We start from the raw sequence: 42,998 nt of genomic DNA on the forward strand, positions 1-42,998 counted from the left end.
ATCATGAGCCGGAGTGCGCGGGTGCTGATGGAAGGGTGGGTGAGGGTGCCGGGCGAATGAGTTGACGGTTGCCAGCCCGGCATCACGGCAATCCAGAAAACGACGCGGCCCCGCGATATCCCAGGACTGCGTCGCCAATCAGCGGACCTGAGTGCGCAAGAAGTTCTCTATGACCATCGCAAAGTACGGCGGGCACTCCTGCATGGGATAGTGCCCACAGTTAGGAATTTTTAATAATTTTGCATTGGGGTGCCATGCAAGAAATGTGTTCTTCATTGCATGCTCATCGAGTCCCGGATCCTTCTCGCCAATGATGAGCAGATAAGGGGTTTCCAGTCCGCGAACATCCTCGACAAAGTGAGTCGTGGATAACATTTCCAGGTAACCCGAGCGGCATTCAGGCGCGACCCTTTCGCGGTTCTGGCGCAGCTTCACGTTGGCCCACTGATCTGAAAGGCCACCCGTCACAAACCTGACTAGCCGGCGGAACGCGTCGTCGTTTTCGCACGTGCTTGAGAAGAAACGCAACGCCTCCTCGTTCAACTGATTACCGGCGGCAGAGATAGGACATACGGCAATCGCACTCTTGATACGATCGGGTGCGTCGGCCGCGATGCGTTGTGTCGCCATTCCGGTCATCGAATGACCGATCAGATGAAAACGATGCCAGCCAAGCTTATCAGCGAGTTTCAGACAATCAGCGGCAATCTCCTGGACGTTATAGTCGCCGCGCATATGGATGGATTTTCCATACCCGCGCAGGTCCACAAAAACGTAGGTAAAGGCCGCCCCATCGAGGTAGGGCATGACGGATTCGTAGCTCGTGTGGTCGCCAAGCCAGTCATGCATGACGAGCACGCATTCAGGTCCGGCTCCGTGTTGCTCGTAGCCTAAACCCGAAGTCGACGCTTGGGTCAGGGAGTCATGTGAGATCATTTCAACGTGTTCCTTTTTGGGGTTGGAAACCAAAAAGAAACGCCCTCGCGGCGAACCGCGAGGGCGTTTTGAAAGTGTCGCGATCATATCACGCGTGCCGCTCGACCACCAAATTGGCCTTTAACTCAGCATTCGCAGACGATCTATCGAGCGTGATTCTCCACCCGTTTCTCGAGCAGAATTCTTTTGCCTCACCGCGTTTCCAGGTTGAAGCAGCTGGAGCGCCCGTCGATTTTCGTCGGCGTTGCACTAGAGCCACAAGCATAAATTCCTGGAGGTCAAGGTACCAGCTAGCGTACGCGCAGGCAGTTTGCTGGGGAGGCCGGCATTAATCGTCGTCGTCCTCATGCTGACGATGTTTCCAGCCTTTGTGCCAGCCATTGTCGTGCCATTGACGGCGGTCCCTGTAGTCGTCCTCATATCTGTGGCCGTAGGCAACGGGCGCTTGCGCGTACACGACGGGAGGCTCCTGATACACGACTGGGGGTCCCTCATATACGACGGGAGCCGCTTCAAAGACGACGGTTGGCGGCGCTTCATACACCGGAACGTGCCGCGCCGAACGGAGGCGATCCTGCGTGGCAAAATCGTCTGCACGACCAAGCCGCCCCATAGCAAGCGGCGGTGCAGCGAAATCCCGGTAAGGCGCGGCGCCGTGATCGAACGGAGGGGAAGGTGCGTGCCGGGCGATCTCAGCACGGGAAACCGCAGTTCCACGAGAAGAAGCCGACGATGATGGCGCACCGCGACCGGGCGAAGACGTCTGTCGCTTGGGCGATGTCGATCGGGTGATGCCGAGCGCCTGTCGCACACTCGCCACAAAGTGCGAAGCCCAATTCCCGCGATTCTGGAGCGCGCCGTTGCCCGCTTTGCCAGGCCGCCCTGTAGGTGGCCGCGGTACAGCGGAACCCCGGGAAGGTGCCGCGCGGCGTTCGAACGAAGTTGAAGGCGTAGGCGGGGCGAGTTCGGTACGGGCGATTGTGGTTGCGCGAGCAGGAGGTGCGGTTGATGGTGTGACCGGACCGGACGAAGACAGCTGTTGCGTCGGTGATATCGGTCCGGTTATCCCGAGCACCTGCTGTGTGCTCGCCTTCGATTCGACGTCTGCGCTCTGATCATGGTTGGGCCAGACATCATACGTGACGGCACCCACGACCCCGAAGGCCAGTGCGCTTGCCGACGCAACCCAAAGCTCGGGGCGTCCGAACCGTGTAGGCGGTGCGGCCGCTACTGGATCAACTGCAAGATTGGCGCCCACAGCCAGGCTGCCTGCACCCAGATGCAGCAACCCCGGCTGTCCGGACACGGCGCTAGCCCTCGGCTCATTTCGTCTGATCTTTCGATAGACTTTGCTCACACTTGTGTACAGCCGAGGGAACCTCCTGAAGAGAATGATGAGCGAAACGATCACGCACATTAGCGTGTTGGCCAGATTCATCCAGAACATCCCATTCGGAATTCCCCGGCTCATTTCGAGGAGCATGAGTGCGAACGTGCCATTGCTGAGCGCCCAGCTTCCCCAACTGAGCAGACTGTGGCTGCGCACGTCTGCTTCCCTCGCGAGGAGTTTGCCGATGGTCGGCAGGTACGTCAGGATGCGCGCCCCATTCCAGAACAGGAACATCGCGCTAAGTACCTGGATATAGAGTTCGTGAGACATCTCGGCTCGTCGCCAACTGAGTTAGGCATGAAATGCATGCGGACACCGCGTCCGGTCGCCCGTCCGGTGGACCGATTTGTCGGCCGCGTGGGTAGCAACGTTTTCATAGCTCACTGGCTCATGATAGAAAACGTATCGCAACATCGCTGCTCCCCGTCTTCTATCGCCTATGGATGTGCTGAACAAGCCGGTGAATCCGGGACGTCCCGGTGACTTGAAGGCGGCAGAGTGCTCGGGCTCGAGCCGGCGAAGCGGAATCAGCCTGCCACCGAAATCAGCGCGGCAGTGTATGCGAGATCGCCTGCAGGCAGACTGTCATCAGCGGACCCGGAACGATACCGAGCACCAGCACGGCCACGCCGTTCAGCGCAAGCAGTGTGCGGTTGCCGGCGCCGGCCGAGAGCGGCGTCGTGTCCTGCGGTGCGTCGAAGTACATCAGCTTGACGATGCGCAGGTAGTAGAACGCGCCGACCAGCGACGTAATCACGGCCAGCACCGCGAGCCATGTCAGTCCGGCGTTCATCGTGGCTTCGAGCACCGCGAGCTTCGCGTAGAAGCCCACCGTCGGCGGAATGCCGGCGAGCGAGAACATCATCACCATCATCACGAACGCGAACACCGGGCTGCGTTGATTCAGGCCCTTGAAGTCCTCGAGCGTATCCGCTTCGAAATCGCGGCGCGCCAGCAGCATGATCACGCCGAACGTGCCTGTCGTCGTAACGAGATACACGATGCTGTAGAACGTCGCCGAACCGTACGCGCTGGCCGCACCTCCGGTCTTGCCGTCGACAACTCCCGCCAGCAGGCCCAGCAGCACGAACCCCATGTTCGCAATGGCCGAGTACGCGAGCATCCGCTTGACGTTGGGCTGGACGATGCCGGTAATGTTGCCGACGACCATCGACAGCGCCGCCAGAATCACGAGCATTCCCTGCCAGCTGACTGCGAGCGGCAGCAGACCCATCACGAGGAAGCGCAGGCCCCACGCGAACGCCGCGACCTTCGGACCGCCGCCGACGAAGAGCGTCATTGCGGTCGGCGCGCCCTGATAGACGTCCGGCACCCACATATGGAACGGTACCGCGCCCATCTTGAATGCAACGCCTGCGACGATGAAAATCACGCCAAACAACAGCACGGCATCGTTGATGCGGCCCGAAGCAACCGCCTTCAGCACCTCGTTCAGTTCGAGCGAGCCCGTCGCGCCGTAGAGCATCGAGATGCCGTACAGCAGGAAACCCGTAGCCAGTGCGCCAAGCACGTAGTACTTCATCGCCGCTTCGCTCGATTGCGCGACGTCGCGGCGCAACGCGACCATGGCGTACAGCGACAGCGACATCAGTTCGAGACCGAGGTACAGCATCAGGAAGTGGTTGCCCGAAATCATGATCAGCTGGCCGAGCAGCGAGAACATGCCGAGCAGGAACACGTGGTCGCGGAACATGTCGCGATCTTCGAGATATCTACGCGAATAGACGAGCGAGACAGCGAAGCCAAGCGACACGGTCGCCTTCATCACGCTGGCGAATGAATCGATCACGATCATCCGCGAGAAGAAATAGTATTGCTGCGAGTCGAATGATTGGATCGCGAACCCCACGCTCGCCGCGGCCGACGACAGGAGCGCGATGAGGTAAGTAAGACGCCGGTTCGTTGCCTCGGAGCAGAAGTCTCCCACCCGGGAGGCGATCACGATCGCGAGCACTACCAGCGCGTCGGGCAACAGCACATGTGCGGCTTGCATGATCTTTACGGCTCTGGTGGGATTCGGCGAGTTAAGCCCTATGCGGTGGGCGGCTGATGATACACAGCCATCGCGTCAGGTATCGATGATTTTCACTGTAGGTGATGGGCGGTGAGATGTCTCCCTATATAGGACCAAAGGCCAATAGCCTGTGAATTTCATTAAAAATACCATGTGTTCTGGGTTGTTCCAGAAGCAGTCGCGGGACAGCCCCATGCCACCATAGCTGACCGTGCGACCCGGATACCTTCACGAGTTCATGCGCTGACAACGGACGGGCATCGTGATCGACAACGCGATTCGCAAGGCGGCCGATGGGATCTCCGAGTTCCTCAGACTGGAATCGGCGGGCGGACTGCTGCTCATGGCCACCGCAGTACTCGCGTTGGTCTGCAGCAACTCGCCGCTTCAACACGCGTACGACGATCTGCTGAAGATCCCCGTGGAGGTGCGCTTTGGATCGCTAATCGTTGCGAAGCCGCTGCTACTGTGGATCAACGACGGGTTGATGGCCATCTTCTTTCTCCTCGTCGGACTGGAGGTCAAACGCGAGGTCATTGAAGGAGAGCTTTCCACGCTCGCACAGGTCGTGCTGCCCGTCGTCGCAGGAGTCGGCGGAATGGTAGTGCCCGCACTCATCTACTTCCTTATCAACCGTGGGCAGGGCGCGGCCTTGAATGGCTGGGCCATTCCAACGGCCACAGACATTGCATTTGCGCTCGGCATTCTTTCGCTGCTCGGCAACCGGGTGCCGGTGTCGCTGAAAATATTCCTCACTGCTGTGGCGATCGCCGACGATCTGGGCGCGATCGTCATCATCGCGCTGTTTTACACAGCCGATCTTTCCATCCCGATGCTCCTTTTCGCGGCCGTGGCAATTGCCGTGCTGGTTGCCTTGAACCTGCTGAAAATTACACGAATTGCACCTTACGTTATTGTCGGCGTGATCTTGTGGGTATGCGTGCTGAAGTCCGGCGTTCACGCAACGCTCGCAGGCGTTGCGCTCGCTTTCGCCGTGCCGTTGAGGACGAAGGACGCGCAAGGCGACTCTCCGCTTCACCAGCTGGAACATGGACTCCACCCCTGGGTGGCCTTCGCCGTTTTGCCGATCTTTGCTTTTGCCAATGCCGGCGTCTCGTTCGCTGGCGTGACACTCACGGCGCTGGCAGAGCCGCTGCCGCTTGGCATCGCCGCAGGTCTTTTCGTAGGAAAGCTCGTCGGCATTTGCGGGGCGAGCGCCGTGCTGGTTGGGCTCGGTCTCGCAAGGCTACCCGAGGGCGCTAACTGGCCTCAGTTGCTTGGCGTCGCTGCACTGTGTGGTGTCGGCTTCACCATGAGTCTGTTCATCGGCTCTCTCGCTTTCGAAGGTCCCGAATATTTCACTCCCGTCCGGCTGGGCGTGATCACGGGCTCAACGCTGTCGGGCGTGATGGGCTATCTCCTTCTCAGGTTCGTGCGGGGTCATGCGGGAACAACCTCATCGAACGGGACTAACTAGCCGTTCGTTCAGGTATGGATGGGCATCATGAGCCTCGACACGCTGGAAACGCTGATGGCCGCGTCCCTCGTTCTGCTACTCGGGCGGCAGATCCTTGCCCGGGTACGCGTACTGCGGACTTACAGCATCCCCGAACCGGTGATCGGCGGGTTACTTGTAGCACTGCTGGCTTTTGCGTTACGCAGTACCTTAAGCATCGACGTGCGCTTCGACACGGCACTTCAGGCGCCGCTGATGCTTTCTTTCTTTGCCACCATCGGTCTCAACGCAGACCTGGCCAGCCTGAAAGCGGGCGGGCGTTCCCTGATTGTCTTTCTCGGTGCCGTGGTCGGCTTGCTCGTGATGCAGGACGCGCTCGGCATCGGCCTTGCCTGGGTGTTGGGGCAGGAGCGCATTCTCGGCCTGCTCGGGGCGTCGGTGACCCTCTCAGGTGGTCATGGCACCGGCGCGGCGTGGGCCAAGGTGTTTGCCGAGCGCCATGGGCTCAAAGCGGCGACGGAAATCGCGATTGCCTGCGCCACGTTCGGCCTGATACTCGGGGGATTGATCGGCGGCCCGGTCGCGCGTTTCCTGATCACGCGCTACGGCCTTGTCCCCAAAGCGGAACCCGATGCCGAAGCCGTGACTGGTTTCGAGCAACCCAAAGCTGTCCGGCTGATCACGGTCGACGCTGTCATCGAAACAGTGGCGCTGATAGCCGTTTGCCTCGCCGTCGGCTCGACGCTTGCATCGTGGTTGAACGGCACGGCTTTCGAGCTACCCGCATTCGTGTGTGTATTGTTCGTGGGCGTCGTTCTGCGCAACGGACTCGCCGCGTTAGGCTGGTATCAGGTCTTCGAACGCGCGGTGTCCCTGCTCGGCAATGTCAGCCTCGGGCTATTTCTCGCGATTGCGTTGATGAGCTTGCGCCTGGGGGACCTTGCCTCACTTGCACTACCGCTTCTCGCAGTCCTGGTCGTGCAGGCGATCGCTATGGCTGGATACGCTATTTTCGTCACCTTTCGGGTCATGGGGCGCAACTATGACGCGGCGGTGCTGGCTGCCGGGCACTGCGGTTTCGGTCTGGGGGCTACGCCGACTGCGATCGCCAACATGCAGGCCATCACGGATCGGTTCGGTCCATCCCATCTTGCCTTTCTGGTCGTGCCGATGGTGGGCGCATTCTTTATCGACATCGCGAATGCGATCGTCATCAAGCTGTTCCTGCTGCTGCCAATTTACGGGTAAACGTGGCCCGGTTTGCCACCACGCGAATCAGGTGGATGATTTGCGCGCGGCCGTACCGTCCGTAGCAGCTCCGTCCTCCGCGCGCGGTACCGCGTCGTGCGCCGCAAGCGCCGGGAGTGCGGACTTGAGATGAACGTCACGCTGCGGGAACGGAATTTCAATTCCCGCTTGCCGCAACTCACGTTCGATCGCCGTGAGCACGTCGTGGCTGGCGGGAATTCGTTGATTCACGCCCTCGACAAAGAAACGCGCCTCAAAATCGAGGGAACTGTCACCGAAAGCGAGGAAGAATGCGCTGGGGGCGGGATCCGCGAGGACGTAGGGCACTGAGTGCACAGCTTTCAGGATTAATTCGCAGGTGGCCGCGGTATCGGATCCATAGGCGACGCCGACCTTCAGCACGACCCGCGTGACGGGATCGCTCAGAGTCCAGTTGGTCACTCGTTCGGTGATGACGGTCTTGTTCGGTATCACCACCTCCTTGCGATCGAAGTCGGTCACTGTCGTGGCACGCGCCTGCACACGGGTCACGACGCCGGTCACGTCTGCGACAGTGACGGTATCGCCGATGCGGATCGGCCGCTCAAACAATATGATCAAACCGGAGACGAAATTCGCGAAAATCTCTTGCAGGCCGAAGCCGAGGCCTACGCCCATGGCCGCGACCAGCCACTGAATCCGGGACCAGTTGCCACCCAGCACACTGAACACCGTCATCACCGCCCCACCCACAATGACGTAGCGGGCCACGGTCCTGATGGCATAGCGGCTGCCGCCTGACAGCTGCACCCGCTCCGGAAACGCAATTTCAAGGAAGCCCCCGATGTTTTTGACCGCAATGACTGCGACAAACCCTATCGACAGGGCCAGCATCACGCCCCCGAGGGTGACGGCGCGCTCGACCGTTTGGCCCTCCTCGACATCGGCATAGGTCCAGAGAGAAATCTCGTTCAGCAGGCTCAAGCCCGGCAATGCGCCGCGCCAGACCACCAGCACGCCAATCAGCAGCAGTATCGCGGATAAGGCCCGCAACAGCCGCGTCGCCTGGGCTCCGATCGACGCAAGGTCAGGTCGATCCAGGTTTTTGCGCACGCCGTCGATGACGACTTCTACCGCGCGATCCTTGCCTTGAGTCCGCGCACGCTCAAGCTCGTCGCGCTGGTTGCGCAACCAGCGCGCTGCTAGCGTATGGAACAGCGCGATCGCTGCCGCAGTCAGGCAACTGATCAGCGTGAGCCGGCCGAAGACCTGCGCAGCATCGTAAAAGCCAACCGCTGACAGTACCGCTAGTGATAGCGGCACCATACAGGCGAACACGTAGGCGGCATATTTCACTATCGCGCCCCGGTCCTCTGCGCCTGGACCGAAATTCCGCGTCAGAACGGGGCCACCCGGCCGGAAGGTCAGGCTGATCACTGCAGTGCATACGATAAGCGCCAGCATATGGCTTAGCCGCCCCAGCGAGGCCCGCACGATGGGATCATCGAAGTGGGACGCGCTCAGGTTAACGAAGCCAAGCGGCACCACGAGGAACGTGAACACGCGCGATGCGCGGCGCAACACACGCACTGATCGGGCGTCGCGTCCGAAATGCCGCTCGGCAATGCCATCTCGACGAAACAGCCTCGAGAAGAACATCCCTACGAGTACACCCCAGGCAGTCAGGCCGAGCCCCTCGCCGATGGCATTGGCAAATTCCGAAGCCGTGGACGAGGCGACGATCAGGTTGCCGATCGTCCAGATCGCCAGCGGCAGCGGCGCGACGACAAGCAGGGTTGTCCCAAGGGCCTGCACGGTGGCAGCAACGTTGCGATCGCCCGCCGCATCCTTGCACTCGTCCAGGCGCTGCAGCCGCGCAAGCAGCCGCTTTCGCGCGGCAACGATGGCGAGCACCGCGCCAGACAGGACCAGCACTTGCAGCGAGCGTTGCTGCGCCTGGGCCTCAATGGTTTCGCCCACCTCGCGCCAGCCCTCTGGCGAGGCCAGCAGCAGCAGCGCCTGCGGCAGATCACTGAAGGACCGTTCGGACAGGGGGGCCACAGGCACCCAGAACAACGCTTTGTCGATCAGGCTGCGATAGTCTTGCGCCGTGCTCAGGAGCTGGTCCTCCGCAGTGACAAGTTCGTCCAGCGTGTTCAGATAGGTTCGCTGCGAAGTCGATAGCCGATCAAGCAGTTCCTTGCGGTCAGCAATCAGGACACCAGCCTCGTCGCGCAGGGTCACCACTTCGGCCGGCTGCGTGCGCGCAGCCTCGTTGCGCATGATGGTGTCGAGCTCCAGGTCCGGGTTTGCGAGGTGACGTTGCTCACGCTCGACCTGGAAGGCAGCCGCGGCGATCGACTCGGCGGCCCGCGCCCGTTCGCCGCGCGCACGACGGAACTGCTCCGCTTCAGGCAGCGCGGCAGCGCGCTCCGCGAGGACCCGGGCCATTGATTCCGTGAGCTTACTGCGCTCCAGACGCAGGCGCGCACGCTGAAAATCGACCTCCAGGTTCTGCGCCTCTGCAGCGCGCTGATCGCGAGCTTGCCGTAATGACTCGATTTCCTTGGCCGTCCCGGCAAGCTGTGCAGAGGTTTGCACATTGGCTGCCGCCAATCGACTCAAGGAGGGACTGCGGCTCACCAACTGCCGTTGGCGCTCGGCCGCGTCCTCCTCGGCCCGCCGTGCGTCATCTACTCGACGTTGATCGACCAGCGCCACCAGCTGCTTCAGGTCAGTATCGCCGCGCTGCAATTGCGCCCGAATAACTGCCTGCCGCAGTTGCGCTAGACGCGCCAACACAGGTTGCGCATCGATGCGGTCGCGCAAGACTTCAGCCTCAGCCTGGCGAACCAGCAGCGCGGCCCGCTTCGCCTGTAACTCAGTCTGTGCGAGCAACGTCTGACGTGACGCACCTGCAGCATTCTGGATGTCTTCGCGCAACCGCTCCAGACCGGCTTGCGCCTCGCGCTGCGTGTTTCGCAACTGCGCAGGCTCCGTGTCGACACGTTCAATTTCCAGGTCTAGCTCCGCGAGTTCGGCGCGCGCCGCGGCCTGGCGAGTCTCAGCCTGGGCCAGCGCCTGCTCCAGCTCATTGAGCGTGCCGCCGGAACTCGAAGGGCCGGCAACCACCTGGTATGATTCAGAGCGCAGTTTTTCCAGCGTCCGCTCCAGGTCACGAATCTGGTCCGGCGCATCGCGCATCAACTGACGATAGTTCTCCGCCTGGGCACGCAGCTCGGGTACACGCTCCAGATCCGCGAGCGCGACGCGGGACAGCTCGGCTATGCGTGCCTTGGTGGGCACGTCGATGTCCTTGCGGGCCTCTGCTTCCCGGGCTGTGCGTCGTACCTGTTCGATGGTCAAGTCAGCGTTTGAACGAACGCCGGGAGGCTCCCCTTGCGCCAACGCAGCCGTCATGGTTGCGCCGACCAGCAACAGCCGCGCGACGGTCAGGAGAGCAACCAGACGGGCGTTGCCTGGGACGGACTGGCCGCATCGCCCCCTCGCTTTACCCAGCAGAGCGTTGACAGCCAAGGCTAGCCGGCGCGTCGGGCTACTCATCGATGTTCGCCTTTTGGGTCTGAAAGCGCCGTTGCCTCCACGGCCATTGACGCCCGACGACATCTGCGCAGCGTCGGATTTCTTTCTTTCAAAAGGCCGGGGCGACGACCGGTAAGCGCACTCCCCAGACAATAGACTACGAGGCAGGAGGAAATGCCGATATTGGACCTTAGTCCATTGTGTCCACCGGAAGGCAGAGAGTTTGCGCGGATGACCGCAGCGCAGATTCAATATTCATATAGACCCGTGACGGGATTCGCAACCCACGGCTCCATGCGCCTATCGGCTCGCACAGACGGCGCGCGCTACCTGCGATTCACCACTGCTGACATAATCCGCTCAACGGTGCCGAATGAATTGGCGGCTTATCTTTCCCGGCAGCTTTGACGATGTTGCCGCCGACGTCGCCGGCAACAACAATGCACGGAGGACACATGTCGAAACGCGTGTTGTTTGCGGTTTTGCTGCTGACGCTTGGCGTGATCGGGCATTGCGCGGCCGCGCAGCCCATGATTGAACTCAGGATAGGCGGCAAGATCCAGTCGTTTAGCCAAGGGGCGTTGCTGGCGCGCCCGGATGCCGCCGAGATTCACGTTCCGCGAGATGTCGCCTACGGTACTTCGACGACCTACCGCGCAGTGCCGCTAGCCGACCTGCTCGGCGGTGCGGCGCTACCTGCGGACAGCGTGCTCGAGGCACGTGCGACCGACGGCTTCGTCGCGCAACTGCCGATGGACCTCGTGCGCAACCGTGATCCTGCGACAGCCGTCGCATGGCTCGCGGTCGAGGACCCGGCGCAGCCGTGGCCGAAACTGCCGGGCAAACCGGTCAGCGCGGGACCGTTCTACCTGGTCTGGGTCGGCAGGGAAGCGGCATCCGTGCGCAGCGAGCAGTGGCCTTACCAGATCGCGCAACTTGCTACGCAACCGTCTCCAGCCGCGCGTTGGCCGGTGCTCGGCGTCGATCCGGCGCTGCCGGCAACCGACCCGGTCCGCGCGGGCCAAAGCCTGTTCATCACTCAGTGTCTCGCCTGTCATCGGCTCAACCACGCGGGCAGCGCGGACACCGGCCCCGACCTCAACGTGCCGATGAATCCAGTCGAGTACTTCCAGCCCGCTGCATTGCACCGCTACATTCGCAATCCGGCATCGGTTCGAGACTGGCCCGGTCGGACCATGCCCGCTTTCCCGCCGGATCAACTGAGCGATCGCGAGATCGATCTGATCGTCGCTTATCTTGCATACATGGCGCAGCGGAAGGTTGGACGGTAAGGTATACGAGGTAGGGGTTGGACGATGCGGAACAGTCTTTCACCGTCATGTGCGAAGTGGAATCGGTGCCGTAAGGCGGCCGCTGTGGTGGACAGAGATCGTTAAGGGTTATTCGATGCCTGCCATCGGCCACAGGAATGAGACGGTGTCTCTGCGCGTGTTGGCAGGCGTCGAATAACCCTTAACGGGTAGTGACCGTTGGCATCTGGCGCAGACTAATCCTCCCTTCACGTGAAAGGAGAGGATTGTGGAAACCGCTAAAGTCACTCGTACGGCGAGAGTGCCGTGGAACAAGGGTAAGCTCACAGGGCAGAAACCTCCACTCAAACTGCCGGAAATCTGGGCGATTCGTGTCCGGCTCCAGCTATCCAGGTAGCCTCGCGACCTTGCGATGTTCAACTTGGCAATCGATAGCAAGTTGAGAGCTTGCGATCTGACCAAGCTGCGGGTCCTTGACGTATGTCACGGCCAACATGTTTCGCCGCGGGCAACTGTCATGCAGCAGAAAACGCAACGGCCGGTTCAGTTCGAAATCACCGAGCAAACCCGCGAAAGCGTCGAGGCATGGATCAAGGTAGCGAAGCTGGCGGGTTCGGATTTTCTCTTTCCCAGCCGAATTCACGAGTCGCCACATATTTCAACACGGCAATATGCGCGTGTCGTACATCGTTGGGTCGCGTCAATTGGACTTGATGATGCAGCCTATGGAACGCACACCATGCGCCGCACCAAGGCGTCGCTGATCTACCGGCGTACCAAGAATCTCAGGGCGGTGCAATTGCTCCTCGGCCATACCAAACTGGACTATGTCCCGCGCTGAACTATGTCCCGTGATTGGTGGAAGCGTCAGCCCATACTGGATTTGCGGCATGGTCGCTAGACATTGGCATTCTCCCTTGTAGGCACATTGCCTGAAAGGAGAAGCTCGTGGAACATTCTTACGAGAACGCGGACGCGCTGGTCCGCGCCGTCCGAAGCGCAACTGCGGAACCCCTTGTAGAGTTCGTTGGCTCGCTGATCAAGCAGCAATACGCGCTCAGCTACGTATGCCAACTGGCGCAGCACGCACTTGCATTTGAACGCTGGTGCGAGGATCGTCGCATTTCCTTCCATGCCTTGACGGACCCCAGACTACCGCCTTACGGGTTCACCACAATAACCACTACTCTCGTGAAATATTATGAGCACGGCAGTCGGGGCGAAGCGACTTCCATGAACGCTGACGGGCCTCGCCGGGGCAACGAAGGGCTAGGGCAATGAGCTATCCGTGCAACCACGCGTCGATCCGGACCACGACGTAGTCCGCTATGAGTTTTTGCAGGTGAGTCGTCGGATGATAAGCGTCGGCGAACATGTAGATGTTGTCAGCATCGGGGGAGACATACGTCGAGCGCGAGCAGAAAAGCGCGCTGGTGTCATCGGCTTGAAATGCCGGGGGCAGGTTTGCCGGCGCGCATGCTACGTTGGTGCCGATGCTGCCGTCGAAGCGAAAACCACGTTGGCGATAATTCGCCGATACTTCATCAATGAACCTGAACGCGTCGATCCGCAGCACGGCCGGCGATGAGGGGAGCGCGTCATCCAGCGCGGTGTTGAATACCTGGGCCAGACGCCGAAGCACTTTTGAGGAGCCCGGCAGTTGTTGGTCGAGAAGGTTCGCGATCGGCGCCTTGCTGATGTCCGGTACGTTTTGGACAACGATATGAGTGGCGCCGTGTTGCTGCACGTTATGCACCAATCCCGCGAATTGTTGCGCTGCCTGTCTCAGCGAAGGTAGCACCGCCTGCAAAGAGGCGCCCGGATCGCCGCCGTTCGCAACCATTCCCGCCCATGCGCCATAGGCATCCTGAACGTCGTTGGCCCCGCCTTGCATCAGTACGAGTTGCTGGCCGGTGAAGCGTGTATGCGAATGAAGATAGGCGGCCACCTGTGAGGTGAGTGGAGTCTGTAACTCGCCGGTGTCGCCCGTTGCATCGCCGGGGTTCGGCGGCCCTGCGACCCGGGCGCCCCCTTGGGCGTAGCCAAATCCTTCCGGATGAACGACGCTCGGTTGCCCGAAGCCACCCGTCAACGCGGGCGTGAGGCCCGACCCATAATGTTGCGCGATAACCTGTACGGAGATAGCGCCCGGATTAGTGGTGTAGGTGCCGCCGCCGAATTGCCGGGCGTACGCGTAGGTGCCAACGTCCGAAAGGCTGTCCCCGAACGAGACAACCTGCATGGGGCTTCGTTGCGGACCGGCAGAATCAGCCGAGGCGTTCGATGAATGGGACAAACCGATGACACTGCATGCCAACGCAACGAACGCGAAACGACGGACTGTCTGCATGGGACGCTCCGGGGTAGTGTGGTGTATCGAAGAATAACCTTGTTGCGCGATAAGCACTACCTCAACAGTCGACGTCAGCATCGTTCCAGATTCGCACTGAATCTCAAAGACCCGCCTAATTCGACTGGCTAACTCGTACTCGTCAAAGCGACGATGAAGTCAAGGAATACCCTTGTTTTGGCCGGCGTGTGGTGCCGCGATGGATGGTACGCATAGAGCGGGAAGCGCTCATCAGGCCAGTCTGGGAACAGGTTGACGAGCCGCCCCTCCCGGATCAGGGGTTCCGCTCCGAGCAGAAGCATCTGCGCGACGCCGGAGCCGGCCAGGCACGCGTTGAGGAGTGCGCTCGGATCGTTCACCGTAAGCCGTCCATTCGTTTCGACAACCAGCTTTTTGCGCTTGCGATGAAACTCCCACGGATACGGCTTTCCGGTTTCCGGGTTCCGGAATTCGAGGCACCGGTGCACCCCGCGACCCAGCTCTTGAGGCTCCGCTGGCCGCCCCCGGCGAGCGAGGTACGAGGGTGCTGCGACGGTGACAACTGCGGTGTCCAGAAGCTTTCGCGCAATCAGACTGGATGAGCGAGGTTCGCCAAATCGCAAGGCCAGATCGAAGCCGTCCACGATGAGGTCGCCAAGCTGATCTCTCGCAATGAACTCGAGTTCAAGTTCAGGATGCGCATCCATGAATTCGTCGAGCTTCGGGCCCAGAACGATTCGCAAAAAAGCCGGATCAAGATTGATTCGCAGCTTCCCGCGCACTGTCGCGGAGCCTCCTGACGCGGCTGCGGCCGCTTCCTCCATGCCCCGTAAGTGCGGCATGACCTGCTCGTAGAACCGTCGACCCTCTTCGGTAAGCGAAACGGCGCGGGTCGTCCGATTGAAGAGCCGTATTTTCAGCCGCCTTTCGAGTCGGGCGATTGCCCGACTAACTCCGGGTGGAGACATACCCATCACTTCGGACGCGGCTGCGAACGTCCCCGCATCGACGACGGCCGCAAATACGCTGATACCGCTGGAGAGATTCTCGCTGGACGATCTCATTGGCGCTCCCCGCACAGTGCTTCAAAAACCGCACTATGACTCATTAGTAACTGTTAGTCATCTCTCAAGTGTCATTCGTGTCATTTAGTTTCTCGTCGCGTTTGCCCACAATGCATCCCAACGGTCTGTTTCGACCGCAACGATCCAAAGGAGCATTGCCATGAATACCCGTTATCTCGCACTTGCCGTCGCAGCCGCCATCGCCTTTCCGGTCGCTGGATACGCTCAGGAATCCGGCTCGACCGTCACTCGTGCGCAGGTGCGCGCAGAGCTCGTCCAACTGGAAAGCGTGGGCTACCGGCCCGGCCGCGCCAATGATCCGCATTACCCCGCCGACATTCAGGCAGCCGAAGCAGCGGTGGCCTCGCAGAAGGGTGCCGAGTCGAACGTCGCCAGCGGCATGGGCGGTGTACACAGCGGTTCGTCAGCCTCGGGCAACCGCGTCACCGCAGGGGCGGCCCCCGTGAATGCACCGTTCAACTCGCTTTACGCACATCGCTGATCGGCGCGTCACACCAATCATTGTTCATTCCAATTCCAAGGAGTAGGAGATGACCGTTCAACTCACCCGCCGCGACCTGTTGAAGCGGGCCTCCGGCCTCCTGGCGGTCGCCGCAGTGGGCGGATTGACTAGCATCGGAACAGAGGCTGCGGAGGTTCATCAGGAGCGTCATCGTGTTCTGGTCCGCAACCCTGCCTTTGCTGCGATTGACCTTTCCCTGCGGCAGGCCGTCGACAACGGCACGGTAGCCGGTGTGGTGGCGATGGGCGCTACGCAGCGCGGGCTCATCTACGAGGGCGCATCTGGCCATGCCGATCCCCAGACCGGTACGGCAATGACGCCCGACACGGTGTTCTGGCTGCTATCGATGACCAAGGCGATCACAGCAACGGCCTGTATGCAGCTCATCGAGCAAGGCAAGCTCTCGCTCGATCAACCCGCGGGCGACATTCTCCCGGAGCTGAAGTCCCCGCAAGTGCTGGAGGGCTTCGATGCATCCGGACAGCCGAAGCTACGTCCCGCGCGAAACACAATCACGGTGCGTCATCTGCTGACTCACACGTCCGGCTTCACGTACAGCATCTGGAGCGAAAACATCAGCCGGTACGAAAAAGTGACCGGCATGCCGGATATTGGCTACTCGATGAACGGCGCGTTCAAGGCGCCGCTGGAGTTCGAACCTGGCGAACGCTGGCAGTACGGCATCGGGATGGACTGGGTCGGCAAGCTTGTCGAGGCCGTGACCGATCAGTCGCTGGAGGTCTACTTCCGGGAGCGCATTTTCGCGCCGCTCGGCATGAGCAATTCGGGCTTTCTGATCAGCAGCGCGCAGAAGCGGCGCGTGGCGACGATGTACAACCGGCAACCCGACGGATCGCTCAAGCCCGCTCCGTTCGAGATCAACCAGCGGCCGGAGTTCTTTATGGGCGGTGGCGGCGCATTCAGCACGCCGCGCGATTACATGGCGCTCCTACAGATGCTTGTGAACGGAGGCACGTACCGCGGCGAGCGGGTCCTGCGTGCCGATACCGTTGCGGCGATGTTCCAGAACCACATCGGAGATCTTCAGGTAACCGAAATGAAGACGGCGCAGCCGGCGTGGTCGAACTGCTTCGACCAGTTTCCAGGGATGCCTCACAAGTGGGGGCTCTCCTTCGACATCAACACACAGCCGGGTCCGCATGGCCGCAGCGCGGGCAGCATCAGCTGGGCGGGACTGCTGAACAGCTATTTCTGGGTCGATCCGGTCAGGAAGGTGGCCGGCACGCTGTTCACGCAGATCCTGCCGTTCTACGACCCACGGGTGGTGGACCTGTATGGACAGTTCGAGCAGGGGCTGTATCGCGGGCTGCAGCACGCCTGAGTGCCAATCACAGATCGTGACACTTCTATCTACGCAATAAGCAAGGAGAAACTGCAATGTATGCAATCACAGGGATAACAGGAAAGGTCGGCGGCGCGGTGGCGCGCACGTTGCTCGAAGCGGGCCAGCCGGTACGCGCGGTTGTACGCGATGCCGCTCGGGCACGTTCGTGGGCTGAGCGCGGGTGTGAAGTGGTGACAGCCGACATGGACGATGTGGCGTCCCTGACCGCCGCTTTCGAGGGCACGCAAGGCGTCTTCATTCTGCCGCCGTCCGAGTTCGATCCGTCGCCGGGCTTTCCCGAGGCACGTGCTGTCATTGACGCCGTGCGTGGGGCGCTGCAGTCGGCGGCGCCTGGCAAGGTTGTCTGCCTGTCGACGATCGGCGCGCAGGCCACCGAGATCAATCTGCTTACGCAACGTACGCTGATGGAGCAGGCGCTTCGCGAGTTACCGATGCCCGTGACATTCCTGCGTCCCGGCTGGTTCATGGAAAACGCCGCATGGGACGTGGCGCCGGCCCGGGACACGGGGGTGATCCCCAGCTTTCTGCAGCCGCTCGACAAGGCCGTTCCGATGGTCGCGACCGCGGATGTGGGTCGCGTTGCCGGACAACTGCTTCAACAAACCTGGCGCGGCGTGCGTGTGGTCGAGCTGGAGGGGCCGCACCGTGTGACCCCGAACGATCTGGCCGAGGCATTGGCCCAGGTGCTCGGCCGTCCGGTTCGTGCGGAGGTTGTGCCGCGCGAAACATGGGGCGAGCTGTTCCGGTCCCAAGGTACGAAGGACCCGTTGCCCCGTATGCGCATGATCGACGGGTTCAATGAAGGCTTCATTGCCTTCGAAGGCGATGAAGCCCACATCGTCAAGGGCGAGGTGGAGCTGGAAACGGTCTTGCGAGGCCTCGTCTCGCAGGCGGGCTAACGCGGGCACACCCGGTGACGCGTGCAGGATGCCGCGTCGCCGGGTGCTTTCCGCTCGTCGTTCATCAAGGGATTCATATCAAGGGGTTCGCTATGGAATACAGCACACTCGGCAGGTCAGGCCTGCGCATTTCCCGTTTTTGTCTTGGCGCGATGACCTTTGGTGCCGGTACCGGAATCTGGGGCGAAATTGCCGGCCTCGACGGCGCCCAGGCCACTCGGCTTGTCGCGATCGCCGTCGAGCAGGGTATCAACCTGATCGATACGGCTGACGCCTATTCGCAAGGGCAGTCCGAAGTGGTCGTTGGTCAGGCGTTGACTGACCTTGGACTCGACGAGTCGCGCATGTTGGTCGCGACCAAAGTTCGGCTGCGCACAGGAGCTGGCCACAACGACATCGGGCTCGGCCGCTCGCACATCATGCGGTCGGTGGAAAGGAGCCTCCGGCGTATCGGCCGCGACCATATCGACCTTTTTCAGTTGCACGACCGTGACGAACTCGTGCCGCTCGAAGAAACGCTTCGCGCGCTGGATGATCTTGTCACGCAGGGAAAGGTGAGGCACATCGGCGTGTGCAATTTCAGCGCGGGCGATCTGGAGCGTGCACAGGGAATGACCAACTGTACGCATGGGGCCCGCATCGTCAGCAATCAGGTTCACTATGCGCTGACGAGCCGCGACGTCGAGCATGAGATCGCGCCCGTGGCAAAGGCGAATGATGTTGCGCTTCTGGTGTGGAGTCCGCTCGCGGGCGGGTACCTGAGCGGCAAGTACATGCAGGGAGGCAGCGGCGAAACCGGGCGTCGAACCAGGCTGAATTTTCCGCCGATCGATCCCGCGAAGGCGGATCCTATCGTGCATGTATTGCGCGACATCGCTACGGAATTGAACGCGTCGCCGGCTCAGGTGGCATTGGCCTGGATTATGGCGCGCCGTGAAGTCTGTTCCGTCATCGTAGGCGCGCGCACGCCCGACCAACTGAGCGCTAACCTCGACGCTCAGCAAATCGCGTTTAGCGCAGCGCAGACCGAACGTCTGAATCAGGTTTCGCAGCCGCAGCTTCCCTATCCATACTGGATGCAGCAGTTCCACGACAAGGATCGAGTAGTGGTCTGATTGCTTGTCCAGCGCCTACCCGCATGCTTCCTTGTACGCTCGCACGGCAGCAGACAAGGGCAGGCGCCGAACAACCCTTAACGGTCTGGGACGCTCATCATCTGCCTGAGCGCGGCCAAGGTGAGCCATGTAGGATGCGCCTGCGATCGACCGTTCCAGCTACGATGAAAGACAGTCACCACCGGCGCTCCAGACCCGTAACCCACCGGATCGTGGAGCGTTTGGTGGGAGCCGCCCATCCAACCAGTGTCGAAACGTGTCTGTGGCAATCGTCATCCAATCCGGCCCGCTGGCCTATGACTCACATCGGAAAGACTAGTGAGTCGAGAACACTGAGATTCCGCCGTTGGGGAATCCTGCCGCGCCGGCCTGGAACGGCACATAAGCTTGCCCAAGCGTGCTGTCGATGGCGACAGAATGCGCCCCTGTGCCCACCGGAATCTTAAAGAGCAACTGCCGTGAGGCGCCATCGATGACGGCCATCTGTGGGCTAAATCCCGACGCTGCAGCGGTACCGCTCGTGACGTAGTGCCGGGCCGGGAGGAAATAGCGGTTGGAAGCCGGATCGTAACTGACCTGGTCCACCCCGCCAAATGGCAGGCTGGCTTGAATTGCGCCACTCGCACGATCGAGGATCAGCGTGATGAGCGGGTCGCCCGCCGGCGGATCGCATCCAACGAGCACGTCGTTATTCGGGCCGAGCACGATTCCCGCCGGTCCGCACTTCCCTAGTGGAAACGACTTGCTGACAAAAGGACTTCCCGCTACCGCGGAGCTGGCGGTGATGACATCGAGCTCGCCATCGGGATTGGCGGACGTCCCGTCATTGTTGATCAAAAAGCTCTTCGAGGCAGGATCATAGGTGCACGCTTCGAGCCCCGACGAGCCGTTGAAAGGAAGCTTTGCCACCGCCTTTTGTGTCAGCGTGGAAATCAACGTGACGAACGGCGGCGAGTCTCCGGGGCTTGCGAACATCACAAGATGATCGTCAGGATCGTAGCAGCCCTCATCGACGCGCGATCCGGAATTACTGATGACGATTGTGTTGACCGTCTTTTGCGCAGCTGTATCGATCACTTTAACTGAGTCGACGTCGCCGACATAGATCGTGTTCGTGCCGGTGATACCTACAATTCCGTCTGGACCGGACTCGTCTGTCGTGGCGCCGGCACCGATGAATGGCCCCGGGATCTGTGCGATCAACGTGTTCGATTGGGTGTCTACGACATCGACTGCTTTGTTATTGCGGTCGGCGAGAAAGTACTTGCCGGCCTCGACGTAGCTGATGTCGAAACTGAATGGTGGGCTCGAAGCATTGGGCACGGCGATGTTCGCCAGTAGCTTTGGCGGTGTCGGTGCGCTGACGTTATCTCCACCTCCGCAGCCGGCCAATGCGGCCGCAGCGAGCAACATCAAGGTCATCATGCGCTTTTCCATCGATTCGTCTCCTTTCCGTTTATTGGCCTGGCCGTCGGTCCAGGGATCGGCTCGAGTACTGAAATTTATCCCGCTCCTGAACGACGACGATCAACGAACGATTTCTTAAGGAATCTTAAGAAATGGTCGTCCGAAGAGATAACCACGTTTCCCATGGATGCGGCTGCGCAGCGCATGAATTGTGGCTATAGACTGGCTGTCTGGCTCACACAATGGCGGCGCGACGGAAAATCGGAAAGTAAAACTTATTTATGGTCTGCATTACGTGGACGCTATACCCGTAATGAATTTGAAGCTTCCATGGACGTGGTGGTGACATGAGCGCGCGATGATCTGTTCGGCGGTGAACCGGCTCTTACGCTTCGCCCGCCTTGGGGTTAGGTGACGAACTTATCGGCTGGCAGGGTTCCGTGAGGGATTTGTCATCGCTTTGTCCAGCTTCTCCAAAAGAAACTCGGCGAAGACCGCTACTGCGGGCGGCACCGGTGGGCGGCTCGTGTAGACGAGCTGCAGGCCGAGGTCGCTGCTGGCACGCCGATAGGTCGGCAGCACGCGTGCCAGTTTCCCCTGCGCGATGATTGGCTCGGCTATTAACTGCGGCAGCAACGCAATGCCCAGTCCAGCTATACAAGCCTGCGCCAGCACTCGCATGTCGTTGACCGCGAACCGGCTGTTGATCGACACTTCCTGACTACCGCGTGGACCCTGCAGACGCCACGTGTTGCGACCCTGGCGATTGGAAATCGTCAGACAGTCGTGTTCGGCCAGTTCACGCAGCGTGCGTGGTGCAGCGCGCCGTTCCAGATAGGCCGGACTCGCTGCGAGGATCATTGCACTCGGCGCCAGCCGACGCACCTTAAGGCCACTACGGGTCTCGATGCCCATGCGCAAGGCCAGGTCGATGCGCTCGGCGATCAGATCGGTCGGCGTATCGTCGAGCAGGAAGTCGATGCTGATGTGTGGATAGCGCCCGTAGAACTCGACCAACCATTCCATGCGGAAGAATGCGAACAGGCCGGCCATCGCGGTGACGCGAACCGAGCCGGACGGTGCCTGCTCGTCTGCATGGAGTTGCCCGATCTCGAGGATCTGGTCAAGCGCTGGCGCATAGCGCTCGAACAGCGCCTGACCTTCCGTGCTCGGCGCGAGTTTGCGAGTCGAGCGATGCAATAGACGTGTGCCGAGTTGCCCTTCGAGTTGATCGATGCGTCGGCTCAGCGTGTTTGGCGGCATGCCCAGACGCCGCGCCGCCTCGGAGAAGCTGCCGGCGCGGACGACTTGGACGAACATCGCCAGATCATTCAGATCAAGCATGCTATTTATCCATAATTGGATTAATCAAATCCTATTTTACCATCTAGTGTGAAGTGTATTTAGTCCCCATACTTGAGATGTCATTCAGTATGGAGACCAAGCTGCTCATCTCCGCCGAAGCACTGAAGCAGTAATCCCGTTCGGAGGTAAGTATCATGAAACTGTTACACGTAGATTCCAGCATCCTCGGGCAAGGCTCCGTCAGCCGTGATCTATCAGCGGATGTCGTCGCGACCTTCCGGGGCCGCCATCCCGACCTTGCGGTCACTCGTCTCGACCTTGCCGCCACACCGATCGGTCATCTGACGGCAGCACACCTCGCGGCCGCGCAAGGCGCTCCGGTCGACGATGCATTGAAGCCCGACGTTGCCATCGGCCAGGCCGCGCTTGAGGCGTTCCTGGCAGCCGATATCGTGGTCATCGGCGCGCCGATGTACAACTTTGGCGTGCCCTCTCAACTGAAGGCCTGGATTGACCGCATCTCCGTCGCCGGGAAGACGTTCCGCTACGGGGAGCACGGTCCGCTCGGACTGTGCGGCGGCAAGAAGCTGGTCATCGCCTCATCGCGCGGCGGCGTCTACAGCGAAGGCTCGCCCGCCGCCGTCTTCGATCATCAGGAAACCTATCTGAAAGCGGCCTTCGGATTTCTGGGCATCACAGATATCACCTTCATTCGCGCGGAAGGTGTGGCAATGGGTCCGGAGGCACGCAGCGGGGCCATCGCCTCGGCGAAGAAAGAAACCGCCGCGCTCGCTGCGTGAGGTAGCACCGCCCTAACAAAATACCCCATGGAGCACAACCATGTCGAACACCCAGAAGCTCATCGCCGTCGTGGGCGCAACCGGCCAGCAAGGCGGCGCTGTTGTGCGCGCGCTGCAGGCGAGCGGTCAATTCAAAGTGCGCGCGTTGACGCGCAATCCGGCCAGGCATCCGAAGCTGGGTGACGAAGTCGTGCTGGCGGATTTCAATCGTCCGGAAACGCTTAAAGCCGCATTTGCCGGAGCACACGGCGTTTTCCTGGTGACTAATTCCTGGGAAGCACAAGCAGACGAGCCCAAGCAGGCGCTCGCGGCCATCAGCGCGGCGAAAGACGCCGGCGTACAGCACTTCATCTGGTCGACGCTTCCCAATGTGGAGGCGATCAGCGGCGGCACGATCAATGTCCCGCACTTCACGGCCAAGGCGAAAGTCGAACCCATCGTAAGCGAGGCCGGATTTACGTACCACACGTTCGTGATCGCGCCGTTCTATTACCAAAACCTGATCGGCCTAATGGCCCCGCAGAAACAACCGGATGGCACTGCGGGTTGGGCGCTGCCGCTTGATCCCGAGCGGCGGGTCATCCACATGGGCGACATCACTGAACTCGGCCGCATCGTGGTTGGTGCGTTCACGCAGCCGGAACTCGCGGGGCACGGCGAACATTTGCCGCTGGTCGGCGATTTCCTGAGCTTCAACGAGATCATCGCCACCTTGAATCAACAAGGAAACACGCTCTCGTTCAAGCAAGTCCCGCGCGAGGTTTTTGCCGGCTGGTTTCCGCACGCCGACGGTATCGCGGCGATGCTCGCCTACTTCGAAGCGCACACGTACCTCGGCTCGGATTCGGGAGACGCGATCGCGCTCGCCAACAAAGTCGCCGGCCAGCAGCCGACGAAGTTTGCCGCATGGGCCAAGGCGAACTTCGCGATCCCGGCAGCCGCCTGAAACACACCTCTCCGAACGAGAAGGTTCCTTGAAGCACACGAAGAACGGGCGAGCCCCCGCTGCCGTAGCCGAGTCCAAACAAGGCCATCAACCCGTCACCCATGTCGTTGTCGATGTAGCCCCGTGCTTTTCGATCGACTGCTCAGGTTCAGTGGCAGAACATCAATCTTCAGCAGACTTTCCTTTTGGGAGTAGGCCACATGGGTATCGACAGGCTGCTAGCTCACGACAGCGCTACCTGCTCAGGAAGGTCGATGGTAAGTTGGTGCATAGACTGTGCGGGCGTCAGGTCCGATGTGTCGAGCGTCATATTCGCCAACTGATACAGATTTTCGCGCGCATCGAGCATGCGGTGAATGTGCTCCAGCGCCTCGCGTTGCAATGCCGGCGTCGCGATGCGCGCGTCGTTCTGCGCCATCACTCGCGTGAAGTGCACTTCCGGCCGTGCTTTTAGCCACACCGTATAAAACGTGCGCAGCATCAGTTCATAAGTGGCGGCCTCGGCGACGATACTCCCGCCGGGCGCCAGCACGACGCGTGGATAGGTATCGATGATCTGCTCGACGCAACGGCGCTCCAGTCGCCGCATGCCTGTCTGTCCATAGAGCGTGATTACTTCGCCGATGGCAATACCAGCCTCCTGTTCGATCAGCTTGTCGAGTTCGACGAACGGCACATCGAGCCGTGCGGCGAGCAGGGCGCCTAGCGTCGATTTGCCCGCGCCGCGCAAACCGATCAGCGCAACTCGCCCGCCTGGGCCGACGCCGGCAAATCCCGGCGCCGAGATCAGTTGCTGGCGCAGTCGCGCCAGCGTTGCGGGAGGTTGCTGTTTGAGATATTGCACAAGCATCGTCAGATCGGCGTTTTGCGCCGCGCCATCGGACAGAAAGTCCTGCATCGGCACATTGAGCGCGACGGACAGTTTGTGCAGCAACGCGACCGATACATTGCCCTCGCCACCCTCGACTCGCGCCAGATAAGGTACCGACACGCCCGATTGCGCGGCGAGCTGCTTGCGTGTCATGCCGCGCTGCGCCCGCAGGACGCGCACGCGCCGCGCCAGACTGGCGAGCAGGGTGTCCTGCGCGGAGTTCGCGGCAGTTGACGGCGCGGGTTTGGGATTCTGAGTCGCCATATCTGTTCTTGACGGGAAAGCTGCATTTTACGCGAGCCCCCGTTCCAATCGTTTCCGTCGCGGCCGATGCCGTCATGCGTGTCCCGCATGACACAGGCTCGCACCAAAAACTATACTATAAGATATGTTGATGCGGTAGAAAAACCGTAATAGGTGAACCGTATCACAAAATATGGGAAAAAATAGGGGTATACGCCGAATTCTCAGATTCTGATTGCGCTTCAAAAAATATCTTATAAGATATTTTTCATCGAACGACCCCCGGTGGAAGGATGACTGACCGATTACTTGATGTGCAGCTAAACGGCGCGGTGGCCCATGTGGAATTGAACCGGCCCGCGAAGCGCAACGCGCTCAGCGACGCATTGATCGACGCCCTCGATGCGGCTTTTGCAAGCTTTGGCGATGAAGTCCGCGCGGTGGTGTTGTCGGCCGCGGGCGAGCATTTTTGCGCGGGCCTCGACCTGGCCGAAAACAGCGTGCGTACCCCCGTCGATACCTTGCGTATCTCGCAGCGCTGGCATCAGGTGTTTCACCGCATCCAGTTCTCGAACAAACCGGTCGTCGCGGTGCTGCAGGGCGGCGTGATCGGCGGCGGGCTCGAGCTGGCGCTGGCGGCCCACGTCCGCATCGTCGAAGTGGGCGCGTTCTTCCAGTTGCCGGAGGCGCAGCGCGGGATCTTCGTCGGCGGCGGCGCATCAGTGCGTGTCTCGCGCGTGATCGGCCCGGACCGCATGACGGAGATGATGTTGACCGGCCGCCGCTATAGCGCCGAAGACGGTCATCGTCTGGGCTTCGCGCACTACCTGGCCGAGGCGGGTCAGGGCCGGCAGATGGCCGCGCAACTGGCCGCACAGGTGGCGGGCAACGCGTCGCTGTCGAATTGGGCGGCGATCAATGCGGTACCGCGCATCCACGACATGTCAATGAGCGACGGCCTGTTCACCGAAGCGCTGACCGCTGCGGTGACGCAAGGCAGCCACGACGCGCGCGAACGGATGGAAGCGTTTCTGAACGGCAGCCGCCGCTAGCGGCGGGCCACGCTGCCACCCATAACAACAGGAGACACGTTGTGAATGAAAACCCCATCATCCGCCGCGTTGGCGTGGTCGGAACGGGCGTGATCGGCGCGAGCTGGGCGGCGTATTTTCTGGTCCGCGGCCTCGAGGTCAGCGCGACAGACCCCGCGCCCGGTGCGCGCGAGCGGCTTGCCGAAGCGATCGCGCGGCATTGGCCGACCCTTGTCAAAGGCGACCTTGCTGAAGGTGCTTCGCAGGACAAGCTCACATTCCACGACTCGCTCGAGGCCGCACTCGAAGGCGTGCAATTCGTCCAGGAAAGCGGTCCGGAGCGCATCGATCTGAAGCGGGCGTTGTTCACCCGTATCGATGCGGCGCTCGCCGAAAACGTGCTCATTGCGTCGAGTTCTTCTGGTCTCCTGATGAGTGACGTGCAAACGGCGTGCCGTTATCCGCAGCGCGTGGTATTGGGGCATCCGTTCAATCCGCCGCATCTGATTCCGCTTGTCGAAGTGATCGGCGGCGAGCGTACGTCGCAGGATGCAATCCGTCGCGCGATGAATTTTTATCGGACGATCGGCAAGCGGCCGATCAATCCGCACAAGGAAATCAAAGGGCATATCGCCAACCGGCTGCAGGCGGCGTTGTGGCGCGAGGCGTTTCATCTGGTGTCGATCGGCGCGGCGAGCGTGAGCGATATCGACGCTGCGATCGCGTACGGCCCGGGTTTGCGCTGGGCCGTGATGGGCCCATTCGCGAACCTGCATCTGTCGGGCGGTGAGGGCGGCATGCAGCATCTGCTCGAGCATCTTGGCGGGCCCATCGAAAGCTGGTGGGCCGATCTCGGCACACCGGCGCTCACGCCCAGCCTGAAACAACAGGTGATCGACGGCATCGGGGCAGAGCTTGCCGGCCGCGGCGCTGACCAGATCGCGACGCAGCGTGACGACATGATTCTCGGCATGTTGCGCGCCAAAGCGGCGTCGACTTCGATCCCCTAGGCGATGGCCGTCACGCCCGGTCATCGACGAATTGCACGAAACATAAAATTGAAGGAGACAAGCATGAGCGGCAAGCCCAAAGTGATCGTGACCATCGCCCCCACCGGCGGCATGGCCAGCAAAAGACAGAACCCCAACCTGCCGACGCAGCCCGCTGAAATTGCCGGCGACGTGTACGACTGCTACAACGCCGGCGCAAGCGTCGTCGCGGTGCACGCCCGTTTGCCGGATGACGGCGCGACCTGCGACTCGGGGATCTATCGCGACATCAATACGCGAATCCGCGCGAAGTGCGACATTGTGATCAACAACTCGACGGGCGGCGGCGTGCACGGCGAAATGATCGGGCGCGCGCCGAACGGCTACTGGGAAATCCTCTGGGAAGAACGGTTGAAAGGCCTGGATGCCGGCGCCGAAATGTGCACGCTGGACGCGACGACGATCATCGCCAGTTTCGACGACAAGGAGCTGTTGATGCACACGTCGCCGCAGCGCTCGATGCATCTCGCGCTGGAAATGAAAAAGCGCGGCATCAAGCCGGAGTGGGAGGTGTTCAGTCCGACCCATATCGTGCAGGACGTGGCCGCCTTGACCGCAGCCGGTTTCGACGACGAACCGTTCTTTATCAACCTTGTAGTCGGCGCGCATCGCGGCTTTCAGAACGCGATGCCCTACACGCCGCGCGTGCTGCAATCGATGGTCGATCTGTTGCCGAAGGGCAGCATCTTCTGCGTGAGCGGCATCGGGCCGGCGCAGTTGCCGTCGGCGATGAATTCGCTGCTGCTCGGAGGCCACGTGCGCGTAGGGCTGGAGGACAACCTTTACTACGGCCCCGGCGACCTCGCGACCAATGTCCAGTTGACCGAGCGCATTGTGCGCCTCGTGCGCGAGATGGGCTACGAACCGGCAACGGCCGCGGAAGCGCGCGAGATCATGGGCTTGCCGCGCAAGAACGGCCCGCGGCCCGACTTCGCGATGCATTGACGCTAGTCGCTCATCACAACCATCAGGAGACAAGCGATGTTGCATTCACATCGGGGATCGGCCCGGGCGGCGTTAGAGGTGGGCAATGGGTCCTGAACTGACCGGATGGACCGATGCGATGCTTGCGGGCCATGCGCGCCGCGGCAGTGACGCTGGCTTGCCGCTCGCGCAACCGGACATCGTGCAGGAGACGCGAGCCGATGGCAGCTTCGTGCTGCGCTCGCGCACGAAGCTGGCGCCGTACGGACGCAGTGTCGTCGACTGGCTTGAGCATTGGGCGGCGCACACACCCGCTACGCCGTTTCTCGCCGAACGGATTCGCGACGGCGGTGCCGCGCGCTGGCGCATGGTGAGCTATGCCGAGGCGCTGCGCAGCGTGCGCTCGATTGGCCAGGTGCTGCTCGATCTCGACGCCGCGCCGCATCGGCCGGTGACGGTGCTGTCCGATAACAGCGTCAACCATGCGCTGATGACGCTCGCATCGATGTATGTCGGACGGCCCGCCGCGACGGTGTCGTCGGCCTATGCACGGGTCGCGAAGGACCCATCGAAGCTGCACCGCATTCTGCGTCAGCTCGATCCAGCCGTAGTCTATGTCGAGGACGGCGACATCTACGGCCCGGCGCTTACCGCCGCGCCGTTTAGCTGTATTGTCGTTGCGACGCACGCGCTGCGGCCCGGCTGGCTGGGGTTCGATACGCTGACGTCGTGCGAGGCGACCGACGCGGTCAGCGCGGCGCATGCACGCATTGCGCCGGGCGATATCGCGAAGCTGCTGCTGACCTCGGGCTCGACGGGCAGTCCCAAACTCGTCATCAACACGCACGGCATGCTGAGCGCCAATCAGCAGATGATCGCGCAGTGCTGGACGTTCGTCGATCAAACCGCGCCGGTTGTCGTCGACTGGTTGCCGTGGAGTCATACGTTCGGCGCCAATCACAACTTCAACCTGATCTTGCGGCATGGTGGCACGCTGTACGTCGACGATGGACGGCCCGCGCCCGGTCTGATCGAACGCAGCGTCGACAATCTGCGCGACGTCGCGCCGACGCTCCATTTCAACGTACCACGCGGGTTCGATGCGCTTGCGCCGTTTCTGGAAAACGACGACGCGTTTGCCGCGCGCTTCTACTCCCGCTTGCAGGTGCTGTTTTACGCGGCGGCGAGCTTGCCGCCGCAGCTGCGCGAGCGCTTCGAACGTGTCGCGGGGCGTCATCGCCGCGCCGACACCGAGCCGGTTTTTTTCGCGTCAGCGTGGGGCGCGACGGAGACCGCACCGCTCGTGACCAGTGTGCATTTCCGGCACGACATAGCCGGCAATATCGGCGTTCCGGCGCCGGGCAATGAACTGAAGTTTGTCCCGGCCGGCGGCAAGCTCGAAATGCGGGTGCGCGGACCGTCGGTCTTTCCAGGCTATCTGAACGATCCGGACGCGAGCGCCGCGGCCTTCGACGAGGAGGGTTTTTACCGGATCGGCGATGCCGGCAAGCTGTGCGACACCGCCGATCCGAATGCCGGCGTGCTGTTCGACGGACGTGTCGCCGAAGACTTCAAGCTGTCGAGCGGCACATGGGTATCGGTCGGCACGCTGCGGCTCAATGCAGTGAATGCGCTCGCCCCGTTCGCGCTTGACGTCGTAGTCGCCGGTCATGACTGCGCTGAGATCGGCGTGCTGATTTTCCCGACCGCGGCGTTGCGCGCGCTTGCGCCGGAGCTCGATACGGCGACGGGCATCGAACTGGGTCGTCACGAGGCGGTTCGCGAGGCTATATGTAGAGGATTACGAAGTCTAGCCAGCGATGCCGGTGCGTCTCAACGCGCGGCACGCGCGGTGATTCTGTCCGGGGCACCATCGCTCGAAGCGGGCGAGATCACCGACAAGGGCTATGTCAATCAACGGGCGGTATCGACCCTGCGCGCGGATGAGGTGCGACGGCTCTTTTCGGCGGATGACTCGGTGATCGTGATCGAGTGAGCCTTCAACAAGTCTACCGGTGGCTACTTGTGGCTACGTGTGGCAACATCGCGGTGATCTCTAAATCACGTTAGGCCTCGCGCAGGCCCACACACTTCAGGAGAGTTCATGTTCGACCACGTCAAATTTGGAGTCAGCGACTTTGCAGCGAGCAAAGCGTTCTTCCTCAAGGCACTCGAACCGCTCGGCGTAGCGGTTGTCTCGGAGGGGCCGCCGACGTACGGTGTCGAGCTTAGCCCACAGGGTAAGGCTTCATTGTGCCTGTACCAGACCGAGGAAAAGCCGGCGCATCTTCACCTGGCGTTCACGGCCGAGAATCGCCAGCAAGTCGAAGCTTTCTATCGCGCGGCTCTGGAGGCGGGTGGCAAAGACAATGGTGCGCCTGGTCCGCGCCCGCACTACCACGCGAACTACTATGCAGCTTTTGTCATTGGTCCGGACGGGCACAACATCGAAGTGGTTTGCCACCAACCCGAGGCCTAACCCTTCCATCGGGTGGACTCGCGAGGCTAGGTCGGCTCTCATATCAAACGTTGAGCGTCAGTTATTCGGCGGTCGGCTGGGCGTTTCGAGCGCCCGCACGTCCTCGATGCATCAACAGGAAAATCGCATCACACCGCGCCTGGATCCGCATGTCTGATCAGGGTAAGGAGGAACGTGCGCCGCAACTCGAATCCAAGACGTTCATACAGCGCGATCGCGGATTGGTTGTCACTGAATACGTGCAGGAATGGCGTCTCCCCACGACGCTCGATTTCCCTGCATAAGCGATTCACAAGCCGGGCAGCAAGGCCCCTGCCGCGCCAGTCGTCATCCACACAAACCGCACTTATCTCAACGTATCCGTCGAGGCGCATTCGTTCTCCTGCCATCGCAATGAGACGCCCCCGGTCGCGAATTCCGATGTAGTCGCCCATCTCGTGAGTTCGCTTGCCGAAAGGACCAGGTCTGGTCTTTTGGACCAGGTCGAGCATGTCTTTCGCATCGACGTTACTCAGTGGGATCACGTCCTGATCGTCCGTGCTTCTGGCTTCGTGACGAGTAGCCACCATCTGATGAACGGTGCCCATTCGCTCTGCTCGCAGCGCCTCGATTGGAGTGACAGGATCAAGAGACAGCAACGCTACCTGCTCATGAGGCAGCAGGAGCTGGTGGAGCGCCTGGTAGGCCGGCGGGGTCTCGCACGCCACCGCTGCAAACGGAGCCACGTCGGGGCGGTAGCGACGGGCAAGCAGATCGCCTTGGCGCAGATGCGCCTGTCTGGTTGTCAGGGCCGTCCAGATCGGGTGATCGAGGCTAGATTGTGTTGAATGGTTCATACCGGTTCCTTTTGACCGCTCTATTTCCTGCTGCACCATCAAACGGCGTTCACCAGGATGTCGTCCGGGCAACGCGGACAGGTTGCGTTCGGATTGAGTACCACTGTAGACAGGAACGCGCGTGCGTACTATTGTCGTAAGTGACATTTTTGAGGTCATTCACGACATGAAGTTAACGGTTCTCGCTCTCGATGGGGTGTTCGACACGGGGTTTTCCGCGGTGCTTGACGTTTTCATCACCGCGAACGATCTGGCCGCGCTCCAGCAGCCCGGCGTCGGCCCGCACTTTGAAATCGACGTGATCGGTATGCGGCGCGATGTGCGAACTGCTTTGGGCATGCGCGTGCAGATCCCGTCGTCAAGCGCTGGGCAAGAGGCCGGCTCGCTGAGGGCTTTTCGCTTGATGCAGCCGCGAGCGGTCTGGCAATCAGTACGCGAACACTGCAGCGCCGCATCGAGGCTGTGCTTGGAAAATCTCCGCTTTCTTACTTCCAGGACCTTCGCGTCGAGCGAGCCGTTCATCTCCTGCGCACGAGCAGCCTCGGCATCGAGGCAATTGCCACGGAGGTCGGTTATGCCGACGGCGCGACCTTGCGCACGCTGTTGCGCCGGCGCCTTGGGCGCGGGGTGCGCTAGCTACGTGGCGCCAGGGCAGACGACATTTGAAAGCCTGCTTATCGGCAGATATGTGACCTTCAGCTGGCAAGGCTGAAGGACTGCAACGGGTAGGACTGCGCCTTCTGCGTTCGGCAGAGTCCGGCCACGTATCGGGACGAATTCGTCATCGGTCATACTGTCAAAGTAACGTTGCTGGAGTTCACACCATCATGAAGCCCTTTTGCTTCGCAGCGGCCCTCGTCATGCTCACCGCCAGCTGCGCCTCGGCATGGTCGCCTGCGAATAATCAGACCGTGCGGCCAAGTCCGGCCGACACGGATACCTACATTCTGCACACTACCGGCGGTGCGACGCCCGGTGACTCCACGTCAAAGCCACCGAGGCTCAGCGTCGGTGTCAGCTATCCCGATACGCAATTGATTCTGCCGTGGTTCCTCAATGACATCATCAACTTTATTAACTATCGCTAGTCTGACAGCGAGTTGCTGCGGTTTGACTGGGAGCGGCTCCTGACGATCTTGTCTGGGGCTGCCAACGCGGTTCGGAGAATGTGTCAGTGCGGCCAACAGGAGACGTTCGACAGAGCCTTATAGATCGTCAACAATGCAATCTCTATCTGGAAGCAACCTATTGTTATGCGGCTCGAAGCCACCGATGGTATCGTCGACTTACTGCAGTGTCGATCAGGATCAGCGTATGCCACGCTCCGAACGTCTCCTTAATCTCTTGCAAGTGTTACGGGGTTATCGACGCCCCGTAAGTGGTCAAGCTTTGTCCGAGAAGCTTGGCGTGAGCATCCGAACGCTATACCGGGACATCGCCAGTCTGCAAGCGCAAGGAGCAATGATCGAAGGGGAGCCGGGCGTTGGTTACGTTATGAAACCGGGTTTCATGCTGCCGCCAATGATGTTCCGCTCAGAGGAACTCGACGCCTTGGTTCTTGGCATGCGCTGGGTGGCTGATCGCTGCGACAAGACGCTATCGGACGGCGCGCTGAGCACGCTTGCGAAGGTAGCCGCCGTACTACCCACTGAACTGCGTCGAGAACTGGAGGAATCGTCGCTGCTAGTCGGTGCGCCGTTGAAGAGACCTGCCCACAAGGTCTCGCAAGACCTTTTACGTGCCGCAGTTCGAGCGGAGCGAAAGCTTAATATTACTTACGCGGACGGCAGCGGTATTAACTCGCAGCGCGTAGTTTGGCCATTTGCTCTGGTGTATTTCGACCAGGCCCGGGTGCTAATGTGTTGGTGCGAGCTTCGAGCAGATTTTCGGAATTTCCGATCGGATCGAATCTTGAACGTCGAGCAGACAGAGGAGCGCTACCCCAAAAGTCGGTCAACGCTGCTTCGAGAGTGGCGTAAGGTCAATCACGTAGCTAGCCGCACAATACTGCCAGAATCTGACAGCATCGACCATTAGACTGAGTTTCCTTTCTTAGCCAGGAGCTCAAAATGAAGTTCGCATCTGTTCGTGTTGTTACCCGGGATATTGAAGGTCTGGTCGAGTTTTACCAAAGGCTTTCCGGTCTCGGGGCTGCGCGGCCGGCTGATGGGTTTGCTGAAATACAATTCGAAGGAGCGACGCTTGCGATTTCGTCTGAGCACCTGATTAAGCTTTTTAATGTCGGCGCCGCCATCGCGGCTGCGAATCAGTCGGCGATCCTGGAGTTTGAAGTGGAGGACGTTGACGCAGTGTTCGAACGAATGAATGCGTCGGGGACAGACATCGTTATGCCGACAACGTTGATGCCGTGGGGCAATCGCTCGCTGTTGCTGCGTGACCCGGATGGGAATCTCGTGAACATATTCTCTCGACCAAAGCGTTGAGGAAACGCGCCGGACCACGGTAACTTCCCCGACCGCAGCCGGTTATGTCTGTCGCGAACTAGCCCGGCACTTCACGCGGCCTGCTTGCGCCACACGCTGGCGAGCCAAGGCTGTTGCTCGCGCGGCAAGCCGGCAGGCCGGTAATAGTGCTCGAGTTCGAAGAATCCCGCATCCACCATGTATCGGCACCACGCGTCGAGATCGTGGAAAGCACCATAGCGGCCATGGCTCCAGCCTTCCTGGTTCGCACCACGCGGATTGGAGCTAAATAGCACGCCGTCGGGCTTCAGCGTCGAGTGCAGTTGCTGCAGCACGCGTGCCAGATTCCGACTCGGGACATGAAACAGGGAGGCGTTGGCGAAAACGCCGTCAAAGCGTGCGAGCGGCAAATCGAGGTGCAGAAAATCCTGCTGCCACACCTCGCAGCCGGTCTCGTCGCGCGCCATCGCGACGAAGCGTTCGGCACCATCGAGACCAACCGCGTGATGACCCAGCGAGGTGAAGGCCTTAAGATCTCGCCCCGGCCCGCAGCCAAAATCGAGGATCGCAAAAGGCGGCTCGACGACGATATGACGCAGTAGCGCATCGATGTTCTGCGTGACGTCGTAGTCGCTCGTGCCTTCCCGGAAATCCTCCGCGTGCGCGTTGTAGTGCCGCAGCGTAACGGTGCTGATTCGTTCGAGCTCCCAAGCGGTGGGTGTCATGGGGCGGGTCTCCAATGCATAGCGGGAACAGCGAAATTCTCGACTCGGGTGAACCGAAAAGGCTGTGTAGACGTCACGAACATGCGATGCGGGGATACCACGAGGTGGTCTCACAAGCTATCTCTGACCGAGCCGCAGTTGAACCTGATCTCTGGTCAATAGGCGCTATCTTCTTGTCGTACTGCGGCTCGCATCGTCAAACAGCTGCGCCTGGCGGCGCGCGATGGCGCGCGAGAAACCGATCCAACTGTCCCGCGAACGTCTTGCTGTCGCGCGGGCTGTACGGCGCCGGACCGCCCGTATCGACGCCCGCGCTGCGCAGTTGTTCCATCACTGCACGCATCGTCAGGCGTTCCTCGATATTCTCACGGCTAAACCAGTTTCCACGCGGGTCGAGTGCATACGCGCCCTTGTCGAGCGTAGCGGCGGCAAGCGGTATGTCCGCGGTAATCACCAAGTCGCCGGCCGCGACCAGTTCGACGATACGGGCATCGGCGGTGTCGAACCCCGCCGGCACTTGCAGTGCCTTGATATAGGGCGATGGCGGCGTGCGCAAATACTGGTTCGCGACGAGCGTCACGCACACTTCGGTGCGACGCGCGGCCCGAAACAGCATGTCCTTGACGACAGCCGGGCAGGCGTCTGCGTCAACCAGCACTTGCATCGCGGTATCTCCATTAGGTGGAGGGAGCGATCATATATTACCGTGCGCGCGTCGAAGCTCAGAGAGTACAACCGGCCAGGAGCCGTCATTCACCGTCTGTTCGCTGGCCCCGCAGCCGGATCGCCCGGTGCGCCAGTGCCCGCCTCGCTTTGTGGCGGGTGGGCGCCGCAAAGCGCAAGCGGTTCTTCACTCGTGCGGCCAGAAAAGAGACGGCCCTGTACGTCCGGTGGGCTATCATGCCTGTCCTCTCCGAAGTAGCTCCTTATGATTTCCGTCCGTAATGTCACCCTGCGCCGCGGCGTCAATGTCGTACTCGACAGCGCGTCCGTCACCTTCACCCCCGGTGAAAAGATTGGCCTTGTCGGCCGCAATGGCGCCGGCAAGTCGTCCTTCTTTGGCCTTCTCAACGGCACGCTGCACGAAGATGGCGGCGAGTTCTCGATTCCCACTGCATGGAAGATGGGCCAGGTCGCGCAGGAGATGCCGGAGAGCGAGCAGAGTGCGACCGACTTCGTAATCGAGGGTGATACCGTGATGCTGGCCGCGCAGGCCGAAGTAGCCGCCGCTGAGGCCAGCGACGATGGCATGCGCATGGCGCACGCCTACATGGCCCTGCACGACGCCGGTGCACATGATGCGCCCGCACGTGCCCAAGCGCTGATCCTGGGTCTTGGCTTCAGTGCTGCGCAGCTTAGCCAGCCGGTCAACAGTTTCTCCGGCGGCTGGCGCATGCGACTGCAGCTGGCGCGCGCGCTCATGTGCCCGTCTGACTTGCTGTTGCTCGACGAGCCGACCAATCACCTCGACCTCGACGCGCTGGTCTGGCTGGAAGCGTGGCTCAAGCGCTATCAAGGAACCATGGTAGTGATCAGCCACGATCGCGAATTCCTCGACGCGGTGACGCAGGTGACGGTGCACGTCGACAACGCCAAGCTCGTGCGTTATGGCGGCAACTACAGCAAGTTCGAAGACATGCGCGCTGAGCAACTGGTGTTGCAGCAGGCCGCGATGGCCAGGCAGGTGGACAAGATCGCCCACCTGCAGAAATTCATCGACCGTTTCAAGGCCAAGGCCTCGAAGGCGAAGCAGGCGCAGAGCCGGGTCAAGGCGCTCGAACGCATGGAGAAGATCGCACCAGTGCTTGCCGACGCAGAGTTCACCTTCGAGTTCAAGGAGCCGCTCAACGTCCCGAACCCGCTGTTGTCGATGCTGGACACGAGCTTCGGCTACCCGGCGCCGACCGGCGCACCGCCGGGCACGCCGCCGACGGTCATCGTGCGGGGGATCAACCGATCCGTGCTGGCCGGGCAGCGCATCGGCATTCTCGGTGCCAACGGCCAAGGCAAGTCCACTCTGGTGAAGACGGTGGCGCACGAACTGGCGCCGATTGCCGGCGAAATCAGCGAAGGCAAAGGCCTGAACATCGGCTACTTCGCACAGCAGGAACTCGACGTGCTGCGTCCTCTCGACACGCCGATGGAACACATGATCCGCCTTGCCAAGGACACGCCGGCGCACATGCGTGCCCCCGGCCAGAGCGGCACCGAACAATCGCTTCGCACCTTCCTCGGCACCTTCAACTTCAGTGGCGACATGGTCCATCAGGCGGTCAGCACGATGAGCGGTGGCGAAAAGGCGCGGCTCGTGTTGTGCATGATCGTGTGGCAGCGCCCCAACCTGCTGCTGCTCGACGAGCCTACCAACCACCTCGACCTGGCCACACGCGAAGCGCTAGGCATGGCACTCAACGAATTCGAAGGCACAGTGATGCTGGTCAGTCACGACCGGTCGCTGCTGCGCGCGGTATGTGACGAGTTCTGGCTCGTTACCAAGGGTGGCGTCGAGCCCTTCGACGGCGATCTGGACGATTACCAGCAGTTCCTGCGCGACGAAGCCCGTCGCATGCGCGAGCAAGCTGCCGGGGAGCAGAAGGTCATCGCCTGAACTAACCCCCTGGCAGTTCCAGTTTGGAAGCTGCCATAGCGCTCGCATCGAGTCGAAGGGCCGCTTAGCGGTACGCCGAACGAAACCGCTCGGGGAAGTGGATGGGCTCCTGCCTGCCGATCGGCGACGCGCCAAACGACCGCAATGGGGTCTACAGCCGTGTCGCGAGGAGACTGTGCTCAGATATAGACGCGCGCTGTGGCCACCACGGCTGCCGTCGACCACACGTCCGTCAGACAGGCCGAATACGAACGTGCGGCCAGCCATGGAGCGCTGACGGTCGGCGGTGTGCCGCCAGCTAAAGCACGAATTGAACAACCGGGAATGACTCGGACGGAAATCGTATTCACACGAGGCGCCTTTTGGTTTTGAAGGCGGATGTAAACGCTAGAATCGCGGTTCGCCAGACCCAGGGTAGGAGTCTGGAACCAATGCATAACTGGGAAGTAGTGAGGAATATGATATGGAGAAAGGTAGGCTTATTACAATCGCTTTCACCATCGTCGCGGCGTCCTTAGCTGGTTGCGCGAGCATGGCCGAAAAAAACGCGGATCAGTGCGAGCATATGATGCAAAGCAAAGCAGAACCCGCGCTCGTTTCGGTGAGCGAAAAGCAGCCGTCGCCTGACGGCCGCTCCGTGCTGGTAACTGGCATGGTCGAAGACCAGCGCTTAAATACTGTCGTCCCTGCAAAAGTGGAATGCCGGTTCGACGGCAAGTCGCTAGCAGCCTTTCATTGGCTAGCTCCCGCCACGTTGGCGGATTCAGATGACACGCATGCCAACGCCGGAAACATGGCGCATTAGACAAAGCGAAGGTGCAACGACTCGTGGCACTGGCACCAATACTAAATAAATCGCCCCCCAGTTTCTGCACGTTCTCCGTCACGCGCAATGGCCGGGTGCCGCGCGTCGACCAAGATGAGGTCTCTCATCGAGACTGTCGCGCCACAGTCCGGCGCGCGCTGCTGACGAACAGCGCAACCCGCGCGTTCGGCCGGGCAGGGGAGCACACGTTTCGATATCCCAGCACCAGCAGTGAGTTGGTTCTCATGTCTTGGGGGAACCGTTTCGCCCGAAGTCGGAGTCTTTGCGCTTTCATGATGCGATTCTCCCTAACGTTTCGCAGCGCTGCTTCGTTGAACCGGATTGTGACACCCGATCGTCCGTCTCGATGGCTTCGCAACTGACGGCGCAGGCATGGTTCAGAAAGCGGGCGTTGTTGTCGGCAGGGATACAGTTGATCACACGGCCATCAGACAGGCTTAACACGAATTTGTGGCCAAACTCGGAGCGTTGTCGCTCGGCAGCGCCGACCTCTGATTCGTCGACGATCGTGGACGGCCTGGGTCATTTCTCCACCATATTCTCGCTACGTCGTCCGGGGGGGCACTGATTGGACGCTCGACCCGCAGATTGGTGCGCTGCTTACTACGCCTACCCGCCTCTATGCGCCACGCGCAAATCACAACTGCCGCACAGTAAAAGCGCGCATGTCTGGCAAGCAACGGCGCTAGAGCCGACCGGCTTCCATAAGCGTCAGCATCTGGACGGCCCCATCACCTGCGCATTCGGCGATCTCTTCCTCACTGGGGCTTTTTACGCCGAACAACGCATCGTCGAAAAGCCTGGCTTTTAGGAGTGCCGCGAAGGTTGCTGCGGCGCCGAACTTATTTCTTACTTTCCAGCCCGTGACAGGCAGCCATCGGTCAAGGTAGCTCGTGAACAGCGAGTCGCGCGTGCCAGTCACCTCCTCGCGATAGCGGCGGGCCAGTTCGGGGAAGCGAGGAGCATCTCGCGTGACGACGCGATAAAGGGCCAACTGTTCTTCCGAAAGAGCGTGTCGTAGGTACTCGCTACCCGCGATCGGCAACGCGATGGGCGGAGGTTCGTTGAACCAGCCAGGCTCCTCAGCCTCAGCTGTTCCTTGTGCGGAAACCGGCTGCGCGCCGGAGGTCGAGCAGGCCGCCTGCATCACGGCGCTGAACAGGTCGTCCTTGCTCTCGAAGTGGCGGTAGAGCGTCTTGATCGAAACGCCGGCTTCAGCAGCGATGCGGTTGACCGAGCTTTCCGCATAGCCATTTTCGAGGAAGGCCCGCAGCGCAGCGTCGACGATCATCGCGCGCTTGCGCGACATCAACGCGGCCTTCGGATTGTCGTCCGACCAGGTCTTGACCATAAGTGTCCCCCTTTTATGTGCTTGACGGATGATACGACAGCGATCACTATCCTACAAACGACAGCGATCGATGTCGTTTGTGTGCCGGGTCGATTTTGCCTTGCAGGGAAAGGGCTCGGTTTTCATGTGACTGTTTCCTGATGGACATTTAAATGAATAACCCTCTTTCACAATCTTTGCGGCTACCGGGCGGCGCGATTCTCGCAAACCGCCTCGCCAAGGCAGCCATGAGCGAAGGCATGGCCGATGCCAACAATCATTCGACGCCGCGCCTCGAAGCGTTGTACCGGCGCTGGGCGCGTTCTGGCGCCGGGCTGCTTCTCTCCGGCAATATTCAGGTTGATCGGTGGCACCTCGAGCGTCCGGGCAATATCGTTATCGTTGACGATAGCGGACAGGAGCAACTGGCGCGGCTCGCCGCTGCGGGAACGTCAGAAGGCGCGCATTTCTGGGCTCAACTCAGTCATACCGGACGACAGGTGCAAGACGCGATCAATGCGTCGCCGCTCGCGCCGTCGTCCGTCGACATCGATGTGATGCGGGGCGCCGGCTTTTCGTTTGCCACGCCGCGTGAAATGACCGAAGAGCAGATCCAGCAGGCCATCGAGCAATTCGCCTTCGCGGCCGGGAAAGTCCGCGAGGCCGGATTCACTGGTGTCTCGCTGCATGGGGCGCACGGTTACCTGATCTCGCAGTTCCTTAGCCCGCTTGCCAACAAGCGCGCAGACCGCTGGGGAGGTTCGCTTGAAAATCGCTCCCGTTTCGTGCTCGAGGTGCTGGCTGCGGTTCGGTCTGCGGTTGGTCCCGGCTTTCCGGTTGCGTTGAAGCTCAATTCATCTGATTTTCAGAAGGGCGGGTTCACCAATGCCGAGTGCATCGAACTCGTGAAGAAGCTCAACGATTCTTCGCTCGACCTGCTCGAGCTATCGGGCGGTTCGCTCGAGCAGCCGAAGATCGCCGGCCTCACGCTAAAGGACGAGGGAGAGGACGCGCCGCGCGAAAGTACCGTCAAGCGCGAGGCATTTTTTGTGGAATTTGCCGCCTCCGTTCGTGCCGCGGCGAAGATGCCGGTGATGGTGGTCGGTGGGTTTCGCACGACGGCAGCTATGATCGAATCGCTGGAGCGCGGTGAACTGGATGTCATCGGGCTCGGCCGTCCGATCATTGCCGATCCTGAAGTTCCGAAGCGCATTCTCTCTGGTGAAGTTGATCATGCGTCCAGTCCCGAAGCTGCGCTCCATCCGTTTCATCTTCTGCCATGGAACAACATGCAGCTTGAGCGTCTGGCAGACGGGCTCGACCCGGATCTGTCGCTGGATGGCGCCGATGCCGTGGCGCAATTCACGGAGCTCGAGACTCGCAACATGACCGTACTACTGCAGCATCGCGCTTAAGCCATTGTCCGATCTGGAGCCACCGGTTTTCCGTATCGCGACATCATCAAGTGGTGCGTGAAACTTGCATCGCGTTTTTCTGCGGAGTTGCAGCATCGCCCGAACGCCGCCTTGCATCAAGGGGCGTTCGGGGATACCGCTAAGACAGACTTGGTCAGGCAGCGCTGCTATTTGTACTCGACCAACACTTCGCGGTATGGCTTGCTACCCTCGTTGCGTGCTTTGTGCGTCGCAGGAACCTTGGCGCCCTTGCCGATCTCGGACAGCACTTCCAGATAGCCGTTCTCGCATCTGAGTGAGTAAATCGCGCCCGTCGGCACTTCGAAGATGCCGAGGTCCCCGCCGTTTTCGTCAAAGATATGCAAGGGCGCGCCTTCGATCGCGTACCACATGTATGAAAGCGCGTGGGTATGTACCGGCGTTTCCTCGCCTGGGGCGAGAACGAAATTCCATACAATGACTTTGTCATTCTCAAATACCTTTTCACTTCCGACGCCAGCCATGATCGTCTCCTTGAGTGTGCGAATGTAGCGAGAGGCATCCTGCATTGCAGCAAACGCCATTCACGTTCGGACTTCAAAACGTGTTGGCCGACCGCTGAGCCGCACTTCGATAGCTGCGGTGCAAGAGAGCCTGTACGCAGAGTAGGCGAATGTCCCACTTGTAGTGGTCCCGGCCGTATGCAGGCTTGTCACAGACGATGCCGATTTATCATTCCGGATGGTGCTTTTTGCGCGAAACGGCCGAGACAGTGGGAACGCTTTGAAATCATCGGGACAGCAGGAGGCGATTACCATGTCGGAACCTTTACGAATCATTCATGGGCCGTTCGGAAGAGTGGCGTTGCTGCTGCTGGACAAAAGCATGGTCCTCCATGCGCATCGGGTTTCCCACGTCATCTTCAAGGAAGGCGGTCCTGAGATCCAGTTCGGGGTCCGCAATCGTGAGTATGTTTTGTCAGACAAGAACGTGCTACTGGTGAATGCGTGGGAGCCGCATTTCTATGAGCATCGCCCACAATCGCAGTCGACGGTGCTGCTCGCACTTTATCTGGAGCCGGATTGGTTGAGGGATGTCGACCAGCGTTTCGCGTACAGTATTCATCCCCGATTCTTTCCGAGCTCTTCCGCGTTGTTGCAGGGGCAGCTCAGCCGCCTTCATGCTGACCTGCTCGACATTCTGACCGACCGCGAGGGCCGGTCGCTTCAAGCGGTCCAAGGGCTGATCGCCGATATGATCGGTGAACTGGTTGGTATATCGCCCCAAGGGAACGCACTTTCAGCCGCCGGACTCGTTGGAGGTATCGCGTACGACATCAGGATTCGTCGTGCGATCGACGCAATGAAACAGGTGAGGGGCATTGGGCCCGACTTCGACGATCTTGCGCAAAGGGTAGGGCTATCGCGTCCGCATTTCTTCCATCTATTCCACAAGCAGACAGGCATGACGCCCGCGACTTTCAGCAGCATGCTGAGGATGGACCTGTCGATCGAAAGTGTTTCGCAGCAGGAAACGGCACTTCAGAATATCGCGCTCAATCTGGGCTTTGACTCGCCGGGAAATTTCACGCGTTTCTTTGTTCGTCAGCAAGGCGTGACACCCAGCCAATACAGACGCAGCGTTCAATATGTCCCCGGGGAAGGGCCCGACCTGGTGTGAGACGTAGCGCTGTACCGACCATGCCCGACCTCGCGTGCTCGCGGCAAATCAATTCGGAGCGCAACAATCAAGATGCAGCGTACCGGGACACCTCGTTCAACTATCGCAGAACGAAGGGTTGCCGCCACTGAATGACCTCGAAGTCGTCCTTGCCCGCAGTGCGCGGTCCGGGCGACCGCCCTGTGATTTTCTCGCTGAACAGATTCTGGCTTAATTGAGGGTTTGAACCGGTCGCTCGATGGCCGAATATCACCACATAACGGACGGCCGTTTAGAGCATCCGACCGTCTCTGATGGGGCGGTGGACTAATCGTCGTATTTCCTTCCATGCCTTGAAGGACGACGACATCGCACGGTAGCGGTCACGGCGACCCTTGAGCGCCGCATAGGCGCCCGGCGTAATACGGTATCACCCGTTTGTCGCGCCAAGCGCTTCGCCGAAGCGGGACATCCTCGCGAGCGGGCCCGTTTCCGTCGATTCGACCAGGTAGTCGAGGAAGGCCCGCACAGAGGGCGACGTGCGCCACGCGCGTTCGAAGAGCACATTCACGGGCGCAGGCGCTGTATCGTAGTCCTGAAGGATGCGACGCAGCCGGCCGCGCTCGATGTCGTTCGCCACTTGCCACGACGGGGCGCGCACGATGCCCGCACCGTCGATCGCGGCCGCGAGCACGTCGAGCGCGTTGGCCCAGAGGCGGCCTGCGATGCGGGCGGAATGACGAATGCCTGCGGACTTGAAGCGCCAATCGACGGGGCCAGGCCGGTCGGAGAAAACGAGGCAGTCGTGCAGGCGCAGCTCGTCAGGCGAGCAAGGCACGCCGCGGCGCTCGATATAAGACGGCGCGGCGCAAACGATCATGCGCACGTCGCCGAGCTTGCGTGCCACGAGCGCCGAATCGGGCAGGCGGCCCACGCGAATCGCGAGGTGGATGTCCTCCTCGACGAGATTCACGGCGCGGTCGATCAG

The 42,998-nt window shown here is 60.8% G+C and carries 35 protein-coding genes and 3 pseudogenes; 24 read left to right on the top strand and 14 right to left on the bottom strand.

Annotation, left to right across the window (positions count from 1 at the left end; translation table 11 throughout):
* Positions 1-138: 138 nt before the first annotated feature.
* Together GNZ12_RS13460 and nuoN are read right to left on the bottom strand one after the other, a co-directional pair.
* A complete protein-coding gene (locus GNZ12_RS13460; RefSeq protein WP_235993718.1) occupies positions 139-1,023 on the bottom strand; it encodes an alpha/beta fold hydrolase in 885 nt (294 codons plus the stop codon).
* Positions 1,024-2,870: 1,847 nt separating this feature from the next.
* A complete protein-coding gene (gene nuoN / locus GNZ12_RS13465) occupies positions 2,871-4,340 on the bottom strand; it encodes an NADH-quinone oxidoreductase subunit NuoN (RefSeq protein WP_172310791.1) in 1,470 nt (489 codons plus the stop codon).
* Between the two features lie 280 nt (positions 4,341-4,620).
* Between nuoN and nhaA the strand changes: the two genes are divergently transcribed.
* Positions 4,621-5,838, top strand: a complete 1,218-nt coding sequence (gene nhaA / locus GNZ12_RS13470) for a Na+/H+ antiporter NhaA (protein ID WP_172310820.1) — start codon at positions 4,621-4,623, stop codon at positions 5,836-5,838.
* A gap of 27 nt (positions 5,839-5,865) precedes the next feature.
* Positions 5,866-7,065, top strand: a complete 1,200-nt coding sequence (gene gltS / locus GNZ12_RS13475) for a sodium/glutamate symporter (protein ID WP_216673205.1) — start codon at positions 5,866-5,868, stop codon at positions 7,063-7,065.
* Positions 7,066-7,092: 27 nt separating this feature from the next.
* Here the strand turns inward: gltS and GNZ12_RS13480 are convergent, their stop codons facing one another.
* Complete coding sequence (locus GNZ12_RS13480; RefSeq protein WP_172310792.1) at positions 7,093-10,608, bottom strand: mechanosensitive ion channel domain-containing protein; 3,516 nt, start codon at positions 10,606-10,608, stop codon at positions 7,093-7,095.
* Positions 10,609-11,042: 434 nt separating this feature from the next.
* Between GNZ12_RS13480 and GNZ12_RS13485 the strand changes: the two genes are divergently transcribed.
* Positions 11,043-11,879, top strand: coding sequence for a c-type cytochrome (locus tag GNZ12_RS13485; protein WP_172310793.1), 837 nt, complete (start codon positions 11,043-11,045; stop codon positions 11,877-11,879).
* 247 nt (positions 11,880-12,126) lie between these two features.
* Positions 12,127-12,699 (top strand): annotated as a pseudogene (locus GNZ12_RS13490) (tyrosine-type recombinase/integrase).
* A 441-nt stretch (positions 12,700-13,140) separates the two neighbouring features.
* Here GNZ12_RS13490 and GNZ12_RS13495 read toward each other — a convergent pair.
* Positions 13,141-14,100 (bottom strand): SGNH/GDSL hydrolase family protein, encoded by a 960-nt coding sequence (locus GNZ12_RS13495; protein WP_235993719.1) that lies wholly within the window; start codon positions 14,098-14,100, stop codon positions 13,141-13,143.
* A gap of 236 nt (positions 14,101-14,336) precedes the next feature.
* A complete protein-coding gene (locus GNZ12_RS13500; RefSeq protein WP_172310794.1) occupies positions 14,337-15,251 on the bottom strand; it encodes a LysR family transcriptional regulator in 915 nt (304 codons plus the stop codon).
* A 160-nt stretch (positions 15,252-15,411) separates the two neighbouring features.
* Between GNZ12_RS13500 and GNZ12_RS13505 the strand changes: the two genes are divergently transcribed.
* From GNZ12_RS13505 to GNZ12_RS13520, 4 genes are all read left to right on the top strand, one after another.
* Positions 15,412-15,753, top strand: a complete 342-nt coding sequence (locus GNZ12_RS13505; RefSeq protein WP_172310795.1) for a DUF4148 domain-containing protein — start codon at positions 15,412-15,414, stop codon at positions 15,751-15,753.
* 49 nt (positions 15,754-15,802) lie between these two features.
* Positions 15,803-17,116 carry a serine hydrolase domain-containing protein gene (locus GNZ12_RS13510; protein ID WP_172310796.1) on the top strand — a complete coding sequence of 438 codons (1,314 nt, stop codon included), beginning with the start codon at positions 15,803-15,805 and terminating at the stop codon, positions 17,114-17,116.
* A 56-nt stretch (positions 17,117-17,172) separates the two neighbouring features.
* Positions 17,173-18,039, top strand: a complete 867-nt coding sequence (locus GNZ12_RS13515; RefSeq protein WP_172310797.1) for an NmrA family NAD(P)-binding protein — start codon at positions 17,173-17,175, stop codon at positions 18,037-18,039.
* 92 nt (positions 18,040-18,131) lie between these two features.
* Positions 18,132-19,154 (top strand): aldo/keto reductase, encoded by a 1,023-nt coding sequence (locus GNZ12_RS13520; protein ID WP_172310798.1) that lies wholly within the window; start codon positions 18,132-18,134, stop codon positions 19,152-19,154.
* 315 nt (positions 19,155-19,469) lie between these two features.
* On the opposite strand, the gene GNZ12_RS13525 is transcribed toward GNZ12_RS13520, so the two are convergent.
* Positions 19,470-20,591 carry a YncE family protein gene (locus tag GNZ12_RS13525; protein WP_172310799.1) on the bottom strand — a complete coding sequence of 374 codons (1,122 nt, stop codon included), beginning with the start codon at positions 20,589-20,591 and terminating at the stop codon, positions 19,470-19,472.
* A gap of 390 nt (positions 20,592-20,981) precedes the next feature.
* Positions 20,982-21,905 (bottom strand): LysR family transcriptional regulator, encoded by a 924-nt coding sequence (locus GNZ12_RS13530; RefSeq protein WP_172310800.1) that lies wholly within the window; start codon positions 21,903-21,905, stop codon positions 20,982-20,984.
* A 155-nt stretch (positions 21,906-22,060) separates the two neighbouring features.
* Here GNZ12_RS13530 and GNZ12_RS13535 point away from each other — a divergent pair, with 155 nt between their 5' ends.
* Together GNZ12_RS13535 and GNZ12_RS13540 are read left to right on the top strand one after the other, a co-directional pair.
* Entirely contained in the window at positions 22,061-22,666 is a 606-nt protein-coding gene (locus GNZ12_RS13535; protein WP_172310801.1) for an FMN-dependent NADH-azoreductase, read from the top strand.
* 40 nt (positions 22,667-22,706) lie between these two features.
* Entirely contained in the window at positions 22,707-23,612 is a 906-nt protein-coding gene (locus tag GNZ12_RS13540) for an NmrA/HSCARG family protein (protein WP_172310802.1), read from the top strand.
* Between the two features lie 223 nt (positions 23,613-23,835).
* On the opposite strand, the gene GNZ12_RS13545 is transcribed toward GNZ12_RS13540, so the two are convergent.
* Positions 23,836-24,747: a helix-turn-helix transcriptional regulator gene (locus GNZ12_RS13545; RefSeq protein WP_172310803.1), complete on the bottom strand. Its 912-nt coding sequence runs from the start codon at positions 24,745-24,747 to the stop codon at positions 23,836-23,838.
* 272 nt (positions 24,748-25,019) lie between these two features.
* Here GNZ12_RS13545 and GNZ12_RS13550 point away from each other — a divergent pair, with 272 nt between their 5' ends.
* The 5 genes from GNZ12_RS13550 (at position 25,020) to GNZ12_RS13570 (ending at position 30,209) form a co-directional block, all read left to right on the top strand.
* Entirely contained in the window at positions 25,020-25,778 is a 759-nt protein-coding gene (locus GNZ12_RS13550; RefSeq protein WP_172310804.1) for a crotonase/enoyl-CoA hydratase family protein, read from the top strand.
* A gap of 41 nt (positions 25,779-25,819) precedes the next feature.
* On the top strand, positions 25,820-26,767 hold the full coding sequence (locus tag GNZ12_RS13555) for a 3-hydroxyacyl-CoA dehydrogenase NAD-binding domain-containing protein (RefSeq protein WP_172310805.1): 948 nt from the start codon (positions 25,820-25,822) through the stop codon (positions 26,765-26,767).
* A 63-nt stretch (positions 26,768-26,830) separates the two neighbouring features.
* A complete protein-coding gene (locus GNZ12_RS13560) occupies positions 26,831-27,751 on the top strand; it encodes a BKACE family enzyme (protein ID WP_172310806.1) in 921 nt (306 codons plus the stop codon).
* Between the two features lie 85 nt (positions 27,752-27,836).
* Complete coding sequence (locus GNZ12_RS13565; RefSeq protein WP_235993720.1) at positions 27,837-29,726, top strand: feruloyl-CoA synthase; 1,890 nt, start codon at positions 27,837-27,839, stop codon at positions 29,724-29,726.
* Positions 29,727-29,834: 108 nt separating this feature from the next.
* The gene (locus GNZ12_RS13570; RefSeq protein ID WP_172310807.1) at positions 29,835-30,209 is read left to right on the top strand and encodes a VOC family protein; all 375 of its coding nucleotides are present in this window, start codon (positions 29,835-29,837) and stop codon (positions 30,207-30,209) included.
* 128 nt (positions 30,210-30,337) lie between these two features.
* Here the strand turns inward: GNZ12_RS13570 and GNZ12_RS13575 are convergent, their stop codons facing one another.
* On the bottom strand, positions 30,338-31,045 hold the full coding sequence (locus GNZ12_RS13575) for a GNAT family N-acetyltransferase (protein WP_172310808.1): 708 nt from the start codon (positions 31,043-31,045) through the stop codon (positions 30,338-30,340).
* A 339-nt stretch (positions 31,046-31,384) separates the two neighbouring features.
* On the opposite strand from GNZ12_RS13575, the pseudogene GNZ12_RS44315 reads away from it, so the two are divergent.
* From GNZ12_RS44315 to GNZ12_RS13595, 4 genes and pseudogenes are all read left to right on the top strand, one after another.
* Positions 31,385-31,681: pseudogene (locus GNZ12_RS44315) on the top strand (helix-turn-helix domain-containing protein); the annotation flags it as partial.
* Between the two features lie 191 nt (positions 31,682-31,872).
* The gene (locus GNZ12_RS13585; RefSeq protein WP_172310809.1) at positions 31,873-32,133 is read left to right on the top strand and encodes a hypothetical protein; all 261 of its coding nucleotides are present in this window, start codon (positions 31,873-31,875) and stop codon (positions 32,131-32,133) included.
* Positions 32,134-32,359: 226 nt separating this feature from the next.
* Positions 32,360-33,082, top strand: coding sequence for a helix-turn-helix transcriptional regulator (locus GNZ12_RS13590; RefSeq protein ID WP_172310810.1), 723 nt, complete (start codon positions 32,360-32,362; stop codon positions 33,080-33,082).
* A 32-nt stretch (positions 33,083-33,114) separates the two neighbouring features.
* On the top strand, positions 33,115-33,489 hold the full coding sequence (locus GNZ12_RS13595) for a VOC family protein (protein WP_172310811.1): 375 nt from the start codon (positions 33,115-33,117) through the stop codon (positions 33,487-33,489).
* Between the two features lie 71 nt (positions 33,490-33,560).
* On the opposite strand, the gene GNZ12_RS13600 is transcribed toward GNZ12_RS13595, so the two are convergent.
* The gene (locus GNZ12_RS13600) at positions 33,561-34,193 is read right to left on the bottom strand and encodes a class I SAM-dependent methyltransferase (protein ID WP_172310812.1); all 633 of its coding nucleotides are present in this window, start codon (positions 34,191-34,193) and stop codon (positions 33,561-33,563) included.
* Between the two features lie 196 nt (positions 34,194-34,389).
* The gene (locus GNZ12_RS13605) at positions 34,390-34,857 is read right to left on the bottom strand and encodes a YaiI/YqxD family protein (protein ID WP_172310813.1); all 468 of its coding nucleotides are present in this window, start codon (positions 34,855-34,857) and stop codon (positions 34,390-34,392) included.
* Between the two features lie 264 nt (positions 34,858-35,121).
* On the opposite strand from GNZ12_RS13605, the gene GNZ12_RS13610 reads away from it, so the two are divergent.
* Both GNZ12_RS13610 and GNZ12_RS13615 read left to right on the top strand, forming a co-directional pair.
* Complete coding sequence (locus GNZ12_RS13610; protein WP_172310814.1) at positions 35,122-36,801, top strand: ABC-F family ATP-binding cassette domain-containing protein; 1,680 nt, start codon at positions 35,122-35,124, stop codon at positions 36,799-36,801.
* Between the two features lie 463 nt (positions 36,802-37,264).
* Positions 37,265-37,606, top strand: coding sequence for a hypothetical protein (locus GNZ12_RS13615; protein ID WP_172310815.1), 342 nt, complete (start codon positions 37,265-37,267; stop codon positions 37,604-37,606).
* Positions 37,607-38,312: 706 nt separating this feature from the next.
* Here GNZ12_RS13615 and GNZ12_RS13620 read toward each other — a convergent pair.
* Positions 38,313-38,978, bottom strand: a complete 666-nt coding sequence (locus tag GNZ12_RS13620; protein WP_172310816.1) for a TetR/AcrR family transcriptional regulator — start codon at positions 38,976-38,978, stop codon at positions 38,313-38,315.
* A gap of 152 nt (positions 38,979-39,130) precedes the next feature.
* Between GNZ12_RS13620 and GNZ12_RS13625 the strand changes: the two genes are divergently transcribed.
* Positions 39,131-40,372: an NADH:flavin oxidoreductase/NADH oxidase family protein gene (locus GNZ12_RS13625; protein WP_172310817.1), complete on the top strand. Its 1,242-nt coding sequence runs from the start codon at positions 39,131-39,133 to the stop codon at positions 40,370-40,372.
* Between the two features lie 167 nt (positions 40,373-40,539).
* Here the strand turns inward: GNZ12_RS13625 and GNZ12_RS13630 are convergent, their stop codons facing one another.
* Positions 40,540-40,935: a cupin domain-containing protein gene (locus GNZ12_RS13630; protein WP_235993721.1), complete on the bottom strand. Its 396-nt coding sequence runs from the start codon at positions 40,933-40,935 to the stop codon at positions 40,540-40,542.
* Between the two features lie 232 nt (positions 40,936-41,167).
* Here GNZ12_RS13630 and GNZ12_RS13635 point away from each other — a divergent pair, with 232 nt between their 5' ends.
* Both GNZ12_RS13635 and GNZ12_RS44330 read left to right on the top strand, forming a co-directional pair.
* Positions 41,168-42,031, top strand: coding sequence for an AraC family transcriptional regulator (locus GNZ12_RS13635; RefSeq protein WP_172310818.1), 864 nt, complete (start codon positions 41,168-41,170; stop codon positions 42,029-42,031).
* A gap of 58 nt (positions 42,032-42,089) precedes the next feature.
* A pseudogene (locus GNZ12_RS44330) lies at positions 42,090-42,245 on the top strand (LysR family transcriptional regulator); the annotation flags it as partial.
* Between the two features lie 195 nt (positions 42,246-42,440).
* Here GNZ12_RS44330 and GNZ12_RS13640 read toward each other — a convergent pair.
* Positions 42,441-42,998: substrate binding domain-containing protein (locus tag GNZ12_RS13640; protein ID WP_216673206.1), on the bottom strand; the 558-nt coding region annotated here is incomplete at its 5' end.

The organism is Paraburkholderia solitsugae, from assembly GCF_013177695.1.
Taxonomy (GTDB): Bacteria; Pseudomonadota; Gammaproteobacteria; order Burkholderiales; family Burkholderiaceae; genus Paraburkholderia; species Paraburkholderia solitsugae.

Excerpts from the sequence above, each read along its gene's own strand:
- GNZ12_RS13615 (WP_172310815.1), top strand. The coding sequence starts at position 37,265 with ATGGAGAAAGGTAGGCTTATTACAATCGCTTTCACCATCGTCGCGGCG.
- GNZ12_RS13560 (WP_172310806.1), top strand. The coding sequence starts at position 26,831 with ATGAGCGGCAAGCCCAAAGTGATCGTGACCATCGCCCCCACCGGCGGC.
- GNZ12_RS13630 (WP_235993721.1), bottom strand. The coding sequence starts at position 40,935 with ATGGCGTTTGCTGCAATGCAGGATGCCTCTCGCTACATTCGCACACTC.
- GNZ12_RS13545 (WP_172310803.1), bottom strand. The coding sequence starts at position 24,747 with ATGGCGACTCAGAATCCCAAACCCGCGCCGTCAACTGCCGCGAACTCC.
- GNZ12_RS13600 (WP_172310812.1), bottom strand. The coding sequence starts at position 34,193 with ATGACACCCACCGCTTGGGAGCTCGAACGAATCAGCACCGTTACGCTG.
- GNZ12_RS13585 (WP_172310809.1), top strand. The coding sequence starts at position 31,873 with ATGAAGCCCTTTTGCTTCGCAGCGGCCCTCGTCATGCTCACCGCCAGC.
- nuoN (WP_172310791.1), bottom strand. The coding sequence starts at position 4,340 with ATGCAAGCCGCACATGTGCTGTTGCCCGACGCGCTGGTAGTGCTCGCG.
- GNZ12_RS13510 (WP_172310796.1), top strand. The coding sequence starts at position 15,803 with ATGACCGTTCAACTCACCCGCCGCGACCTGTTGAAGCGGGCCTCCGGC.
- GNZ12_RS13500 (WP_172310794.1), bottom strand. The coding sequence starts at position 15,251 with ATGAGATCGTCCAGCGAGAATCTCTCCAGCGGTATCAGCGTATTTGCG.
- GNZ12_RS13485 (WP_172310793.1), top strand. The coding sequence starts at position 11,043 with ATGTCGAAACGCGTGTTGTTTGCGGTTTTGCTGCTGACGCTTGGCGTG.
- GNZ12_RS13620 (WP_172310816.1), bottom strand. The coding sequence starts at position 38,978 with ATGGTCAAGACCTGGTCGGACGACAATCCGAAGGCCGCGTTGATGTCG.
- GNZ12_RS13495 (WP_235993719.1), bottom strand. The coding sequence starts at position 14,100 with ATGCAGGTTGTCTCGTTCGGGGACAGCCTTTCGGACGTTGGCACCTAC.
- GNZ12_RS13590 (WP_172310810.1), top strand. The coding sequence starts at position 32,360 with ATGCCACGCTCCGAACGTCTCCTTAATCTCTTGCAAGTGTTACGGGGT.
- GNZ12_RS13520 (WP_172310798.1), top strand. The coding sequence starts at position 18,132 with ATGGAATACAGCACACTCGGCAGGTCAGGCCTGCGCATTTCCCGTTTT.
- GNZ12_RS13635 (WP_172310818.1), top strand. The coding sequence starts at position 41,168 with ATGTCGGAACCTTTACGAATCATTCATGGGCCGTTCGGAAGAGTGGCG.
- GNZ12_RS13460 (WP_235993718.1), bottom strand. The coding sequence starts at position 1,023 with ATGATCGCGACACTTTCAAAACGCCCTCGCGGTTCGCCGCGAGGGCGT.
- GNZ12_RS13515 (WP_172310797.1), top strand. The coding sequence starts at position 17,173 with ATGTATGCAATCACAGGGATAACAGGAAAGGTCGGCGGCGCGGTGGCG.
- GNZ12_RS13565 (WP_235993720.1), top strand. The coding sequence starts at position 27,837 with ATGGGTCCTGAACTGACCGGATGGACCGATGCGATGCTTGCGGGCCAT.
- GNZ12_RS13505 (WP_172310795.1), top strand. The coding sequence starts at position 15,412 with ATGAATACCCGTTATCTCGCACTTGCCGTCGCAGCCGCCATCGCCTTT.
- GNZ12_RS13480 (WP_172310792.1), bottom strand. The coding sequence starts at position 10,608 with ATGAGTAGCCCGACGCGCCGGCTAGCCTTGGCTGTCAACGCTCTGCTG.
- GNZ12_RS13605 (WP_172310813.1), bottom strand. The coding sequence starts at position 34,857 with ATGCAAGTGCTGGTTGACGCAGACGCCTGCCCGGCTGTCGTCAAGGAC.
- GNZ12_RS13525 (WP_172310799.1), bottom strand. The coding sequence starts at position 20,591 with ATGGAAAAGCGCATGATGACCTTGATGTTGCTCGCTGCGGCCGCATTG.
- GNZ12_RS13575 (WP_172310808.1), bottom strand. The coding sequence starts at position 31,045 with ATGAACCATTCAACACAATCTAGCCTCGATCACCCGATCTGGACGGCC.
- GNZ12_RS13550 (WP_172310804.1), top strand. The coding sequence starts at position 25,020 with ATGACTGACCGATTACTTGATGTGCAGCTAAACGGCGCGGTGGCCCAT.
- GNZ12_RS13610 (WP_172310814.1), top strand. The coding sequence starts at position 35,122 with ATGATTTCCGTCCGTAATGTCACCCTGCGCCGCGGCGTCAATGTCGTA.
- gltS (WP_216673205.1), top strand. The coding sequence starts at position 5,866 with ATGAGCCTCGACACGCTGGAAACGCTGATGGCCGCGTCCCTCGTTCTG.
- GNZ12_RS13595 (WP_172310811.1), top strand. The coding sequence starts at position 33,115 with ATGAAGTTCGCATCTGTTCGTGTTGTTACCCGGGATATTGAAGGTCTG.
- GNZ12_RS13530 (WP_172310800.1), bottom strand. The coding sequence starts at position 21,905 with ATGCTTGATCTGAATGATCTGGCGATGTTCGTCCAAGTCGTCCGCGCC.
- GNZ12_RS13570 (WP_172310807.1), top strand. The coding sequence starts at position 29,835 with ATGTTCGACCACGTCAAATTTGGAGTCAGCGACTTTGCAGCGAGCAAA.
- GNZ12_RS13540 (WP_172310802.1), top strand. The coding sequence starts at position 22,707 with ATGTCGAACACCCAGAAGCTCATCGCCGTCGTGGGCGCAACCGGCCAG.
- GNZ12_RS13625 (WP_172310817.1), top strand. The coding sequence starts at position 39,131 with ATGAATAACCCTCTTTCACAATCTTTGCGGCTACCGGGCGGCGCGATT.
- GNZ12_RS13535 (WP_172310801.1), top strand. The coding sequence starts at position 22,061 with ATGAAACTGTTACACGTAGATTCCAGCATCCTCGGGCAAGGCTCCGTC.